Genomic DNA, 57,671 nt, shown 5'->3' with positions numbered 1-57,671 from the left:
TCAATAGAACCATCAATCTTAAGTGTGATTTCCCGCCAACCTGGTGCATCGTCGCTTGATAATTGAAAATCGTAACATTCAGGTTTAAATTGAAAACAAGTGGAAGGAGTTGAAAATGCCTTACAATTATGCCAAACATAATCTTGTTTTTGATGAATATGTCCCCACCCAATTCCTTTTACATTGGGATGTTTTTGAATAATTTTCTCTAACTGGTCACTATTTTTTAAAATATGATGATCTAACCAATAGCAACCAGAATTAACTGGATGGTGGTGTAAAAAAACTAATGCATTTCTATTAGGATGTTCAGTTAAAACATTATGTAAAAACTTAAGTTCAGATCCAGACAAAAAACCGTAAGCCTGACCAACAACTTGGCTATTCAATAAAATAATTAGCCATTTATCTCCCAACAAAACTACCTTATTATCAACAAGTTGATAATTTGCAAACACATCTTGCATATACGAATAATTATCATGATTGCCAGCCAGCCACACACAAGGAGTATCAAATTTAATTATTTGTTCCGCAAAACGAGCATAAGCTTTTTTAGAACCATCTTGTACAAAGTCACCAGTTGCTACAATTAAATCAAACTTATTATTACTACGTTCAACTTCATTTATAACCGCTAGAAAACTTGCATTAGAATTAACACCAAGCAATGAAGCATTGTCATCAGCGAAAAGATGAGTATCAGTTATATGTAATATTTTACCGTAATTTTTATTACAGATTGGAAGTTTTAGAAATGACTCCAAAATTCACCCCAATTGTCTATTAATCTATAATCATGGTTAATAATGTCAACAACACAATAGACATTGTGACTGAAAAAACAATTTATTATAAATCCTAGCATTCTATTAAAGTGTAAAATAGTTCTCACATTTATGAAAGAAATAATTAAAAATGATGCCTAAAAAGTTATTTCCACTCTTTTCTTAACAGCTCATGATTAAGTTCTAGCCACTGAAGCGCAATAATTGATGCAGCATTGTTAATCACTCCATCTTTAACCCATTGATAAGCTTGAGTTCGACTTACTACATGAACTTTAATATCTTCACTTTCTTCGTCAAGACCATGAATGCCTTCAGCGGTTGATGAGTCAACTTCACCCACCAAAATGTGCAATTGTTCAGTTAAACCTCCAGGAGATGCTAAATAACTGATGATGGGTTTACATCGACCAATAACAACTCCCGCCTCCTCCATTGCTTCACGTCTTGCTACTTCTTCAAATGATTCATTCTCATGATCCATCATACCTGCAATAAGTTCTAGTATCCAAGGACTATCTTGGGTTTCAATCGCAGCAATCCGGATTTGCTCAATTAGCACAACTTCATCACGTTTTACATCATATGCTAAAAGTACAACCGCATGCCCACGTTCTAAAATTTCACGAGTTACAATCTCACTAATTGAACCATCAAATTTTCGATATTGAAAACGATATTCAAGCAAAGAAAAAAAACCTTTATACAAGATTCGTTTTGTTAAATTGAACACATCATTTTTGTCAAAATTTACCAAACTGTCTTTAATTTTCATAAAAGCTCCCGAATTTAAACTGAATTTGAATAAAAAGTGCGAATGACACACAAACTATACTTACTATATACTAATTATCTGTTAAAATTACGCTATTAAAAATACTACTATATTTTAATGATTTTTAAAGAGAAGATTGATGAAAAAAACCTTAACCTTTTTAATTGGCTTAGCGTTAAGCCAATCTGTCTTTGCTGAAAATTTGATACAAGTTTATGAACAAGCAAAAGAAACTAACCCAGATCTACGCAGTTCATTAGCTGAAAAAAATAAAGCATACGCAGCAATTTCAGGTTCTCGAGCAAGTTTACTACCACAAGTTGGTTTAAGTGCTTCCTACGGTGTTACTCATGGTCGACGTGATAACAGTGGTATAAAATCTAAAAGTGGCAACTTATACCAAATCGCAGTATCACAAAGCATTTTTAATTTCTCAAATTGGAAAGCCTTAGATATTACTAAAAAACAAGCAAGTATTGCCGATATTGCCTATCAATACCAAGGTCAAACATTAATCTTAAATACTTCTGTCGCTTATTTTAATGTATTAAAAGCACTTGATGCATTAAGCTTTATTGATGCACAGAAAAAAGCAATTGGCCGTCAGTTAGAACAAACGCGTCAACAACATCAAGTTGGTTTAGTTGCAATCACTGATGTACAAAACGCTCAAGCTAACTATGACTTAACTGTTGCACAACAAGTTAATGCATTAAATGATCTAAATAATGCCATTGAAGCACTGCGCCAAGTAAGCGGTCGTTTTTATTCAAGTTTAGCAAGTGTCAATACCAATACATTTAAAACAGAATCACCAGCACAAATCAGCGCACTGTTAAAACAATCTGAAAAATCTAATCTTAATTTATTAACCATGAAATTAAATCAAGACATCGCACGAGAACAGATTAAACTCTCACAGGCGGGACATTTACCTACAGCAAGTTTAGATGCATCAACTAATTTGAATAAAACTGACAGATATGGTAACAACATCACACCTGGAGCACATAGAGGCAAATCTTATTCAGGGAACAACTATGTTGGCGTCAGTGTAAACCTACCTATCTTTTCAGGTGGTGCAACAATGTCTAAAGTTGAGCAAGCACAACAAAATTACGTGAGTTTTAGCGAAAAATTAGAAAGTACCAATCGAGGTGTAATTAATCAAGTTCGCTCATCATACAATAATATTTCATCATCAATAAGTGCCATCAAAGCTTATCAACAAGCGGTAGTTTCTGCACAAAGTTCATTAGAAGCAACCAATTCTGGTTATCAAGTAGGAACAAGAACAATTGTCGACGTATTAACTGCAACAACTCAACTATACAGTTCTAAACGAAATTTATCAGATGCAAAATATAACTATTTAACCAGTTTACTACAATTAAAATATGCAGTAGGAACCTTAACTGCCAACGATTTAGTTTATTTAAACAATATGTTAGGTAAAGAAGTGAGCACTTTAGTGACGATAAAATAACTATTGGTTCTTTTATGACAACTGTTAAAAAAGGCGAGCAAATCGCCTTTTTTATTATGTATAAAAAACACACCTATTACGATATTGCATTCAACACAAATTCAATAAATGTTTTTAGTTTTGGTGGTTGCTGACGATCAGCAGCACAAATCATATTAAGCGGCTTGGCAGGTGGTAAAAATTTTTGTAATATGGGAAATAATTTTTTCTGCTTAATTGGTTCTTGTAACATAGATTTTGGCAACATGGTGATACCTAGTCCTTCAATCGCAGCTATCGCTAACGCTGAAGTCTGATTACTTTGAAATGTCCCTGATATAGGAATATTAACTATTTCACCATTAATCATAAACGACCAAACATGATCTTTTTTATTCTGATTCACATATTGGTAAATCAAGCATTGATGTTTTTGCAAAACGAAATATAAACCTTATTGTTATTGCAAGAAGACAAGAAAATTTGGCACTTTTACAACAAGAAATTGCAAAAATTTCCCCAGCATTAGAAGTAATTATAAAACTTTGTGATTTATCACAACCAACCAACGCTTATTCCCTTTTTAATGATTTAGACAGCTATTTTATTGAAACATGGATTAATAATGCCGGTTTTGGTCATTACGGCAGTGTTAGCGATCAAGATTTAGGAAAAATCGAATCAATGCTTCATTTAAATATTGAAGTCCTAACAATTTTTTCAACACTGTATGTACGTAAATATCAAAATGAATCTGGGACACAACTAATAAACATCTCCTCCCTGGTGGATATACACTCGTTCCTAATGCGGTAACCTATTGCGCAACAAAATTCTATGTCAATGCCTTTACCGAAGGGCTAGCACAAGAATTAAAGCAAGCTAACGCCCAATTAACCGCAAAGGTGTTAGCTCCGGCCGCGACAAAAACAGAATTTGGTGAAAAAGCCAATAATGTCAGTAACTACAATTATGATGCAAGTTTTACCAAGTACCATACAGCAAAGCAAATGGCCGATTTTTTACTGGCTTTATACGATAGCAACAAAGTTATTGGTGAGATTAATACAAAAGATTTTTCTTTTTCACTAAAAGACAGTATATTTCCCTATTCAGGAAATCCGTCAGAAAATCAAAAGTAAGAAAATAATGAATTTACAAGTAATGTTAAATCGAACAGCAAAATATGATTTTTAGCAAAATTGAACTTTGGCAGTCGTTATTTTGATTGCCAAATTTCAGGATAAAAAGAGAAACATAGCATATTGATTTAAAGTGAAGTTTTATTTACTTCGATCAAAAAATGGCGTTTAAATGAAATTGGGCGCCAGATATGAAATAGGTTTCTAAGTGTAAACGGAAAGGTTTTTATAGGCTTTTTAAAAAGTTTAAGCAACCAACCATCAGTCCCCTCAACGACATAAATTCAAAACTTGAATGGCAACACATTTATAATAAAAAAAACAGCCCCAAAAAAACTAACGCTACAATTATTTATCAAATAAGCAAATTTTATACTGAAACGCATAGTTTCCTGAAACATCTTAACAAGTATATTAACTTGTTAAGATGCAGTTTTTATAATAAAGATATCAATTACGAAATTCGCATTCCTGGTTTAGCACCACTATCTGGTGATAGTAGGTACACACCTTCATCATCACCTTTACCACTCGCACAAAGCACCATACCTTCAGAAATACCAAAGCGCATTTTACGAGGAGCTAAGTTAGCAATCATAATAGTTAAACGCCCAATTAACACCTCTGGGTCAGGATAAAACTGCTTGATACCTGAAAACACATTACGGGTTTCGTCACCAATATCAAGCGTTAATTGAAGTAATTTATCGGATCCTTCAACAAAGCAAGCATGTTTAATTAAAGCAACGCGCATATCGACTTTAGCAAAATCATCAAAATTAATCGTGTCAGCGATAGGCTCTGCAACTTTAGGTTTTGCCGGTTGGGCTAATGCAGCTTGTTGTTTTGTTTCTTCAATCATGTTTGTAATTTTATCCATATCAATACGATTAAATAAAGCTTTAAACTGATTAATTTTATGACTTGTTAAAGCATTATCAATTTCATTCCATTCTAATTTGCTATTTAAAAATGCTTCTGTACGTTCAGCCAATGAAGGCACAATTGGTTTTAAATAGGTCATTAAGATGCGGAATAAGTGAATTCCCATTGAGCAAATATCTTGCAACACTTGATCTTGCCCTTCTTGTTTAGCAACCACCCAAGGCGCCTTTTCGTCAATATAGCGGTTAGCTTCGTCAGCAAGTGCCATAATTTCACGAATTGCCTTGCCTGATTCGCGTTGTTCAAAATAGTCAGCAATCACTTCTGCTTTTTCAACAAACAAGGAATACAGTTCAGGCTCTGCCACTTTATCTGATAATTTGCCGCCAAAGCGTTTATAAATAAAACCAGCCGAACGCGAAGCAATATTAACAACTTTATTAACTAAATCACTATTTACACGTTGAACAAAGTCTTCTAAATTTAAGTCAATATCATCAATGTGTGACGACAATTTAGCCGCATAATAATAACGTAAACAATCAGGATCTAAATGTTTTAGATAGGTACTTGCTTGAATAAAAGTACCGCGTGATTTAGACATTTTTGCACCATCAACAGTCACATAACCATGTACAAAAATATTGGAAGGCTTGCGATATTCGCTACCTTCAAGCATTGCTGGCCAAAATAAGCTGTGGAAATAAACAATATCTTTACCAATGAAGTGATACAGTTCTGTATTTGAATTTTTGTCCCAAAACTCATCAAAAATTGGTTTATTTTGTTTATTACAGTAATTTAAGAAAGATCCCATATAACCAATTGGCGCATCTAACCAAACGTAAAAATACTTACCTGGAGCATCGGGGATCTCAAATCCAAAATAAGGTGCATCACGACTAATATCCCACGGTTGTAAGCCTGATTCGAACCATTCTTGCATTTTATTAGCAACTTGATCTTGTAATGTTCCTGAGCGAATCCACTCTTGTAACATAGTTGAAAAAGCCGGAAGATCGAAAAAGAAATGTTCAGACTCTTTTAAAATTGGTGTCGCTCCCGAAACCACAGATTTAGGATTAATTAAATCAATCGGATTGTAAGTTGCACTACACACTTCACAGTTATCGCCATATTGATCTGGGGCTTTACAACGTGGACAAGTACCTTTTACAAAGCGATCTGGTAAAAACATCTGTTTTTCAGGATCGAATAGCTGTGAAATAACTTTAGTTTTAATATAACCATTCGCTTTCAAACGTTTATAAATTTGCTCTGATATCTCACGATTTTCTGGGCTATGTGTTGAATGGTAATTATCATAACTAATATTAAAGCCAGAAAAATCACGTTGATGTTCGGTTTTAACTTCACTAATCATTTGCTCTGGAGTAATCCCCAATTGCTGAGCCTTGAGCATAATTGGCGTGCCATGGGCATCATCAGCACAAATAAAATAGATCTCATTACCACGCATACGTTGATAGCGTACCCATACATCAGCTTGAATGTGTTCTAGCATATGACCTAAGTGAATTGCACCATTGGCATAAGGAAGTGCACAAGTCACCAATATTTTGCGTTGAGTTGTCATGTTGATTTATTACCCTTTTTTACATAATGGCAGAAATAGTACATCAATCGTGGGATTATCGCTAGATTTATGCCATAATTTGATAAAATTTATATACTCAATTCATATTTCAAAACAGAAAATAATCATTTTTTATGAGGGTAAACCAATTTACTGTTTACCACCTTATTATTTAAGGTATTTTACGCTTTTAATGCAAGGTAATTGAAAATAAAACGAGTATAAATACTAAGGCATAAAGAGATAACCACAATGAACACTGAAGTAAAAAAAATTCTTGAAAATTTTATTCATTCAACTCTACAAAAAAATTTACTTGAACTCGATGCAATAAAAAAATGCGAAATAGTTAATCACCACTTAACTATAAATTTAACAATGCCTTTCGCTTGGCAATCTACTTTTGAAGAATTGAAAAAAATAACCACTCCAAAATTGCTTAAACTTAACAGCGTTAATGAAGTTGACTGGCATATTGAATATAAAATTGCTACTTTAAAACGTGCTAATAACCAAAATGCCATTAATAATATAAAAAACATTATCGCAATAAGCTCAGGAAAAGGCGGTGTGGGCAAATCATCAACAGCGGTCAATCTTGCGCTAGCTTTACAAAAACAAGGCGCTAAAGTGGGGATCTTAGATGCAGATATTTATGGCCCTTCGATCCCAACCATGCTAGGTACAGAAAACCAACAACCCTTAACACCCGATAATAAACATATGACACCAATCATGGCATATGGGCTTGCAAGTAATTCCATTGGTTATTTGGTTGATCCTAATGGTGCTATGGTATGGCGTGGACCTATGGCAAGTAAAGCACTATTACAGATTTTACAAGATACGCTTTGGCCAGAACTCGACTATCTTGTCATTGATATGCCGCCAGGTACTGGGGATATCCAATTAACGCTTGCGCAAAACATTCCAGTTACTGCTGCTGTGATTATCACAACTCCTCAAGATATTGCTTTAATCGATGCAAAAAAAGGTATTACCATGTTTAATAAAGTAAACATCCCAACACTAGGAATTATTGAAAACATGAGTTACCACATTTGCGAACATTGTGGACATCATGAGGCCATCTTTGGTGAAGGTGGTGCAAAACATTTAGCTGAGCAATATCAAACCAAATTGCTAGGGCAAATTCCACTTCAAAAAATGTTACGCCAAGATCTTGATACAGGAAAGCCCACTGTCATTAACCACCCTGATAGCGAATTTAGCCAACTTTATTATCAAATTGCAGGCAGTATTGCTAGTGAGTTATATTGGCAAGGTGAAGCGATTTTGCCTGATATTGCTTTTAAGACATTGTAACTTAAAAATCCAACTATTGGCTGTAAAAACAGCCAATACTAATTACATATCATTTCTATTAATTCGATAACTACTCAAATTTATTCATCATTTTGAACAATAACATTATTAACAATAATAGAAATCGGCTAATTCATCACTTAAAACAAATTCAAGTATTGTTCAGAAGTTGTTTTAGTTCTATATTGGAACAGTTCTAAATCTATTTATCCCTAACAAGTGCAACAACTCCAATTCATTGGAAGACATTACACTGTCAACAACGTGATTCGTCACAACACTAAGGAAAATGTTATGCAAAAAAGAGTTAATGAAATCACCATGCGCGGAGCACCTATTACTTTGTTAGGCACACAAATTAAAGTTGGCGACACAGCGCCCAATTTTATCGTGCAAGATTTAAAAATGAAGCCCATTAAATTGTCCGATTTTAAAGGTAAAATCAGAATTATTAATTCGGTTCCATCCATTGATACCTCAGTATGTAGTGCTCAAGTGCATCGCTTTAACGTCGAAGCGGCAAAATTAAAAGACACAGTGATATTTTCAATTAGCGTCGATCTACCTTTTGCCTTAAATCGCTACTGTGCTGCTGAAGGTATTGATGCCGTTAAAGTCACCTCAGATCATAAAGAACTCAACTTTGGTTTAAAATATGGAGTTGTTATTGAAGAGTTGCGATTACTTTCTCGAGCTGTATTTGTCATTGATAAAAACGACAAAATTGTTTATGTGGAATATGTCAAAGAAACCTCTTCTGAACCTGATTATGACAAAGTCCTAGCTGCAGCTAAAGCACTAGAATAAATCGCTATAATGAAACATCGCCCTCAAATACTAATATTGGTGGCGATTAAGTTTAAGATTTATTCTTAGCAACTATTTAATAGACAAACATATTCAGTTATAATCAAAAGTAATCTAATATTCCCTCCAAAATCTTAATCATGAATAATAGTATTAACCGATCTCGGGTTTGGTCATCAATTCTTTGTCTTGCATTTGCGGCATTTATTTTTAATACAACGGAATTTGTACCTGTCGGGCTATTACCCAATATTGCTGAAAGCTTTTCAATGGACGTAGCTCATGCGGGATTATTACTCACCATTTATGCGTGGGCTGTCTCGCTATTATCATTGCCACTCACAGTATTAACATCAAAAATGGAACGAAGGAAGCTACTTATCCTTTTATTTTGCCTATTTATAGGTAGTCATATTTTAGCTGGAGTCGCATGGAATTTTTACAGCTTAATGATAGCAAGAATTGGTATTGCTTGTGCACATGCGGTATTTTGGGCAATTACAACACCACTTGCAGTTCGGTTAGCGCCCAATGGTAAAAAAGCTAAAGCAATGGGCTTTATTGTTATTGGCGTATCGATGGCAACCATTCTAGGCATTCCAATTGGCACCATCATAGGACAACTCGTTGGCTGGCGCGTGACTTTTTTATGTATTGCTGGTATCGCTTTTTGCGTGATGATATTACTACTCCGCTTATTGCCTACTGTACCAAGCATGGATATTATCTCTATCAAAGATATTCCAATGGTATTAAAACGCCCAATACTGCTAAACATTTATTTATTAATTGCCATTATTATTGCAGGTCACTTTACTGCCTATACCTATATTACGCCATTCATGAAAAATATTGGTGGATTTAACCAAAATGTTATCGTCCTTTTATTATTAGTTGTAGGTTTTTCTGGAATGATTGGTAGCGTTATTTTTGCAAAATATGCTGAAAAAAATCCAACCGCAATTTTCATCATCCCTATGCTATTACTGATTACTTGCTTATTATCGCTTTATGTCTGTTCATTAACGCTTTATACTGCAATTATTCAATGTTTGATTTGGGGACTTTCCATTACAATTATTGGAATGGTTATGCAAAGTAAAGTAATTGATGCCGCACCCGATGCCACAGATATAGCCACTTCAGTCTATTCTGGTATTTTCAATATTGGAATAGGAGGCGGTGCTTTTATAGGCAGTAAGGTATTAATTTTACTTTCAATTGATTACATTGGTTATGTTGGTGCGTGTTTTGTCATCATCGCACTATTATTATTCTACTTTTTATCTAGAAAATTATGGAATAATAAAACGGTTATTTAAAAAAGGGTTATGTAAAAAATATTATATAAAAACCTTAGGGTAAGGAAACAGCATTATTTATTTTATAACACAAATAAATAATGCTGAAAAATACTAACACTTACCTTATGATTTGCTTAAAGACTCTAACTGTTCCCATCTTTCAAAAACAGCTTCTAATTCAGCCTCTTTATCTGCCAAAGATTGTAAAATTGGACTAGTAATTTCATGAGTTTGATTAAAAAAGTCACTTTGACCAATTTGTGCTTGTAAATCAGTAATCTCTAATTCTAATTGTTCTATTTTGCTTAGTAATTGTGCCAATTCTCGTTGTTCATTATAACTCAGTTTAACTTTCTTTTTAGCGGTTCGCTCACTACTTTGATTATTAGTAGCAGATAATTCTTTTTTAGGTTGCTCAAGTTTATTAACTGTCGTTACTTTAACTGGTTGTGCTTGCTGCTGTTGTTGCAGAGCATCGGCATAACCACCAGCATAAACACCAATATGGCCTTTTTCTTCAAAAAACCAACATTGAGTGACCACATTATCAACAAATTGCCGATCATGACTAACCAACAAGACAGTTCCTTGATAATCATTCACTAACTCTTCTAGCAATTCTAATGTTTCAATATCAAGATCATTGGTCGGTTCATCAAGTATTAATAAATTGCTAGGTTTTAAAAATAGTTTAGCCAGCAATAAACGATTACGCTCCCCACCAGACAGTGCTCGTACAGGTGTTCTGGCACGTTTAGGCGGAAATAAAAAGTCCTGTAAATAACCAAGTACATGGCGTGAACGACCATTTACCATTACCTCTTGTTTACCTTCGGCTAAATTGTCCATCACTGTTTTTTCAGGATCGAGCTCTAACCGATACTGGTCAAAATAAGCCACTTCAAGCTTAGTGCCACAATGCACATTACCTGATGTTGGCTCTAAATTACCTAACATCAATTTAAGTAACGTTGTTTTACCAATTCCATTAGGGCCAATCAGTGCTATCTTATCACCACGCAATACTTGCACACTAAAATCATTCACGAGTAACTTATCTTCAACTTGATAAGTTACATTATCAAGTTCAAAAACAATTTTTCCTGAACGTAATGCCTCCTCGATTTGCATTTTAGCACTACCCATAACTTGGCGACGCTCATTATATTCTTGGCGCATTGCTTTTAATGCCCGAACTCGCCCTTCATTACGAGTACGACGAGCTTTAATACCTTGCCGAATCCAGACCTCTTCTTGGGCAAGTTTTTTATCGAATTCTGCATTTTGCAACGCTTCAACACGCAATGCTTCTTCTTTACCAAGCAAATAGTTATCATAATTCCCACTCCAAGACGCAATTTTACCTCGATCCAGATCAATAATACGCGTTGCCATTTGACGAATAAACGAACGATCATGGGAAATGAACACAATACTGCCATTAAAACTTTTCAAAAAATCTTCCAACCATTTAATGGTTTGAATATCCAAATGATTGGTTGGTTCATCAAGCAATAAAACTGTTGGCTGACAAACCAACGCTTTGGCTAATGCGGCTTTACGCAACCACCCACCCGATAACGAAGACAACAACGCATCACCATCAAGCGATAATGAAGAAATAACATTACGAATACGGCTATCTAATTGCCAACCATTTTGATGATCTAACTGTTCTTGCATTTTAGCTAATTTATCTAAATTACTTTCGCAAGGATCGTGCTCAACACGATGAGCTAAATCATAGTAATCTCGTAATAACTGTGCTTGTTCGTGTAATCCTTCTGCCACAAAATCAAACACACTACCTTGCACATCACGAGGAGGATCTTGTTGCAATCGTGAAACAATCACATTATTTTCATAAATAATTTGCCCTTCGTCTAATGGCACTTCTTTATTTAAAACTTTAAGTAAAGTCGATTTTCCAGCACCGTTACGGCCAACAAGACAAACACGCTCATTTGGCTCAATAGACATATCGATATGATCAAGCAACGGCGCATCACTAAATGAAAGATAAGCATTGGTAAGATTAATTAATGACATAGTTATTGGTGGTTTTTATTTAGATATTAAGTAATAAAACATTATTCTATCATAAAGTGACCAAAGGCAACTAAAGCAAATACAAAAGATAAACCAATATATAAGAATTACTGGCATTATTTATACTTTCATTGTAACTACCTCAAACTTAGTACACAACTGACGTAGAAAATGAAGCTGCCTGTTTTAATGTTTTATATTTGAACAGTGTCATGTTATTTAATGCATCATGCGGTCTTTCGGTGTTATACTTCGGTTATTTGCCTTGCTTGCGCTAAGTTGTTAAAAAGATATAAATCGAGTACTTTAGTACGATAGGTACGATTAAATCGTTCAATATAGCCATTTTGGTAAGGGCTACCGAGCTCCATATAATCAATGGCTATATCATGTGGATCGACTACACTAATTCATACAACTTTTTTAATGAGTAAGGTAAATTTATCAGTAAAGGAACATGCTAGATGACACGATTAAAAAAAAATATCGATATTTTGAATATTCTTACTTATAAAATTAAAAGTTGGGATAGACAAAATGATCTTATAGAACTATCAGAGCTAATATCTGATTTAGAAAAATTTAGTAGAAAAGAAAGATCTTTGTACTATAAAGAGTTTTTTTCCGATGTTGCATTGGCTGAAAAATTAATATACTTGTATAAAAATGAAAATTTAACCAAAGAAGCTACTATAAATATAGTATCTTGCATAGGAAATATGATAAAAGGATATAATCTCCCCCCTTTAGATAATTTTTTTAAATTTTTTAATGAATTGAAAAATGTTAAGAAAATAGATTACTATGTTTCTTTATTTATTACTAATTTCCCACAGTTTTATATGGAGGATAAAAAATGGGATTATATCTTATCAATTTTAAATATCAGTCCAAAAGCGAAATCAGAAAGAAATTTTTACATTGAAATAAAAAAGATTTTAAATCGTAATGAATGCATTCCAGACAATTACTTAGATAAATTTATAGCTTCTTTTGAAAAAATGTATAATAAAGCTAAAAATGATTTTTACAAAAATGATTATAAGGAAATACTTTTGAAGTTAAGTAAATTAAAATGAATCTTATAAATTATATATTTATATTGGAATCAGAAAGATGGATAGACCTGTAATTGCTATGATATTTAAGTCTTCAGTTGAAGTCAAAGCTAAAGAAATCAGAATTCCAGGGAAATGTGGCGGCGATAAATGAGAAAATTATATTTCCTAAAATACGGTGATCCTCGCCAAAATATTAGACAGTGCCCGCCTCTATTATTTTTCGTTTTGGTAATATTGTTGTTCATATTATTCAGGTGATACCCAGCCATTGGCTGAATGACGGCGTATCCGATTATAATAGATTTCAATATATTCAAATAGTGCTTTATTAGCCAGTTTCCTCGTTTTGTAGTAATAGTCATGAATAATGTGTGTTTTGAGTGTATGAAAAAAACTTTCAACAACCGCATTATCAAAGCACTTTCCTCTTCGACTCATGCTTTGCCTTAGCCCATATTGTAACAATAATTGCTTGAAATCAGCACTGTAATATTGGCTTCCTTGGTCACTATGAATGAGTACATTTTTAGGAAATTGACGCCGAAATAAGGCTTGTTTTAATGTATTACACACTAAATGGCGGTCTATGTAGTGTGGAATGACCACACCTGTTCAAACAACAAAATTAAGGGGTAGCTATTTGTTAAATTCTACCTCAGGCAAATAGCTTAACAAGGCGTTAGTTTTGTTTTCTTATGTATATTCCTTACAGTAGCTTCTCAAATTACTGTAAACAACGCTAGTAAATCCTACAAATAAAGACTATTACACCTTATGATATCAATTTGCATTTAAATTAAGTTTTTATTCAAATAAGCAAGCATCCTAGAAAGAGCTTACCAAATTATGATAGAATCACGTCCCATGATGCAAAATAATGTATTTGTTATAGCAATCATGAAATAAATAGCAAGCAAGCAAACAAAACACCATTATCATGAATAAACATGTAATTCCGATCTTGTTGATAATGTAATGAATACTAATAATAGAGTTATTAAATACCATAAAAAAATGAAAATTACTTTAGTAAGTAAAATAGACGAGAATTTAGTAGAGTTCAAATCTGATTTAGGATGTGGTGTTGCGATTTGGGACAATAGTAAATCATTATCAAACACATATTATAATATTGAATTAGAAATCGATGATTTTTTTGAGTGGGGTAAGAATATAACTCTTGAAAAAATACCTGGGTATGGCTTTTATTTAATTAATAACAACATGTTTTTCAAGGCTAAAGTGATATCTTGTGAAGATACAGGTATTTTAGTTTTGTCACTAGGAAAAGATATTATTTTTATAGAAACATCTGGCACATGCGAAATAAACAGCTATGTATCATTTTTTACAACTTCGGATAATGTTATGTTATTCTCGATAGAACTGTAATATTTAAAAATTGGATACTATAAACTAATTCTGCTATCCATTTCTGCATACTTTACCTGACTCAAGCAAAAAATTATGTTGGATGGCAACAAATTTTTCAGACAATATAAAAATCTACGAATGATTTTGAAAAGTTATTTTGTTCCATGCTGTGTAGCAATAAAAAATGAAAGATAAAGACAAATATTCTATAGAATGGCTCCGCTTAAAAGAGTCTGAAAAAAAATTATTTTCAGCTAAATACTACTTCAAAAAATCAAATCTGTATTTTGATCAATTATTATTTGCTCTTAAAATTCTGTCAGAACAAGGAACAGCACTAAGGTTTGTAAGAGATGAAGATTTTGACGACAAAGAGCTAGATAATTTAATTCCTATTGTCATAGAAATATCAATAGGCGGCAATATAGATCATATTCCAATAGCTAGAGATATATTATTCAAATATAGACATAATAATATTGTAAAGAAAACACTACCAAAAATGGTTTTAAAATATCTCGATTCTTCTGATGATTTCATATATAGAAGAATTGCAGAATTGCTATTAGAATTGAATTACAAAGAGTTAAAAAACTCTTTTATTAACAAATGTAAAAAGAGTGAGAATAAAGATATAGTTGAGATATATAACGATTTTTATGAAAAATATAAATGAAGTTATTCTCATAAAGGAAAACCAATGGCAGGGTTAAAGAATTCTAATTGATGCTTTGCAAAAATTTGATAATTCATATTATAGATTTTGAAAAGAAATAACAAACGCAACTGAAACAGGCAATTTTATTAATTATGTGGATATCTCAAAAGCTACTGTAAATACCAAATTTTTAGCACAAAACTCACGTAGAAAATTACACTGCCTGTTATCGTGTTTAAATTCAATAGGCGTCATATTATAAATATCTTGATGCTTTATTAGATTACATTTTAATTCTTCTACTAAACTAACATTAATTTTCATTACCACCAAACTTTTCTGATTATTAATAAACTAACCCAATATTCATCTAACTAATATCAGCCTTTATTTCCCACTATTACAATTAGTCGGTATAATGCCAGCAATTTTATTGTTAAGTGGATTATGCATGAAAACGCTATTTGCCAGTACATCTCGCGGGCTTGAAGAGTTATTAAAAAAAGAGTTAGAACAAATTGGTGCAATTAATTGTAAAATTGCACAAGGTGGTGTTTATTTTGATGCCGATGACAAAACGCTATATCAATCATTATTATGGTCGCGTTTGGCATCTCGCATTTTACTACCTATTGCCGAGTTCGACATCTATAGCGATTTGGATCTGTACTCTTGTGTGTTTAATATTAAATGGCCAGATATTTTTGATGTTGATAACTCTTTCGTGATTAATTTTGTTGGCGTAAACGAATTTATCCGTAATAGTCAATATGGTGCGCTAAAGATCAAAGATGCTATTGTTGATCACTTTTTGCGTCATACTAATGAACGTCCTAATGTAGCAAAACAAGATCCCGATATTCGACTTCATGCTTATTTAAATAAAAACCGTGTCACACTATCTTTAGATCTAAGTGGTAATAGTTTACATGAGCGTGGTTATCGAGAGCAAACAGGGAAAGCCCCACTAAAAGAAAGCCTAGCGGCAGCTATTATTATGCGTTCTGGTTGGAAAATAACTGAGCCATTGCTCGATCCGATGTGTGGTTCAGGTACATTACTAATTGAAGCGGCAATGATTGCATCACAAATCCCACCCGGTTTACATCGTAAACAGTGGGGATTTTTTGCTTGGAAAGGCTTTAACCCGACACTGTGGAACGAATTGCTTTTCACTGCAAAGCATAACGTATCCAAAACAAACACACCATTTATCGGTTATGATAATAATGCGACGGTACTTGAACGAGCTAAACAAAATGCTCTTCAAGCAGGTGTGGGGGATTTAATTACATTTTCGATGCAAGATGTGACACAACTGACCAATCCATTGCCAACTGAAACGGTAGGCATGATCATCAGTAATCCACCTTATGGAGAACGCTTAGAAAGCGAACCTGCGCTTATAGCTTTGCATACGGCACTTGGTCGACAAATCAAACAAAATTTTGGTGGATGGCGTTTATCATTATTTAGCGGTGCACCACAATTGTTAGATTGCTTGCAAATGAGAGCAGAAAGACAATTCAAAGCAAAAAATGGCGCTCTCGACTGTATACAAAAAAATTATGTCATTGCTAAGCGTAACACTGAAGAAGCAATCACAAATTTTACTATGCCTGCGGATGATTTTGCTAACCGATTACGCAAAAATAAACAAAAGTTAGAAAAATGGGCTGCTCAAGAACAACTGGAATGTTATCGGCTTTATGATGCAGATTTGCCTGAATACAATGTCGCTATCGATCGTTATAAAGATAAAATAGTGATGCAAGAATACGCAGCGCCAAAAAACATCGATCCACAAAAAACTCGCCAACGGCTTTTTGATACTATAAATGCCACCATGTCAGTGCTTGAGCTTACCGCCGATCAGTTAGTATTAAAAACAAGAGAAAAGCAAAAAGGCAAACAGCAATACCAAAAACTAGGACAAAAACAGGACTATTTTTTAGTCCATGAATACCCGATTAATCAGCGCAAAACCGCATTTTGGGTTAATGTGACCGATTATTTAGATACAGGACTGTTTTTAGATCATCGCTTAGCACGAAAAATGATTGGTGAAATGAGTGCAGGCAAAGACTTTCTAAACCTATTTGCCTATACAGGTAGTGCAACGGTTTATGCTGGACTTGGCGGAGCAAAATCAACCACCACGGTCGATATGTCTCGCACCTATTTGGAATGGGCAGATCGTAATTTAAAACAAAATGGTTTAACAGGTAAAAAACATCGATTAATTCAGGCGGATTGTTTGCTCTATTTATCTCAAGCTGATGAGCAATTCGATTTAATTTTTATCGATCCGCCGACATTTTCAAACTCGAAACGAATGAACGATACCTTTGATGTTCAGCGCGATCATCTAAAATTGATGACGGATTTAAAACGTCTGTTAAGACCTAATGGTACTATCATTTTCTCCAACAATAAGCGTGGTTTTAAAATGGATAATATTGGTATGCAAAACCTAGGGCTAACCTATCAAGAAATTACCAATAAAACGCTATCGCTTGATTTTAAGCGCAATAAACAAATTCACTGCTGTTTTATCGTAAAACATCAATAAACACAAACCGCCATAAGGCGGTTAATTCATTAAAATTATGACAAAATAAAACATTCAACAAAATTAAAAACTTTACTGAGCATTTTTAATCAAAATTAAACCATTTCAGCTGGGTTTGATTTGCTAAATAATATATAAGCAGTAATCACTAATAATAAAATTCAATCTTGTGAAAAAGTTTCAGGAAACTATACGTTTTAGTATATTTTTCTCTTACCACCTTCCAGAAGAGTGATCTTAATCACAAAAACAAAAAATAGACCCATTTTAACAATGTGATACTCATCACACTTATCAATTTTTTTTAATGAATTGAATAACTAAATCCTTCTACAATAACAGCATGATGATTATACAATCAATAAGGAAAGTTTTATATTATGACAAGTTCAAACATCAAATTAAAAGTTCAAAATTTTGGACGATTTTTAAGTAATATGGTCATGCCAAATATCGGCGCATTTATTGCTTGGGGATTTATTACCGCTATTTTTATTCCAACGGGCTGGTACCCAAACGAAACCATTGCCAAGTTAGTTAGCCCGATGATCACTTACTTATTACCACTGTTGATTGGTTATACTGGTGGTAAATTAGTTCACGGTGAACGAGGCGCCGTTGTCGGTGCAATTACGACAATGGGGGTCATTGTTGGTGCAGATATTCCGATGTTCTTAGGTGCTATGATAGTCGGACCACTTGGTGGCTGGGTAATAAAACAATTTGATAAAACCATAGACGGAAAAGTCAAAAGTGGCTTTGAAATGTTAGTCAATAATTTTTCAGCTGGTATTATTGGCATGCTACTTGCATTGCTTTCTTTTTTTGCAATTGGACCTTCTGTCGTTGTTGCATCAAGTAAATTAACTCTTGCTGTTAATTTCTTAGTTGAGCATAACTTACTACCTTTAACTTCAATTATTATTGAACCTGCCAAGATTCTTTTCTTAAATAATGCAATTAACCACGGAATATTCTCACCATTAGGTATTCAACAAGCAGCAGAGCATTCTCAATCTATTTTCTTTTTAATCGAAGCAAATCCTGGTCCTGGATTAGGTTTATTACTTGCTTATATGTTGCTTGGTAAAGGTTCTGCAAAAAGTTCAGCCAGTGGTGCAGCAATCATTCATTTTTTTGGGGGAATTCATGAAATTTATTTCCCATATGTATTAATGAACCCTCGCCTTATTATTGCAGTGATTTTAGGTGGAATGACCGGAGTATTTACTTTAACACTATTTGGTGCCGGTTTAAGTTCACCAGCATCGCCAGGATCAATCATCGCCGTTCTTGCGGTCACACCAAAATCATCAATGTTTGGCGTAATTATTTCTGTCATTGCAGCAACAATGGTTACTTTTATCGTTTCCGCTATTTTATTAAAAACCACCAAAGAAGCAGATAAAAGCCTTGAAGAGGCAAAGTCGAATATTTCTGAAATGAAAAATGAATCAAAAGGAATTGTAAATGGTACACTTGATCTTACTAAAGTTAAAAAAATTATAGTGGCTTGTGACGCAGGAATGGGCTCAAGTGCTATGGGCGCAGGAGTATTACGCAAAAAAGTTCAAGATGCAGATTTGGATATTTTTGTCACTAATGTTGCGATTAATAATCTACCTGATGATGTTGATATTGTTATCACACATAAAGATTTAACTGATCGAGCAAAACAACATGCACCAAATGCACATCATATTTCATTAACTAACTTTTTAGATAGTCAATTATATAGCCAACTCGTGGCGGATCTTTTAAGTTCTCAAGCAAGTAGTGCCACAATAGAAACTACATTAGAAAACAATCAAACGACTGATACTATTCCGCTATTTAAATTATCACAACAAAATATCTTTTTAGGGTTAACCGCTAGAAATAAAGAAGAAGCCATTCGTTTTGCAGGGCAAAAATTGGTTGATAATGGTTATGTCACACCAACTTACATTGAAGCAATGCTAGAGCGTGAAAAATTAACATCAACTTATTTAGGAGAATCAATAGCCGTTCCACATGGCACTATTGAATCAAAAGACGATGTTATTAAAACTGGTATCGTATTTTGCCAATACCCTGTTGGGGTTCAATTTGGTGATGGAGAAGATGATAAAGCAAAAATTGTGATTGGTATTGCTGCTCACAATAATGAACATCTTGATGTCATAGCAAAACTGACTAATGCATTAGATGATGAAACTATTATTGCAAAATTAGCAACGACAAATAATATTGAGGAAGTTTTAGCAATACTAAGTTAACCTATTTCTACTTCCCACTTTACACGGGAAATAGAGTGAATTATTTCAAATTAAATTATAAAGTTAAGGATTATTATTATGCAAGCACTACACTTTGGCGCAGGTAACATTGGACGAGGTTTTATCGGCAAATTACTATCCGATGCTGGTGTACAAGTTACATTTGCTGATGTCAATCAGGAAATTATTGATGCCATCGCCACTCGTCATGAATATCAGGTAAATGTTGTTGGCGAGCAATCTACCACTGAAATAGTTAAAAATGTTGATGGAATTAATAGCACCTCTAATGAAGTGATCGATTATATTGCCAGCGTTGATTTACTCACCACTGCCGTTGGTCCACAAATTTTAGCGCGTATTGCTCCAACGATAGCCCAAGGAATTATTGCAAGACATAATCGAGGTAACAGTAAGCCACTTAATATTATTGCTTGTGAAAACATGGTACGAGGTACCAGCCAATTTAAACAAGAAATCTTTAAAGCGCTACCAGAAGAAATTCAGCAATGGACAAACACCCATATCGGTTTTGTCGATTCTGCGGTGGATCGTATTGTACCACCTGCAACATCAAAAACAGGCGATATACTAGAAGTGACTGTTGAGACTTTCTCGGAATGGATTGTTGATGAAACACAATTTGTAGGCATTATTCCAACCATTAAAGGCATGCAACCCGTTGATAATTTAATGGCTTTTGTGGAACGTAAGTTATTTACACTTAATACTGGTCACGCAATAACTGCTTATTTAGGATTTTATAATGGTATTGGCACAATACGTGATGCAATTCTAGATGAACGTATTCGTTTAATTGTACGCGGAGCCATGGAAGAGAGCGGGTTAGTACTTATCAAACGTTACAATTTTGATGAGCAAAAACACATGGCATATATTGAAAAAATATTATCCCGCTTTGAAAATCCTTATTTACAGGATGATACTGCACGTGTTGGGCGTCAGCCAATTCGTAAATTAGGTGCAGACGATCGTTTAATAAAACCATTACTTGGCACCTTTGAATATCAAGTTAAAAACACTAACTTACTAATTGGAGTTGCTGCTGCGCTTAACTATCGTAATAATGATGATGAGCAAGCAGTTAAACTAAAAAAACTCATTACTGAAAAAGGCGTTAAACAAGCTTTTTGTGAAATCTCTAGTATTGACGTTAATAATTCTATTGTTATGAAGGTTGAAGAAATTTATACTGCAATGCAAGATCATCAATTTGTCTAATTCTCAATGCCAGAATCGATATTACAAGAAGATATAATATTAGAAAAACTCAACCAGCAAGCTGATATTCACAGCTTGCTAAAAGTTGCCATTAAATTAATTAATGATAATGTCAACAAATTGATTCTTAAAGTCTTCCGAAAAGAGCCTCACGCCATTAAATTTGTTATTCCCTCATTGGTGGGTAAAAATGGACCTCTCAATGATACCTCAGTGTGCCTAAAACTGCTTTATGTGTTGGGTATTATTTCTCGTGAGGATTACGAAGATATAGAGCTACTGATTGCTGTTTTGGACGAACTAGAGCTAGACGACAAACAATACACTTATTTAGATGATGAAATTTTAGGTCCTATTAGCTTATTACATGATATGGTATTACCACCAAGCTGGGAATCGCAACACGAAAAAGTAAAACAATCAGGTATTGTCGATACTTTAAAATCTTCCATTTACCAAAATCGCTATCAACAAATGATACGCTCGGCACTCATCATCGCTATTACAGAGCTAACGGTTCGAGTCATTAATAAACAAAAGATTGACTATTTTCCATAATAATATTGATCGTATATTTTGTTGATACGTTAAATTTGATATGCTCGATATGTCACTTATATCTATTTAAAGAAATGATTCGCAATTTAAAAAAAATAATTTAACGAGTAAAAACATCGATTAATTCAGGCGGATTGTTTTGCTCTATTTATCTTAAGCTGATGAACAATTCAATTTAATGTTTATCTTTCCGCCCACATTTTCAAACTCGAAATGCATAAATGATACCTTTGATGTTCAGCGTGATCATCTAAAATTGATGACGAATTTAAAACGTCTGTTAAGACCTAATGATACTATCATTTTCTCCAACAATAAGCGTGGTTTTAAAATGGATAGTGGTAGTATGCAGAATCTTGGGCTCAACTATCAAGAAATTAATAATAAAACCCTTTCGCTGGATTTTAAACGCAATAAACAAATTCACTGCTGTTTTATTGTAAAACATCAATAGACGTAGCTGGAAAACAGCTAGGTAGAGTATTAATTTTATTAATGTTTTTTTAACAACACCAAAAACAAAAAAATTAAATAAAATCAATGCTCTACCTGAACGATTTTATAGAAATACGAAAAATAAAACAAAATAGCTAATCCATCCGAATATCAATATAGAAATGATCACTGAAGTTTATAACACCCGAAACCTGTAATTCTAAATATTTAAAAAGAATTCATTTGGATATTCACCTAATTTTATTTAATTTTTCAACAAAACTTAATCATCCTACCTAACAACTAACACCGAAGTTTTAGCACCTCGAACCACCCCAGAAGCATTAGATCCTAAAAGATGAGTTGAGATATTAGGACGACGTGAGCCTAGAATAATTAAATCGGGTTGAATTTCTTCCGCTAAACGGAGAATCTCATCCCTTGGATTACCAAATGCAATAGAAAAGGATACATTTTCACGCGGTAAATCAATCGAGTCAATAAGTTTATGCAAGTCTTTTTCCGTTTGTACTGTAGCTTTATCCTTAAATTCGTCAAAACCAAATGAGTAAACATTCACAATGGCTGAAGCGACTGGTAATGTATGAAAAAAGATAACTTGGGCATTAGACAGTTTGGCTAAGCACTCTACATGTGGAATCACTTTCTTGGTTAATTGGTCTTCAAGCACATCGATAGGAACTAGAATTTTTTTGTACATAACTCCCCCCTTGCTTTGTTAAAGATTCAATTATATATTCAGTGAAGCTAAAATAGGTTTTACCTAGCTAGTATGATACTCATTTTAAATTTAATCTTTAATTATTTTTTATTCATTTTATGATGGAGATCAACGTTCGCTATATTATTTATCAATCCAATATAAAAATCTAGTTAGAACACGTAGTTGATCGTAATGGTCATATCGGGTTTAATGAACACCCTTTTGCTTGGATTTTAAGAGATAATTAAAATGAGAATCATATTAGCATCAACATCTGTATCCCGTAAAAAAGTGCTCGAAAAATTAGCTATCCCTTTTGAGTGTATGCCACCAATTTGTGACGAAACACCACTAGCAGGTGAGTCAGCTAAGCAATTGGTGGTTCGGCTAGCTAAACTTAAAGCCCAATCATTAGCTATGCAGTTTGCTGATAGTTTAATTATTGGCTCTGATCAAGTTGGTGTGTTAGACGGTAATATTGTTTGCAAACCGCATACAATTGATAATGCCCGTAAACAGCTTCGACAAAGTAGTGGTAAAGCTTTCTATTTTTATACTGGGATGACAGTAATTAATACCAAAACACAACAACAAATCACTATTTGCGAACCATTTAAGGTGACTTTTCGGCATTTAACTGATTCAGAAATTGATGCTTACATTAGCAAAGAGAAGCCACTACAATGTGCTGGTAGTTTTAAATGTGATGAACTGGGCATCACCCTGTTTGATAAACTTGAAGGTGATGATATTAATTCATTAGTTGGGTTGCCATTATTAAAACTCAATAAAATTATGATCGACATGGGTTGTAATCCACTTTTAATATAACAATTCAGTTAATAACTAAACCCATTAGTCAATAAATCGTCCAACTGACATTTTCATAACTTTTTGGCTATAACGGGCAACATCATGATCATGAGTGACAATTAATAACGCAGTGCCTTGCTGATGAATTTCAGACAGTAGTTGCATGATTTCAGCTGCGCTTTCTTCATCAAGATCACTGGTTGGTTCATCAGCAATAATCATTTGTGGTTTACAAATCAGTGCTCGCAATATCGCAATACGGCGCATTTCACCACCTGACATATGGGCAGGATATGTATCTTGCAAATGGCTTATTTTGGCTTTTTCAAGCAACCTCTTAGCTTCATTTAAGGGATTTTGGTTTTCTCGCTTGGTTAAATAAAAAGGCAGTCGAATATTATCAATTGCTGTTAAATTAGGTAGTAAACTGCTACCTTGAGGAATATAACCAATATGCTGATTACGAAAGGCAGATACTTGCTGATCATTAAGATCAAATAAATTTGTATTATTAATAGTGATTTTTCCTTGCGTTGGTGTAAGTAAACCAGCAATCATATTTAGCAAAGTGGTTTTACCACTGCCTGATTTACCCATAATGCATATAAAGTCATCTTTTGCCATTGAAAAACTAACATTATTCACAGCTGAAAAGGTTTGTTGCCCTCTTATGTAATCTTTACGTAGGTTTTTAACATTCAGTAACATTATTCGCCCTCTCTAAGGGTGCTATAAGTATCAAATTTAGTCATTGATAAGGCACTATAGGAGCTTGATAAAGGTCCTATAATTAGCGTAAGAATAAAAACAACAATTGCATATAATAATGCATCAAATAGTGAGATATTTACACACGGCAAACCAATAGATTGGCAGATCAATAAGCTAAATGCATAAAGTAATACCGAGGCGATAACAATGCCACTAATTCCACCTAATGCACTAATAATTAAAGATTCACGAAGCAACATTTTGACTAAATCACGCCGTGAAGCGCCTAATATTCGTAATAAGCTAATTTCACGCTTGCGTTCATTTAAGCTTGAAGAAAATATCACAAAAATCACAATAATAGCTAAAACCCAAAAAATAGCCGATAGGCTATATACAATAGTTGAAAAGCTAGTTAACCATTTTGATATATTACTTAACATACCTTTGGTCATAATAAAATCAATATTATAGTCAATGGCGTATCTGGGCATAATTTGATTAACAATATCTTTAGGTTGATAATCTGAATTGACCTTAATGAAAATCGACGAGGCATAATCAACAAAATGGTCAACATCCCCTTCAATTAATTTTGCATTTTTCATTAATGATTGGGCTGCCGACATAGTCATAAAGACAGAGGTATCAAATCCCATCCCTGTGCTATCCATTTTAGCAATAATTTTAAAAGGATGATTAAAAAATAAGATTTCATCCCCCACATTAGAACTAATTTTAGAACCAACAACGACTTGATTATCAGTCAATGGCTCTGAAAGTTGTGATTGTAACCAAGGCTTAATTATAAAATCAGTATGCTGTTCAAAACCAATTAATTGGACTTTAGACGAACAACATCCTGCATTTAATGAAGCAATAAATAGCTGAGGTGAAATGGCCTCAATACCTTTGATACCTTTTATTTTATCAATCAAATCTACTTTTAAATAAAAAGTACTCGGTTCACCACGCAATAAGGCAACTTCCATATTTTTTTCGTAACCATTAGGCACAATAAGAATATCAGCACCTAACCTGTTAGCCATGCCTGAAATACCAAGGCTGAGATTTTTCATCAGTATACTTCCACCAAACAGCGTTGCCGAAAAAAGCGTAATGATGATAATCAAACAGCAACTTCTAAACGGTCGCCGCTGAATATTTCGCCATGCTAAATTTGCCATGGTGATCGGTTTTTCGCACATATTGACTTCCCTGCTTGTTCGATTTAAATGTTATACCTATATCTGGTAAAGATAAGTGTGGTCTTTGTTTGCTAACAAAACTCTATCAATTTTTCGTTGTTTTATTTAAGTAATAGATGTTAATAACAGCGGCAATAAATAATAAACCTGATAATAAAACTAAGGCCGGTTTAGATCCCATATTGCATCGCATTATTTCATTACCGCAAACACCAATTAGAATTGTTGGTATAGCCGCTACTAATAAAGAAATACACGCAAGTGCCATACTTAATCCCATTCGCACAAAAGCAGTACGGCTAGTTAGTAGCAATGCACCAATGGCTATCACTAAACAACCAATGCCAATTTCAGCTCTTGCTGTCCAAAAACATTTCATGATTTTTCCTGTGCCACTATGTATATGCCCGTTATGTGCTACCTCGCTACTAGCGTGATTCAATGTATCAACAGGCATGCTTACAACGTCTGGAAGAGGACAAACTGGCAATATATATAATGGAAATAAGATAATTAATACTCCAATAATAATAAAAATACTTGATGAAATAAGACGGTTTTTCATATATAACAACCTTCAGTTGATTAATTATCAATTACACGTGCAACTTTGCCGTGCTCTAGTACTACAGTGGTTTGTGCATGTTTTGACACTTCTAGTGAGTGAGTAACTACAATAATGGTACTGCCTTCTTTGTGCAGCTCATGTAATAAATTCATGACCATCGCTTCGTTGCTTTCATCTAAATTACCAGTTGGCTCATCGGCCAAAATCAGTTTTGGATAGTTAATCAATGCTCTAGCAATACAAACACGTTGCTGTTCGCCACCTGATAACTGCCTAGGTAAGTGTTTAGCTCGAGCAGCAAGCCCAACACGTTCGAGTGCTTGCATAGCCTCTTTTTCGTCAACCATACTATGATAATATTGAGCAAGCATGACGTTTTCTAGTGCGGTTAAATACGATACTAAATGAAATTGTTGAAAAATCAGACCTATCTTATCTCGACGTATTTCGGTTAATTCTGACAAAGAAAGCTGAGTAATATCTTGCCCGTCTAAAATCACTGAACCAAGTGAAGGTTTATCCATACAACCAATGATATTCATCAAAGTTGTTTTACCACTACCAGAAGGTCCCATAATCGATAACCATTTACCTTCTTCAACTGTTAAATTCACTTCAGAAAGTGCATGAAGAGAACCATAAATTTTAGACACATTTTTTACTTCGAGCATATTCATACTTTATATCCTATTCACCGCGTAATACTAACGCAGGCTCTACTTCAAGAGCACGTTTTACTGGAATTAAACACGCAATTACCGTTACTATCACTGAGATAATGATAGTGGTTGGGATCAGATAAAACTCAATAATAATTGAACGTCCAAACACATTGGTACTAATAATTTGAGCAAAGATAAGCCCGCATATAGCCCCAATAAAGCCACCAATAACACCTAAAACTAATCCTTCAGCTAAAAACTCTTTTGCAATACTTTTATTGTTGGCTCCTATCGCTTTTTTAAGACCAATTTCTTTACGACGCTCCATTACCACTGTCATCATAGTGGTAGCTACACAAATCATGGTAAGAACGAGTACAACAAAAGTAACTAAATAGAGTAACGAGGACAGTTTGCCTAATACAGATGCTTCTGACTTTGTCACCCATTTAATTAAATGAGGTTCAACTGTTGTCATTTGTTTTTTTATTTTTTCAATGTACTGTTTTAATTCTGTTTCTGTGGCGGCAATGCTTACTTCAACAACTTCGGCTTGCTCGCTTTCTTCAAGTAATTCTTCTAAATCGTGCAGATCAACAAAAATAAAGTTATCTTCGGAACGTCCAGTTTTAACAATACCTGTAACGGTGAGTTCTTCATCAAAACGAGAATCTTGTTTAGATTTGCCGGAAATCGGCATAGTGCTACCAATGTTTAATTTAGCAAAGTTAGCAATATCAGTACCAATCATTATTTCATGTGAATTTTGTGGTATTGAACCTTCAATAGACCAATAAGGACTGGTTTTTACAACTTGTTTAAAGTCGGTCCCCACAATAGTATAAGGTTGCTGATTACTACGAATTGAATTATAACGAAATGGGGTAACACCAAGTAATTTATCTTCTGGTAAAAAGGTAACCGCTTTATTAACCTCTGTCATTGCTACCGTTGATTGATTATTGGCAGGTAGTAGTAGAAGATTGGCACCATAAGAACGGAATTCTTGTCCCATTTGCCGTGGTATATCATAACAAAGTGTGATCATACCAAGAAGAACCGTTGCTCCAATAGCAACGCCAAGCAAGGCGATGGCAATGCGAGAACGGCGTCGGATAAGTGAACTTAACACGGTTTTAATTATAAAGCGCCTATTTTTATTGATCATGAGACTTACCTTTCATCTTATCGACCATGTAACACATCAGTTGGACGCAAAAACATCATAATACGCAATGCTGGTAAACTACCTAAAAAGGTAATTAAGATCACCATAATTAGGGCCAAAGGAATAATTATCATCTTAGGCTCAACAAAAGAACCAAACACTGTATGACCAATAATTTGCGCAAAACCAAAACCAATAAAGTAACCAAAAAATCCACCAAGTAAGGCAATAATAAAGATTTCAGTTAATATTAGCATTGCAACAGCTGTATTAGTTGCACCAAGCGCTTTTAATAGGCCAATTTCGGTACTGCGCTCTATAACGTTAGCAGTAACCAAATTCGAAATAGCAAGCGCCGAACAAATCAATGATAAGATAGTTAGTAATAACATTAGTAATTGTGTTTTTTGTAAAATGGAGCCTTCTGACTCAGCAACTTGCATAATAGCTTTCACACGCACATCAGGCATTAACTCTTCTAGCTGGTATGCAATTGAGCTAATATAAGCAGTGCAATACCATGTATCCCATTCTGTTCTAGATAAACTGTTTGGATCTTGTGCTGCTTTACGAGCTAATTCGTTTTCTGGGGTGGTTAATGCACTAACCTCAACACGTTCAACTAGTCCTTTTTTATCGGCAAGATCTTGTGCAACTGGTAAAGAGACATAAATTTGCGTATCTTCAGCACCACCACTATGAAAAATATTGTTAATAGTTAATGTAAACTTTTTGTTTGTTTTCGTTGAAATTATATCTATCGTATCGCCTAGCTTTAGATTCCACTGTTTGGCTACAGATTCACCCACCATAGCTCCTTGCAAATTATCATCGGTCATGGTGTTTCCTTCAATTGTCCACCATGATTTCATGGCTAACATACCGGTATTAACTTGATCTCCAGTTGGAATATTAAGGTATTTATTGAACCAAGTACCAACAACTGTAATCGGTTTATCGTTAAAGGAGGCTTGCGTCGTTAGGAAAGGGGCAAAATCAACAATATTATAAGCCCAAAAAATCATCTTAATTCTAACAAGTTCTTCTTCTTTAATATATTGCACAGCTTGCCCACTATCATTGTTATCAAGCTGGTACATTTCATTAATGACAGCACTACCACGAGGAACGATATTGAGATTAGCACCATAGGCTTTTAGCTCTTGATTCACCTTATCACCTACGTCAAACATTACATTTAGCATAGCAGTAGCAAGCGAAACACCCAATGCAACCGTTAAGGCAATAAGAAAAAGTTTCTTTTTTTGGCGAATTAAAACACTTAATAACATTCTACAAAACATACAATATTCCTTTTAATACGCTTTTATTTGAAACGACTTTTTTCTGCTTCAAGGTTAGCTGGACGAATCACCATATTGCCGTCAATAATTTCGTATTTAAGTGGAACTGGGTTACATCCTCCTGAAAATCCAATCGTTGCAATGTTCATTACTACATCGCACAAAATACAAACGACTTGATCACCGCGTTGGTAGTAACCACTTGCACCACAAATATCGCAAGCATCAAAACCTACACCATAAGCATTATCGCTTTTTTTAATAACAATAAAGCGAACTAAAGTTCCATCTGTTGCCTGATAACCATAACGATGTAAATTACCGTCGTTCACTTTATCGAGAGGGATAACAATTAAGCCATCAGCATTAGGCGATATAGGCTCTGCCGGTGTAAGTTCTACGCCTTTTTCAAAAATGTAACGCGCGCGCGTCACAGTATATGCGGTTATTGCTGTACCAGCCATAATCATTAGGGCAGATCTTCTATTGCTACGTAATTGTGCTTTAAGTTTACGAATTTGAGCAGGGTTATTACCCACTAACGAAGTTGTTTTTGATTTGATATACAAAACAATGGCTAAACAAAGCACAATTGTCATGAAAATAAAGATAAAGAAATTAACATGACCAAGAATAAAAATAACCAACTCCATCATCCATGGTTGGGATGAAATAAAACGCCTAACAATTAAAATTTGTAGAATATTAATACTATTTTGAATAGTGAAAATAATAATTGACAGTGAAGTAATAGCAAAAATAAATTTTGTCGATAATTGTCCACATATACGGAAAGTAAATAGCCCAGTTAACAAGATTATAAGTAAAGCAAAACCATAACCAACCCATTTAAACAAATAATCATTATTAAAAATAGAATCCATCCCGACAGAAAATTCGAATGGATAGAGCATTAAATTAGGTAAAAACTGGGCACTTATCAAACCAATACTGAGTGCAAATAGTAGTATAAAAAAGAAATTAGCTGTTCGGTTATAAGTGGATTTTTGCAAGCAAATAGCAATAATCAACGGTATAGCAATAATAACCCAAGGTATGATCACTCCAAGATCATAATATTCACGAACAGCAAACCCTGTGTTGCGTTTTAAAATGGCATAAATCAATGCAGCAATAAAGCCCAATACAAAACCAAACAAAATAATTTTTTTAATATGATGAAGCGTGGATCTTATAATTGCAGCGCTCAGTAATGCCATCATCATTGCTGGAACGAAAGTATTATCGGTAATGTTGATAAGGTATTGAAGCATATTCATTGCCTAGCTATTGCAAATATTATAGGTGAGCATAATGCTCACCATAACTGACTATTAATTATGATATTAATTATATTTAGTATCTAAAAAAAGTTACCATGCACGCGGAATGTAATCAAAGTCCCAAGAAACTTCGATAGGTTTGCTCCAAAAGCGTCCTTCCACACCTGTTTCTTTATCAACATGTAGTAAATAACCTTGTTTTTCTGGGTTTTCAATCATAAATGTTACTTTATATTTACCAGCACCATCTAATTTTATATTATTACCATAGTGAGGACCATCAGAGGCATTCATTGGCATAAAGTTACCTTCAATTACTTTATCACTGCCTTGCTTTTGAATTTTATATTTTACAGTTAAGTAAGGAACAAAATCACCTACGCCATAACCTAAGTTATTACCTTCTGCAGCTGAAATATCAGCTTCAATGTGCATGTCTGATTTTGAGGCTGGTAAACCACCCATACCAGCGGGTTCCATATCAACAGGTTGGAAATAAACAGCACCAATGTGTAATGGCCCCACGGTTACTTCATCACCAATTGGAAACTCTTCAAATCCTTTTTGTTCGCCAGGTGCCGGTGCTGCTGCATGAACGAATGAAGATAAGGCAAGTATTGAAGCAATACCTGCTGATAAAATTAATTTTTTCATTGAAAACTCCTTCTCTTAGTTTTTGAAAATTTATTACACTTGTTTTTTGGGGTATTAACACAACTCAGTTTTTCAATCCGCATTTATGCAATTTTAAGCAAATAAGCAATATTAATAATTATTGCTTTTTACAACTATGTTTAGCTTTGTAATATATGACAGAAACTACTACAATAAATACCATAATTATTTGTGGAACTAATGTCTCGACTGTTGGATAAATACCTAAAACTTCGACAGAATGTATAAAATCAACAGAGGTAACTGGGATCATATCTGCCTCTTGTAATTCTTTTACTCCACCACCGGCAAAAGCTATTGCCATGATATACATCAAAATACTAGTGCCAATAAAGAATGGGCGAATTGGTAATTTCATGGTACCAAAACGAATAACGACAAAAATAATCGCAAGAATTATCGTTCCAATAGCTAGCCCATACCAAACCATATCCATGTGTTCTTTAGCTTCAATTAGCATTGCTTGGTAAAACAAGATCGTTTCAGCACCTTCACGAAAAACAGCTAAAAAGGCAGCAAAACCTAAGGCAAAGCGACTACCAGATGACACTGCAGTTTGTACCTTTTCTTCAACATAGCTTTTCCAAGCTTCAGCTTCTGCCTTTGAAAACATCCAATTACTAATAAAAAATAGTACAACTGTTGCCAAGAGCATAGCAATTCCTTCAACAATTTCTTGATTTGCGCCGCTAATATCAAACACAGTATGAAGAGCAATTGCCGCTAAAATACTGGCAAAAATAGCTACAAGTGAGCTCATATAAACTACTTTTACCATGGCAAGATGTCCAGAACGAACCAAATAAGCTGAAATTGCCGCAATCACTAAAATCGCTTCCAGCCCTTCCCTAAAAATGATAATAAACGAAGCTAACAGAATGCTCCAACCGCTCTCTTGCTTACCATCTAGTTCGTTAGCATCTTCATGTAACATTTTTAAAATAGTATCAATTTCATTTCTAACAACTTTATTCGACGCACCATCGTTCATTAAACGTTTAATTTTGGCAAATTGATATTCGGTATCGGTTCCTCGTTTACCCGAAATATAAGACATAACCGCACGCTCAACCCCATGCTTTTCATAAAAGCCAAAATAGGCATTATTAACTCGAGCTTTAGCACGCTCAACATCTTTTATAAAATAGATATCATAAGCGTCATTTAAGATGGTATCCATTTCGTCAACAATAGCATTCCAACTTTCGTATTTTTTTTCGGCAGCATAAGATGATGGGGCCAAAGCCATTAAACTTCCAATAAGAAGCAAAGCAAGTATTAAAAATCGTTTCATATCTTAACTTTACCTTTTATTTTCCTATTAAAAGCATACCTAGTGGTTTACTGCCTTCTGGTAATTGTAGCTCTTGGCTAATAACTTCTGATTTAATGGAGTGAATATAACGAGCGCTTAATTTTAGTGCCGACGCAACTAAATAAGCGTTTTGACTCATTGCACCAACGGCCGTGTAATTAAAGTTAGCGATTTGTTCTGGATTTATATCGGTTAATGCACTAGCATCCGACACAAAAATCAATGAATAGGCTGCTCGCCTTGTAAAACTTTGCAAACCAATATCAGCACGAATATCTTTATTATTAATTTCTTTTAAATAATGACCTTCCCACTCATATAAAAAAGTACCCTTTTCACTGGCGAGGTAGATTCTCACATAAGGAGATTTACCCTTAACCATCGGCACCGTCCACCCTGTTTTACCACGATTTAAACCACTTGCAGCCCAAAGTACTGTCGAAAGTTCGTCATCAGAAATTTTACCAGTAGGAAAGCCCCCCCCAGGAGTTGAAGATCGTTTTTTTAGACTTTCAAATAGACTCATTCCATCTTTAGTTTGAGGGGTAGGTAATGCAATATCGGCATAACAAAAAGAGTGTGAAAACAAAAATACAAATAAAATAACAACTATTTTCCGTATAAACCACGGCATAGCAACCTCGGACATTATCGCAATAATTTCATCAATATCTTATTGCGAATAGAATTAATTATCAACCTCAAATAATAACAATTATCATTTAAGGTACTATGGCGCTATAATTATTATTCATACAATACATACCCAATTTCGAATTTCAAAACCACAAATCAAACATTATCAACCGATATTTTTATTTTTTTATCCATTAAGTATATACTTAGGCAAAATTGATTTTTGAATATATTGAGTAACAATATCTTATGCCATTATCGACATTAATTGTTTTGCCACTTTTTATTATTACAATTGTTTTTGCCTCACTCTTTAAACAGACAAAATGGCAAATGCTAACCATAACTTTACTAACGATCTTTATTGTAATGGAGCTAACTTCTATCTATTTTAGTGGTGGCTTTATTGATTATCAGTTTTATGTAAATTTAAACATTAATGACATAATCGAAGGGCTATTTATTTTTAAATTACAAGCAGTCTTAGTTATCGTTGTCTTTTTTTCCCTTATTTTTTTGCTATCAAAACTCGCAGATTTATGCAAACGTAAATGTCATTTAGTATTTCGTCTGTTACTAGCCTTTGTGGCAATAGTATCCATCAGTTACAATAATGGTCCATTCAGTCGCTTATACGAAATCTATCAAGTTACAAGCGCACCTCGTGAGCCATTTGAGCAGGCGTTACAATCACTTAATATGACTCACTATACCAATAAAGATCAGCTTGTTAGCTATCAAGGTAAAAATATTATTGTTTTATCTTTAGAATCATTTGAACAAGGCTTTTTCGATTTTGAGGATATTACCCCTAATTTACAAAAACTTCGCCAAGATTATACCTTTTTTGCTAATATGCCCATGAGTCCAGGAAGCTCATGGACTACCGCATCGATGTACACTTATATGACCGGCATGCCCTTTCTAATTGGTGGCTACACAACATCACCACTAATGCGCGCAGACAAAACCAATCTAGTTAGCCTAGGCGATATACTTAATCAAGCGGGCTATCAAACCCGTTATGTAATGGCTAGCCCTGATTTTGCTGGTATTGGTCACACTGCAGAACTGTTTGGTATGCAAGTCATTTCTGAAAAAAACTATGTCGGCCAATATCCACCAGCACCTTTTGGGCTGTATGACAAAGACATTTTTGATGTAGCGCAAAAACAAATTACTGAAATGCGCAAAACAAAAAAACCTTTTGCTTTATTTATTTCAACTGTTTCAACTCATGCACCAAATGGTTTTGATGATGAAAGAATGAAATCGGTTATTTCACCAAAATCAGATAATATGTCTTTCGTTGCTGCTTCACTAGATCATAATTTGGGAATTTTTATCCAACATCTAAAAGAAGAAGGTGTATTAGAAGATACTGTATTTTATATTTTTCCAGATCATTTAATGATGGGAGCAGGCACACCAACAATCAATCGTCTTTCAGAAAAAGAACGCAAACTTTATTTATTAACAAATGCACATACGCAAGATCTACAAAAAAACACTGATCAAACTATTTATCAGATTGACTTACCTCGTTTAATTTTAAATGGAGCCCAAGTCAAAACTAACGCTAAATTTTTGACTGACTATTTAACTGAACCTAATTTTGATAAAAAACAGTTTATTGAACAAAATAAATCTAATATTGCAACGCTCAATAATTCAGCACAAGTATTTAAATAGGCACGAAAAATGACGTTTGATACATTAATTTTTGTCTCTACAATTAGCTTTTTAGGTATGATCTCACCTGGGCCTGATTTCTTTTTGGTGTTAAAAAATAGCTTAAGCTATAACCGCAAGATAGCATTGCTCACTTGTCTAGGCGTCATCATCGCCATCTTAGTTCATATGAGCTATTGTATTGCGGGTATTGCAGTACTTATCACCACAACTCCACTTCTTTATAACGCCTTACGCTATGCGGGTGCCACTTACTTAATATGGCTTGGCATAAAGGCACTGCTCGCTCAAAAACCAAATACCACCTATATTGGTAAGCCACAACTCATGCAGCCAATTTCAGAAAAATCAGCCTTTATGCAAGGTTTTTTATGTAATTTACTTAATCCTAAAGCAACGTTATTTTTTTTAGCTACCTTTACTCAAGTGCTTAATGCAGAATCATCAACACTTGATAAGCTAATCGTTGCGTTTATTATTTGGATTGAAGGTGTTTTTTGGTGGCCTTTTGTCGTCTTTATTTTTCAAAGGCAAAGTGTACAACGACGTTACTTTAAAATTCAATTTATAATTGATAAATTACTAGGAGGCATTTTAATTACACTAGGAATTAAAGTTGCCCTAGGTTTTTAGATTATTAAAAAGTAATTAGTAAATATTAAGTCTAAAATGCATACTTTTTTGAATATTTAAACATTAATTGTTAAACTAAAACCTGTTCATCTTTTATAATCGTCTTGTCCTTAATTTCCGATTATAAATGCACTGATAACACGTTTTATTCAATAGGCTAATTAAATGGATAAATTATTACAATATGGTCGAGAGCTTCTTGAATTGGAGATATACGAAGCAAAAAAATTACCAGATAGATTAGGCAAAGATTTTGTTAACGCATGCAAACTTATTTTAACCGCCAAAGGTAAAGTCGTTGTTTCGGGTATTGGAAAATCAGGGCATATAGGGAAAAAGATTGCCGCTTCGTTAGCTAGTACAGGAAGTCCTGCTTTTTTCATGCATCCATCGGAAGCCCTGCATGGCGACTTAGGAATGATAACTCAAAACGACGTAGCTATATTAATTTCATACTCGGGTCGAGCTAAGGAATTTAATTTAATTTTACCTATTCTTACCGAAATGCAGGTGCCTGTTATTGCTATCACTGGAGGGTTGGATTCACCACTTGCTAAATCAGCCCAAGCAATTCTTGATATTTCAATTGAAAAGGAAGCTTGTCCTATGGGACTTGCGCCAACCTCTAGTTCAACTAATACATTATTAATGGGGGATGCGCTAGCAATTGCAGTAATGCGAGCACGAGGCTTTAAAGAAGAAGATTTTGCACGCTCCCACCCTGCAGGTAGTTTAGGGGCTAAATTACTCAATCATGTCAAAGATGTAATGCGAACAGGTGATCGTATTCCTAAAATACCACAAACTGCAACCGTATTTGATGCCATGCTAGAATTAAGCCGTACAGGAGTAGGGCTAGTTGCAATCTGCCAAGATAATAATAAAATAGTTGGTGTATTTACCGATGGTGATTTACGTCGCTTATTATTAAAAAATGGTACATTACAAGATAACATTATGGACGTTATGACCAGCTTGGGACATCGAATTCCTGAAAGTTGGAAGGCTGTCGAAGCACTAAAATTATTTACTGATCATAATATTACTGCCGCTCCGGTTGTTAATAACAACAATGAATTAGTAGGGGTTTTAAACATCCATGATTTGCATCAAGCTGGTATTAGCTAAAAGTATTGGTAAATACCTATTGCCAAAAGGTACTATCTATTGAGATAATTACCGACCTAAATTTTTGTCGTTAGACGGAGATCCAAGAAAAGTTACACAATGATAAAGCGAATGATCATATAAATCAAAGCAAGTTGACATTGTGTTGTATATTTTAACCAAAATTAACAGATGATGAAACAACAATGGCAGAAAAGCGAAATATCTTTCTAATTGGCCCAATGGGGGCAGGAAAAAGCACTATAGGCCGACAAATTGCACAACAGTTAGGCATGGATTTTTTTGACTCAGATCAAGAGATTGAAAAACGTACTGGAGCCGATATTGCATGGATTTTTGACCTAGAAGGAGAAGAGGGATTCCGAGCCAGAGAAGAAAAAGTCATTAACGAATTGACTGAAAAACAAGGTGTAGTTCTTGCAACTGGTGGGGGTTCAGTCTTATCTAAAGAGACACGAAATAGATTATCCGCTCGAGGAATCGTTGTCTATCTTGAAACAACCATTGAAAAACAGATGGCAAGAACACAAAAAGATAAACGCCGCCCATTACTACAAGGAAGCAACACACCACGTGAGCTTTACGAAGAGCTAGCTGGAGAGCGCGAACCACTTTACGAAGAGATTGCTGATATTACAATTAAAACCGATGAACAAAGCGCCAAAGGTGTTGCTAATTATATTATTGATAAAATAGAGCAAATTTAAGTCGTGTATTTTAGAAATAATAGCTAATCATTAAGTAATAAATCTTTTGATAGGTTAAGGAGTAAGTATGCGTGTAGATAAAGATGACCGTTATATATCAGAACAACCCAATAAGGATTCTGCGCATTCATTCAGATTACTTAGTTTTCTTCAAGATCTTCCAAAGAAAAAATTAATTATTTTTGGTTCAGCAATTATTATTCTTTTATTGCTTGGTTTGATTATTTTTAATTCTTCTCGTAAAAAAGAAGGAACACCATTAACACCACCTGTGGTTAATGGAGTGGCTTCAACAGAAGAAAACAATAATACAATCACTGATGAACAAAATAGTGTTGGAATTGGTGGAAATCAACCTAAAAGTAATGAACTGGTGACAGATACATCAAACAGTACATTAAATAAATTTAATACACAACAACAGCAACTTGAATCCTTTTCAGATACAAGTGATGGCTTAAACCTATCAATAAATGACTCAAATGGAGATTCTAAAGCAAATCATCATTCTGCGGCAACATCTAATGGTAGGGTTAAATCAAATAAAAATAATACGAAAAAAAACACATCGAACTCTGTTAATCGTAAAACTGAAAATAATGATTTAGGGAAAAATATTAAGATAAAAAATGATCATTATGTCGTTCAGCTTAGTGCCTCTAAATCACTTGAAGGTCTAAAAAAATTTGTAAAACAAAACGATATAACAGATTACCATATTTATGAAACCAAACATAAATCTGGTTCAATGTTTATTTTAATAAAAGGCAACTATTCATCAGTAGATGAGGCACATAAAGCAATCAAGTCTTTGCCAAATGCACTACAGAAAGACAAACCATGGGTTAAATCTGGTGCAATGATTAATAAAGAAAAAGTAGCAAAATAACCAAGGATATCGTTTATTTATCCGATCAACGACAAATAGGAGTATCCGTTGAAGAAGCAACGAGCCTTTTTAAAATGGGCTGGAGGAAAATATGAGCTTGTGGACACAATTAAACGGTATCTACCAGAGGGCGATCAGCTAATAGAACCTTTTGTTGGAGCTGGTTCTGTTTTTTTAAATACTAACTATAAAAGTTATATCTTAGCGGATATCAACCATGACTTAATTTCATTATTTACATTATTAAAATCAAGTCCAGATCAATTTATCCGTGACCTTAGATTACTATTTGTTGCTCAAAACAATCACCCAGATGCGTTTTATCAACTGCGTGATGTATTTAATGGAAGTAAAGATCAGTACATCAGATCGCTTTTATTTGTCTATTTAAATCGACATTGTTATAACGGCTTATGTCGTTATAACAACAATGGACTATTTAACGTACCATTTGGACGCTATAAGACAATTTATTTTCCTGAAAAAGAACTTTACTTTTTTGCAGAAAAAGCTCAAAGAGCACAATTTTTTTGCGCACCTTACCACGAAGTAATGAAGAAAGCGGCAAAAAATTCAGTAATTTATTGTGATCCCCCCTATATACCCCCAAATGAATCAGCTGGATTTACGGCTTATTACTCAAATATATTTGGATTTGAAGAGCACAAAAACTTGTCAGAATTAGCTGAAACTATGGCGTATAAAAAAAACATACCCGTGCTTGTGTCTAATCATTATACTGATTACACAATGAACCTTTATAATAATGCAAGCGAACTTTATCGAACAGAAATGAGACGATCAATTAGCTGTGCCGGTAAAGGAAGAAAAAAAATTGACGAGATTCTAGCATTATACAAAAAGTCTTAGATAGCTAAATATAAAGCGAGTTATTAGAGGTAAGTTATGAAAGAATACATTATTGCTCCATCAATATTATCAGCTGATTTCGCTCGCCTTGGTGAAGATACACAAAAAGTGCTAGATGCAGGAGCTGATGTAATACATTTTGATGTCATGGACAACCATTTTGTACCTAATCTCACAATGGGAGCAATGTTTTGTAAAGCTTTACGAAACTATGGTATTAAGGCTCCCATTGATGTGCATTTGATGGTATCACCTGTTGAAGAGATAATTACCTCATTTGCCAAAGCTGGGGCAACCAATATATCTATTCATCCGGAAGCTACTGTCCATTTGGATCGTTCATTACAGTTAATTAAAGATCATGGCTGCACAGCTGGTATTGTATTTAATCCAACTACACCGCTTGATTATTTAGATTACGTCATGGATAAAATTGATATTATTTTATTAATGAGTGTTAACCCAGGTTTTGGAGGTCAATCTTTTATACCTTCAACAATTAAGAAATTACAACAAGCTAAACAGCGCATTATTGAATCTGGACGCAATATTCGTTTAGAAATTGATGGCGGTGTAAAAATTGACAATATTGCCGAAATAGCTAGAGCTGGTGCCGATATGTTTGTTGCTGGTTCAGCTATATTTAGCCAACCCGATTATAAAACAGTTATTGACGCCATGCGTAAAGAATTAGCAGGAGTTGAACATGAATAAACTAGAAAATATTCAAGCAGTAGCTTTTGATTTAGATGGTACATTAGTTGACAGCGTACCAGGACTAGCATTAGCAACACAAAATATGTTAGCAGACTTGAATCTACCTACAATCAGCAACGAACAAGTCAAAAATTTTGTAGGCAATGGTATTGATATTATGCTAGAACGAGTATTCAAAGCAATTGAAGTCGATCCATCAACAGAACTATTTGCCAAAGCTAAAGATCTATTTAATCAACACTATGATAAAGTCATCGATGCAGAAACAAAACTGTTTCCCAATGTTAAAGAGACCTTAAAAGTACTTCACGATAATAATTATCCACTAGCATTAGTAACCAATAAACCGGCACAGTTTTTGCCTGCTTTGCTGACTTCTTTAGGCATAAAAGAGTACTTTTCATTAGTGCTTGGTGGAGGGGATGTGATCAAATTAAAACCACACCCTGCCCCTTTATACCAAGTAATGGCTAAATTTGGATTATTCTGTGATCAGTTACTTTTTGTTGGTGATTCAAAAAATGATATTACTGCAGCCCAAAATGCTAACTGCCCAACTGTTGCATTAAGCTATGGTTATAACTATGGCATATCGATTGCCACTAGCAACCCTGATTTCTTATTTGACGATTTTAAAGACATATTAACATTATTACCTCAGCCAAAAGCTAAGGCAAAAAAATAATTAGCATAGATTAGGAATAAATTATGAGCAAACCGATTGTATTTAGTGGCGCTCAGCCATCAGGAGAACTAACACTTGGCAACTACTTAGGTGCTTTAAAAAATTGGGTGGCTCTGCAAGGCGAATATGATTGCATTTATTGTATCGTCAATCAACATGCAATTACCGTACGCCAAGATCCGAACAAATTACGTAAAGCCACATTAGACACACTCGCTCTATATTTAGCTTGTGGTATTGATCCGCGAAAAAGTACCATTTTTGTACAATCACAAGTGCCTGCGCATGCAGAACTCGGCTGGGCATTAAACTGTTACACCTACTTTGGTGAACTTAGCCGTATGACTCAATTTAAAGATAAATCGTCTCGTCATTCTGAAAACATCAATGCGGGATTGTTTGATTACCCAGTACTGATGGCTGCGGATATTTTGCTCTATCAAGCAAACTTAGTACCAGTAGGTGACGACCAAAAACAACATCTTGAACTATCACGCGACATTGCTATGCGATTTAATGCGCTTTACGGTGACATATTTACTATTCCTGAGCCCTTTATTTCGAAAGTGGGTGCTCGCGTCATGTCACTACAAGAGCCCACTAAAAAAATGTCTAAATCAGACGAAAATCGCAATAACGTAATTGGTTTACTCGAAAATCCAAAAGATATCGAGAAAAAAATAAAACGTGCAATGACCGATTCAGATGAGCCACCTGTGGTACGTTACGATCTAAAAAATAAAGCTGGTGTTTCAAACCTACTTGACATTTTAACTGGCGTGACAGGTAAGCCTATCAGCGAACTTGAAAAAGAGTTCGAAGGCAAAATGTATGGCCACCTTAAAACCGAAGTAGCAACACAAGTCATTGATATGCTAACTACACTTCAAGCGAAGTATCATCAGTATCGAGATGATGAAAGTTATCTAATTTCAATAATGCAGGAAGGGGCAGAAAAAGCACGCTCAAAAGCCGAACCAACTTTGAAAAAAGTTTATGATGCAATCGGTTTTGTATAATTGAAAAATTAATAACTGATTGTTACTAAAAATAAAACAGTATGCAATGGCTTTAATATACAAGGAAAATGGGTAACACTTAAAGCCATTTAAATATACAGGTTAGTTATGAAGATTATTATTCTTGGTGCAGGACAAACAGGTAGTGCGCTTGCTGAATATCTTGTTACTGAAAAACAAAATGATGTCACGGTGATTGATGAAAATTATGATAAATTACAATCACTACAAGAACGTTTTGATTTACAGGTGATTTGCGGAAAATCATCATACCCACAAGTTTTAGAAAGTGCTGGTGCTGAATCAGCTGATATGCTTGTTGCTGTAACTAACTCTGATGAAGTCAACATGATGGCCTGCCAAATTGGGCATGTCATGTTCAATATTCCACAAAAAGTTGCACGCATTAGATCACCTGAATACAATAACGAAAACTACCCTCTTTTCAACAAAGATTGTATAAATATAAATCACATTATTGCTCCAGAAAATCTTATCACCAACCATATTAGTCAATTAGTACAATATCCTGGTTCGCTACAATTTGCATCTTTTTACGACAATCGTGTCTGTTTAGTTGCCGTCACCGCTTATTATGGTGGTGCTTTAGTAGGTAGTGAGTTATCAGAACTTAAAGAACATTTACCGCATGTTGAAGCTCGAGTAGTAGCTATTTACCGTAAAAACCGTTTTATCCGACCGCTTGGTTCAACACTTATAGAAGCGGGCGATATGGTCTACTTTATAACTCCCCCCGTTAATATCAAAGCGGTGACCAGTGAGTTACAAAGGTTAGAAAAACCATATAAACGAATAATTATCAGTGGCGGTGGTGGTGTCGCTGTCGCTCTAGCAAAACGTTTAGAAAATAACTATCAAGTCAAATTAATTGAGCGAAATGCCGAACGAGCAGAATTAATTGCCGAGCAACTTGTTAATACAACAGTATTACATGGGGAATCATCGGATCAAGAATTGCTCTCACAAGAACAAGTTGAACTTACTGATCTATTTATCGCTGTTACCAGTGATGATGAATCCAACATCATGTCCTCCATGTTAGCCAAAAGAATGGGAGCGAAAAAAGTAATTGTATTAATTCAACGCCAAGCCTACCTTGAACTAATTAATGATAGTGTGATTGATATTGCGATTTCCCCACAACACGCCACAATATCTGAGCTATTAAGCCATGTTAGACAAACTGGGGTTGTTAAAGTTGTTTCATTAAGACAAGGAGAATCCGAAATTGTCGAAATTATTGCCAATGGTAATGGTGAAACATCAAGACTGGTTGGCAAAAATATTAATGGCCTAAAACTCCCATCGGGTGCAACCATTGGAGCTGTAGTGCGTGGAGAAGATGTTATTATCGTTAATACTGATTTAACCATAGAAGACAATGATCATCTAATCATCTTCTTACCAGATAGAAAAGCAATTACTGATATTGAAAGATTATTACAATAGCTTGTTAAAAACAGATAATCAGTTCATAATAAAAAATCAATTTGACTCGGGGTGTTTTTTGTCTAAACAAAAAACTGAGATTTCACCCGTTGAACCTGATCTGGATTATACCAGCGTAGGGAAGTCTAAGCCATAAAAGCCTTAAATTGGCAAATTCTTCCCGACATTTATAGAATTAATAAATCAGTAAGAAAGGAAGAAATATGTCAGTAGCCAAATCATTCCAAATTACCCAAACCGCTCCTTTTATCAATCATATAAAACAACACCGCCCACTAGTGCATTGCATTACTAATGATGTAGTCCAAAACTTTACCGCCAATGTACTACTTGCTATTGGTGCATCTCCAGCAATGGTGATTGCAGAACAAGAAGTTGCTGAATTTGTCAGTATTGCCGATAGCTTACTGATTAATATTGGCACTATTCACAGCAACACAGCCCAAAGTATGCTATTAGCGGCCGCCAAGGCACAGCAAACACAAACCCCATGGGTACTCGATCCTATTGCTGTAGGAGCAGCACTTAATTATCGAACTGAAATTGCACATCAATTATTATCATTTAATCCCGCAGTAATACGAGGTAATGCTTCAGAAATATTAGCACTAAATGGTCAAAAATCTTTCTCAAAAGGACCCGACGGTCAAGACACAACTCAATCAGCTTTAAACGCTGCCCAAGAGCTTGCGCAAAAATATCAAACTATTGTCGCAATGACGGGCGATGTTGACTACATAACTAACGGAAACAGCACATATAGTATAACTGGAGGTGATATTGCTTTAACAAAAGTAACAGGTACAGGATGTTCATTATCTGCAATGGTAGCGGCTTTCATAGCTAATTCTCCTGACCCATTATCAGCCACTGCCTGTGCATGTTTTATGATGAAAAAAGCTGGTGAACTAGCTAATAAACAACAAGGATTAGGAACTTTCTCGATATCACTATTAGATCAACTCTCAACATTTAACCCATCGCTTTAATAAGGAAATCAAATGAAAAAACGACTGGATTTAACCCTCTATTTAGTCCTTGATCCATTATTATGCGGTGGCATTAATGGCATGGTAAACACCACAAAGATTGCTGTTTCAAATGGTGTGACTGCAATACAGTTAAGATCTGAACATGAATTTAGCGGTAAAGATTGGTACTACGCTGCCTTAGCATTGAAAGAAGCATTAAACGACACCTCTGTTCCACTATTTATAAATGACCATGTAGATATTGCTTTAGCGGTTGATGCCGATGGTGTCCATATTGGGCAAAGTGATTTGCCTGTTGATGTAGCTCGACAACTTATCGGCAAAGATAAATGGTTAGGCCTTTCGGTAACTAACCAACAACAACTTGAAGCAGTTCCTTGGCAGCAGGTTAATTATATTGGCATAGGGCCTATCTTCCCAACCATAACCAAAAAAAATACAACGGTAGCAATAGGAACAGAACAATTAACTGAATTAGTCAAACTAAAACAGTGCCCAGCTGTTGCCATTGGTGGTATTGATGAAAACAATATAACTAATATTATTCAAACGGGCATTGACGGCGTTGCTGTAGTTTCGGCTATTTGTGGCAAAAAAGATATTCAACAAGCAACATTATCGCTTATCAACAAAATCAAACAAGTTAAATAGGAAATACTATCATGACAACAATTGCATTAACCATTGCAGGATCTGATCCTAGCGGTGGTGCAGGTATTCAAGCCGATCTAAAAACTTTTTCTGCACTTGGTGCATATGGTATGTCAGTTATCACTGCCCTAACAGCACAAAGCACGCAAGGAGTTGATGCGGTATTAGCTATATCGCCCGAATTTATTGAAGCCCAATTTAATACACTTTATCAAGATATTCAAATTGATAGCGTAAAAATGGGTATGCTAATGAATAAAGAAATAGTTGCAACCGTTCACCACCTTCTTAAAACAAACCCTATTCCTACTATCGTGTTAGATACTGTAATGGTTGCTAAAGGTGGACATCCCCTTTTAAAGTCTGATGCCGTAACAGCTATTCGTGAGCTTTTATTACCCTTAGCCACAATTATTACTCCCAATCTACCAGAAGCAGCAGCGCTACTCGATTGTGATGAAGCTAAAACCGAAGATGAAATGCAAAAACAAGGGCATGAATTACTCAAGTTAGGCTGTAAAGCGGTATTAATGAAAGGTGGACACTTACCAAGCAAAGAAAGCCCTGATTATTTGATCACACACAATAATATAATAAGAATGACCTTTCCACGCATCCAAACTAAAAATACTCACGGAACGGGGTGCACATTATCAGCAGCTATTGCAGCATTATTACCTAAAAATAATTTAGAAGAAGCAATCGCCCAAGCAAAAAATTATCTACAAGGCGCAATTAGCCATGCCGATGATTTAAATATAGGGAAAGGAATTGGACCAACGCATCATTTTTACCGCTGGTGGTAATTGTTCAAAATATTAATGGGATTTACGTTACTAACTATTGCATATAACAACAAATCCCATACGCAACTAATGCAGATCTTTTGCTTCACTCGTACTACAACTGAGCGTTCCTCGCTTTCCTTGCTCGTCTTCAAAATAATCAGCCCAACAACTTTTCATTGATAAATCAATTTGTTTTATCAACTCAACTCTAGTTCCATTATAAGAACAACTAACATAATAAGGTTCAACATCTGTCTTATAATTAACTTCCCATATTAACTCATGTTTCTTACCGTCAACCGTTCCTTTTGCTGGTTTTAAAGCCGCCATTCTAGAAGGCTTATCGTGATAAACAATCATACTAAAAAAGGATGCCTCCTTACTATTTATATCATTAGAAACTTCCCACCCATCAGGCATATTTACAACTTCTTCTTTAATATTAAATTTTTGTGGACAATCAATCTGATAAGCATTAACAAAAAAAACTGCACCACACCAAGCCATAATAGCCACAGTAACACTCAATATTTTACCTTTCATAATATATCCTTATAACAATAGCCTATTAATAAACAGATAAAAGCATTCTAGCATTCCCCAAAATATGCCAATACCTTAAACAAAGTTTTATTAGTTCTGTTTTAATTTGAAATTTCAACAAATTAAAATAGAAAAGATGCTTCAAAATAGCCTAGTGCCGTCAAATATAGATGTAGTTATTACACAATCCTAACAAACTCATAACCAGCCTCATTAACAGCAGTAATCGCAGCTTCTTGCGAAATAGAACTATTTTCGATATCAACCTCGTGTTTGGTTAAATCAACGGTCACTTTTGCATTTGGATCAATATCATTAATTGCTTTTGTTATTGCTTTAACACAGTGTTGACAACTCATATTATCGACGATTAATTTCATACATCCTCACTATTTACGGGTTAATAGTAAAAAAAATTCATATAAAAACCTAAAATTACCACAAATTTACCTACAATATGATAGCATCATATTCCTTTTTAATATTTATAATAAATTTTATAGTGAAGAAAATAAAATACAGTTTACTACTAGCCTGTAGCCTAACACTTGTTGGTTGTTTTGAGCCTAGCTCTATTGAGCGTTGGATTGACAACCCTACCAATAACGAAATCAAAGTCACTATTGATGGAAATGAGCTAACCATTCCAGCAAAATCAGGTATTAATTATACCTTTAAATATGGCAAACATACCTTATCGTATAACAATGAAGACTTCAATTTTGTTGCAAAACCAGCTCAATATTTTTCAGAATCAGGCTTTATTAACCCAACACAAAGCAACTATTTTATACACACTCTCATTTATTCAGAATCTGATTTGGGTGAAGGAGAATATGAAAAAATTCTAAAAAAAGACAAAGAGTTCAATAATATTGAAGTCATTATTGACGGTGATGAAATGGAAGTTGAGCTTCCCCTAAAATTAATCAACGATGTATTTATCGAAAAAATTGATAATTATTGGAATTATTCTTATGATGAGCCATTTCCTGAAAAAGTCACCCAAAAATCAGATAAAAGCCAACCACATTACGAACGACTTAGAAAAATATATCGTGAAAGTGATTTTATTGATTTTTTAAAAGAAAATATTAATTGGAAAGAAGTTAGTTTCCATTATCGTCCTAAAAAATTCAGCGAAATAGAACAATATGTTATTCCTGATATTGATTTAAATAGCATAAAGTGTAAAGAAGGTCGCCAATATCTAGAAGGTCTTTTAAATGATTGGAATCATCTTCTTACCTTAAAAGGTAGTGATTTCACAAAACCATACAATGAGTTAGTATCAGAAGATGCAATAGATAAAGACTACGAAACAGAAAGCCTGTGTACAAAAGAAAACGATCCAGAGCAAACTTATAGCAAAGCATTAAGACAATTTACTGATGCTATCCAAAATACTCGCAATGCAAACTTTTATGTAATTAAATAGTATTGAGTGTTACTTTGACAAATAGAGACTACTTAGTAGCCTTTTTTGTTTTTAATTAAAAAGCCTATAAATAAAAACCACAAAAAAATCAACAACTTTAATAACAAATTTTTTACTAGTAATAGCGTGGATTTTATGCGGTGGCTTCGGGCGTTTGGGCTTTTAGTGATCAAAATAGCTACAATCACCACATCAAATTTAGGGAATTAAAGCAAATTTCCTGACAACCTACACTTAGCCAGCTTGGTTAATAGTAAAAAAAATTCATATAAAAACTTAAAACCACTACAAATTTATTCATAATATGATAGCATCATAGTCTTTTCTTAATATTTATAATAAATTTTATGATGAAGAAAATAAAATACAGTTTACTACTAGCTTTTGGCCTAACACTTGTTGGCTGTTCTGAACCTAGCTCTATCGACCGTTGGATTGACAATCCTACTGCTAACGAAATAAAAGTCACTATCGATGGTAAAGAACTAACTATCCCTGCCAAATCAGGTGTTAATTATACATTTGAATACGGCAAACATACCTTATCGTATAATAATGACGACTTCAATTTTGTCGTAAAACCGGCTCAATTTGGAGAATCAGGTTTTATTAACCCAACTCAAAGCAACTATTATTTATATACAGTCATCTATTCAACCTCTGAAATTAGTGATGAGGAATACGAAAAGATCTTAAAACAAAACAGAGAAATCAATAAAATCCCAGCCATTATTGATGGTAAAGAGCAAGAAATAGAAATGCCAGCAAAATTAATTAATGATATATTGATTGAAAGGAGTGATTATCATTGGAATTATTCTTATGATCAGGCTTTCCCAGAAGAAATAACCCAAGACCTAAGATTAAAGAAAAACCAATCTTATCAAGAACGTTTTAGAAAATTATATCGTGAAAGCGACTTTATTGAGCTTATAAAAGAAGATGAACAAGAAGACATTAGTTTTCCTTACCAGCCTAAAAAGTTCAGCGAGATAAGCCAATATGTTATTCCTAAGATTGACTTAAATAACATAAAATGCGAAGAAGGTCGCCAATATATGGAAGGCCTGTTAAATGATTGGAATCATCTTATGACATTAAAAGGTAGTGATTTTACAAAACCATACAATAATTTAGCCTCAAATGATGCAATGGCGAAAAGCTATTCTTCTGTAGACAAATGCACAAAAGAAAACGATCCTGAGCAAAGTTACCGTAAAGAATTAAGGCAATTTGTTGATGCCCTCCGAAGTACTCGCGATGTTAATTTTTATGTAATTAAATAGCATTGCCTTAGTCATTTCCAAAATATAAAAGAGGTTGTTAAACAACCTCACTTTAAAGGTATAAGATTATTTTAAATAGTTTTATACCTTAGCGTTTATATGACAGACTGCATTCCCATATTTTTATCACTATAAAAAATATTTGTTAAGACTGACTTTGTTTAGCTAGTAATAATAAGCGGATGAATAACTAACCATCTGTTATAATTTCATCTATTTTTACTTCATATACTCATAGTTTTAATATATCGCATTAATTATTAAAGGAAATAAATCAATAATGTTACTTAATAACAATCAAAAATTAGGGCTGTTTTGCCTTGTGCTATTTTCGGTTAGTTTCATTATCTTAATGCAAGTGCATTTAATGCCTGCAGTAATTGCAGGCTTATTAACCTATACGTTAACACAAAAATTAGATGATTTTTTATCACAAAAAATGCTACGTTTTAGCCATAGGTCAAAATTAATTTCGGTATTGGTACTTACCACTTTAATTATTGGCATTTTTATTGGTGGCTTTTGGTATTTATTTGCTTGGTTTGTTGATATGGCCAAGCATCCAACCGAAACATTAACAAATTTGAAATTACTGGTCAACAATGTAATCAGCAGTCTACCAACAAGTATTACCCATTATTTACCTGATGATCTAGATGAAGTTAAATCAACTATAATGATTTACCTTAAAGATCATGTGTTTTATCTACAATCTATTATTAAAAAAGTGTTTCATGATTTAATTATATTAATTGTAGGAATGATCATTGGATTAATTCTGGGTTATAAAGAAAATCAACGCAACGCTGATCATAATCAAATTACACAAAGACCATTGACTAAAGCCTTGAAAACCAGCCTAAACCGATTAGTTGTGGTTTTCCAATATGTAGCTATCTCTCAAGTTGTGATTGCATTATTTAATACCGTAATGACGGCGATTTTACTATTTATTATTCTGCCCGTGTTTGGTATTCATTTGCCATTTAGTAAAAGTTTAGTGCTAGCAACATTTATTTTTGGTCTAATTCCAATTATTGGAAACCTGATTGTCAATACAATAATCTTTTTTGTCGCATTTACCGTATCATTTTCTGTTTCAATAATAATTATTGTTTATTTAATTTTAATCCATAAAATGGAATATGTACTTAATGCTAAAATTGTCGGCACAAAAATCCATGCTGGTATCTGTGAATTACTAATTGCGATGCTATTTTTAGAAACTCTTTTTGGTGTCATTGGTTTAATTTTTGCGCCTATTTTTTATGCGTTTATAAAATTATCACTAAAAGAATTACGAATTATTTAAATCTATTCAAATTAAGATTTGTATAAATTGATAGTTATCTGATTGTTATAAAATAGATTTTCATAGTAAAAAATAAGTTAATTTATTACCACATAGTCAAAACTTTAAAATCACCAAAATTGTTCAGATAAACCATTAATTTTATTGAAGCTTATGTTTAATGTTTTTAAATAAATCAAACATTTATAGACTGACTATTTTTTATTACACCGATTTTGGATTAAAAAAAGCGCTTTTGTTATTTAATAACCGCTGCTTAATAACAAAAGCGCACATACGTTGTCTGCTTCAGCCCCTCTGCAACTCAAAAATGGAGAGATAAACAGCTAAGGTGTACTGCAAATAACATGATCACGCAAGGTTGCCACGTCGTCATCCTTGCCACACATACCTAGGTCCCCCCCCCCCATGTGTACTGCTAAGAAGCCATTTTTTTCCTCCGAACAAGGGATACTGGTCAAATAAGCAGAACCTACAAAACCCGCATCGGGGATAAAGAATGTGTCTATCATTCCCCACTCTGTGAAAAATCCTGCTCCTATTCGTCGTTGATAAAACCGATTACCTGACGACAGCTTAGCATCAATAGTTACTGCATTTTTGCACTTAGAATAGGAAGGATCAGAAGAATAAGGATTATGATCCACACAGACAGCGTTAGTCAAATCTTTTATCTGTGGCATACGATAACCCAAACTGCTACACCATGTAGTTTGGTTAGAAGCGGTATCTCTTCTATCTCCTCGATTGACGAACCACTGCCTCAACTCAAACCCATATCTTACTACCTCATTACCATCACTATCTTTACCCACTAACTCAAACTTCTGCGGTAACTTTGGTACAGTAATTCGGCTAGGATTCGGATTATCCCATTGATTTCCTGCCACTGGACCTGTTAGCTTAACACGGGGAAAAACTTTTCCCTTGTCTTCATCAGGAATCCACCTATCATTAGCTACAACATTTGTCACTGTTGCAGTAATTCCCTCATGTGTGACGGGTAACCATGTCAATTCATTTACATCTATTCCTGTTATGAGTAAATCAAAATATAAATTATGTGCACCTGTGGTCGGGAAATTTAGATTGTATGATTCAGGATCAATTGATTGAACTAAAAAGCCCTTATGAGGATTCCATATATCAACTGGGCTTGCAGGTAACTGGCTGTCAGCTTTCATTAGATTCGGTCTTACATAGTCAATAAGCACCGTCGAAGATAAAATTATTGCATCACTACGATGATTATTTACACGACCACTTTTACTAGTTAATGCCTGTAAATTCCATGAAGATGACAATAATAACAGCCCCAGCACCAATGAGCTTTTTTGGAACAATTTCGATAATATGTTGAGAGATAATTTGGAAGATACAAATAAGTTTCGTGCAAGAACGCATTGAATAGGATTATTTGATAAATTCAAGACATAGGTTTGCCAGTGCTGGTGTCTGGTGTCTGGTGTCTAAAATGATAATGCATTATGGTTCACCTGTCAAGTAATATTTTGTTTTATTTAGATTTTTATAATTATTCGCTTATTTAATAAGCTTATTTTCCTATAGCGATAAAAGTATAACCATTTAAAAAATGGTTGGCTAGTTTTTTGGCGGACTTTTTTTATAAAGAAATGTAAAAATAAAAACGGTTCAGTTTTATTGATAGTTAAATTTTTAATTAAAATATGTGTTATGTTTCTAAATATCCTTCGACAATAAGTCGTGAGATAAAAAGAAATTCAAACGTAAACAAGCCTATCAAGCGCATGAGGCGGTGACACTTGCTCGGAAAAGGCGAAAAAACAGCGGTAATGATAGGCCCATAGAGGCTCGGTATGACATCAAATTGAAAAATACCTAATACATTATTACAGCCAGAGCAGATTGCCGCATGTTTAAACAAACGTCAGCGACTATTTCATTCGTTGACGACGAACAGATAAAGAAAATACAATATTTATTGAACTCGCGCCCAAGAAAACGGCCTTAGAATAAAAGCCCTGCCTCCTTTTATTCTAAGGAGCTAAGACGAGTTGCACTTCATGATGTAATCTAGTTTTTTGTAAAATGATAAAATTACTGCGTTTTTTGTTATTTTATTATTTCACTGAAAGCGCTTTTACTTGCTGTGTAAAAGCGCTTAACGCTTGCTTCATAGCTTAGATTCACTTAAGCTGAGCGTTATTCTTTAACTGCTTTACTTTTGATTAATTCCAAGCTTAATATCTCTTTTATATAAAAAATAAGAAATTAGTATTAAGGATAAACGCAAATACCACCATTAGAGCTAGAAACCCAATTTGAGTTTAGGTTATTAACCTGGCCACTGCCCGATTCTACGAAGAAATCGCTATCGCTAGTCCAATAGTTACCACGCCTGGTAAAGCCTGCACTATTGTACATAGTCAAGGTTCCCCATTCCGTTACGAATCCTGCTCCTATACTGCGTAGTACATCATTACGGCGTGACTGTGGTGAAGCGCCGTCTATTCCATTTCTACAAGGAAAATTGTCGTATCGGGAGTCACCTACACCGCACTTCGCATTGGTCAGATCTTTTACTCTTGGCATACGATAACCTATCGCATTACACCATGCGGTTTGCTCAGATTGGTTACCCATTTTATCACCACGATGGACAAACCACTGCTTCAATATAAAACTATACTTCAATACCTCACCAGATCTATTTCTACCCACTAATTCAAATGTTTGCGGCAAATGTGGCTTACGAACTGGACTTGGATTATTGGAGTTTCTTTGAGCATGATTTGCTGATGGACCTGTTAAAATAACGCGTATAAATGTACTTTTTTTAAAAATAGTTCTTGTACTACAGGAAGGCATAAAACTTTCCAGAGTACTGCAAACCTCATAAAACCAAGACTCATTCCTTGGTATACTTGTCACTGTGGCAGTAATTCCTTCATGTGTATCAGAATCCCATATTAAATCATTTACATTTCCCTCTAAAACTAAATCAAAAAATAACCCATCAGCACCTGTGGTAGGAAAATTAAAAGCATATAAAGGATGTAGTTGAGCAAAAAATCCTTTATTGTAAACAAATTCAGGTGTCGTGGGTTCAGGTTGAATATCGTTAATACCTTCATTATAAAGATAGTAAGGGGAAAGGGTAGGGGTCGCAAATAAGATAACTGGATCAGCAGGTAGCACTATTGCATCACTACGATGATTATTTGCACGACCACTTTTACTAGTTAATGCCTGTAAACTCCATGAAGATAACAATAATAACAGCCCCAACACCAATAAGCTTTTTTGGAACAATTTCGATAATACGTTGAGAGATAATTTGGAAGGTACAAATAAATTTCGTGCAAGAACGCGTCGAATAAGATTATTTGATAAATTTAAGACATAGGTTTGCCAGTCCTTGTGCCTTGTGCCTTGTGCCTAAAATGATAATGCATCACGTTCCTCGTGTCAAGTAATATTTTGTTTTATTTAGATTTTTATAATTATTCGCTTATTTAATAAGCTTGTTTTCCTACAGCGATGAAAGTATAACCATTTATAAAATAGTTGGCTAGTTTTTTGGCGGACTTTTTTGTAAAGAAATGTAAAGATGAAAACGATTCGGTTTTATAGATAGGTTAATTTTATAATTAAAATAGGGTGTTATGTTTCCGTCATTTTGAGATTTGGTGAAATTATTAATATCTACACCTACATTCCAGCTCACCCTATTTAGTGGAATAACCTCGCTTAGCTATTGGCACATTTAAACCCCATGGTAAAGCGAGTATATTAATCTTGTGGTATTGTTAGATTTTTTGCTCTAAAAACGTTCAGGTAGAGCATTGATTTTATTGAAGTTTTTATTTGCATTTTTAAATAAAATCAATCTTTTATAGGATAGTTTTTTATTACATTGAATTTGACTTTTAATAAAAGCGCTTTTGTTATTTGATAACAGTGGTTTAATAACCGTTGTTTAATAATAAAAGCTCAAGGCTAAAAGCCCTTGCTTGTTCAGCGTCCCAACTAACTCACAGGCTGCATGCTTGGTTATATTACCTCTATTTACACCATAAACGCCCATACCCTATTCATAAGGTGTGGCGCAAATAACAGGAAATTGGAACATATCCTGACCATCAGCAATAAGACCAGCAATAAAATCTTTACCCATACCCATAAAATCCATAACCATGCCTTCAGCCGTAACTGCATAGAAGTCACTCGTCCATAAATATTGCAAGGAGGAAGGTTTTTCGCCGTAATCGCCCACACGACCCCATTCAGTAAAAAATCCAGCACCAATTCGTCGTTGATAAAAATTACCTGCTGAAGAAGGTTTAGCACCATCTGCATCGCATGGAAACGGCATCATCGGCCACGAAATACCGCATTTCGCATTGGTTAAATCGCTTATCCGTGACATTTTATAACCCAAACTATCACACCATGTTGATTGTTTTACAAAACCAAACATATGATAATAGTCCAAACCACGACTAACGAACCACTGCTTTAACACAAATCCATACTTCACCTCATTACCAAGGCTATCTGTTCCCACCAACTCAAATGTCTGTGGTAAAGATGGAACTTTCAGTCGGCTAGGAGAATCTGAATCTAGCTGACTAGGACTTGCACTAGGACCATTTAATGTTACCCGCGTAACATAATAATCTTCCTGATATCTCTCAGGAATCCAAATATCACTATCACTTAATTGGATTGGTCTCCTCCAACTTACCGTTGCTTTTATATCCCCTTTCGTCTCAACATGCCAAGTCAACTGACTTGCATCTCCACCTTCAATACCTAAATCAAAATATAAACCATCTAAGCCCGTAGTTGGAAAATTAAGTCCATAATCGGATGAATTAGTTGCCTGAACAAGAAAACCTTCTTTAGAATCCCATATGTTAGGTGGACCTGCGAAGTCCATCCCCCAACCATCAGTAATACTACCATATCTTAGATTTGGTCTTACGTATCGCACAAAGTAACAACTGCCAGATGAATTCGGTTTGATGTAATATAGCACTGTACTATCATCAAAAGCACTTCTATTTGGCACTCCATACTGAGTTGTTAAACTACCTTCTGTGCTACTTAATATTATTTTATAAGGCGCTTTACAAATATCTAGTGTATCGCTACGATTAACAGCATTACCATCTTTGTCAGCAAAATAAACCGACAAACTTCCCGTTGCCGTAACTTTGTCATCACCATCGCCATCATCATCTCCCCAATTACCTCGAGTAATTAAATCATTTAAACTAATTGAATTTGTCCCCTGTGGCACCGCCATGTGTATATCATTAAAAGCACTTCCATTAATTAAGGTTATCGGATTTGTCGGACTCGATAAATTAGTTGATGGTCTGATGGTACTACCATCAGGCAACTCAATAGCTAATAACGTGTCAGTCGTTGTTGCTTTTATTCGTCCTCCTTCAAACGTAAAGTACGGCGCACTACCATGAATGACCTTAGATGTACTTACCATTAATGCCTGTAAGCTAAATGAATATGGTAATAGCGACATCAATAGCAAAGACAACGGAATTGGAAATTTGAGGATAAATTTTAATCGTGAAACAAATACAAATGAATCGACAGATTTATTTGATAAAATAAAAAATTTTAAGAATTTTTTAAGATTTAAATGGTTAAAAAGATTTAAGACATAGGCCTTCCAGTGCTGAAGTCTAAAATAATACTGCATTACGATCCATCCATTAAATAATTCTTTATATTTATACTTATTTATTCATTAAATAAGCTTATCTTCCATAATAAATAGAATTATAGCTATTAAAAAAAAACTAGCTAGTTTTTTAGCAATTTTTTTGTAAAGAAATGTAAAGATGAGCAGAATGATTAATATTGCTGATAACATCTAAAACACAAACACGCCCAACAGCCCAGTTTGGCGTGCTAGCTTTATTTCGTTATCGGTATATTTTGATGCTGTGATAAGGCAAGCATATTAGCATTGTGGAGCTATAAGTGTGTTTTTTGCTCTAAAATTACTTAGGTAGGTCATTGATTTTATTAGATTTTTTATTTTTAAATGAAATCAAACAATTATAGGCTAGCTATTTTTTTATTACATTGAATTTGGCTTTTTAAGAAAGGCACTTTTGTTATTTGATAATAGCTATTAATAACAACTTTTTAATAACAGCCAGTTAATAATAAAAGCACAAGCTTTTAATTCGTATCGAACGGGAGCTGTTTTGGCTTTCAGTCATTAAAGCGCAAGGCTCACTGGCCTTGCCTGCTCAGCGCCCTCCTACGTCTACAAATTAAAAAATAAACACTAAGGTGTGGTACAAATACCATACCTGTTGAGAGAGTCCTTATTGCTGTCCACATAGCCATCGTTTGAGTTAACGGCGAAGTGTTTATCGCCTCCTATAGCGTCACTCGTCCAATGATCGAAATAGAGAAAACCTGCATCGGCATAATTATTCATGTAACCCCACTCTGTGAACAAAGCTGCACCAATTTGACGCTGGTAATGATTACCAGATGACGGCGGCGTAGCGCCAACAGCTCCAGTACAAGGGTAAGCAGGATTAACCCCCACTCCAGAACAAACTGCGTTAGTTACCTCATTGACCCGTGAAAGATGGTATCCCAAACTACGGCACCAAGCGGCCTGCTCAGAGACAGAAAACCTTTTATCTGCTCGATGAACAAACCACTGTCTCAACTCAAATCCATACCTCACCTCATTACCACTACTATCCCTTCCCACCAACTCAAACCTCTGTGGCAAAGATGGCACGGTAATTTGACCAGGATTACTTGAACTTAGCTGACTACTACTTGCCCTTGGACCATTTAACGTTACCCGTGTTACATATTTTGATTTATCCGTAATCCATCTATCTTCGTTTGTACCTTGGTTTGGCAACCTCCAAGCCACCGTTGCATTTAGACTACCACTTGTATTAACTGTCCAACGCAACTGACTTGCGTCAATACCCCCTATGTCCAAATCAAAATACAATCTATCTGCTCCTGTAGTAGGAAAGTTTTGGTCGTAAGATGATGGGTTTGTTGACTGAACTAAAAAACCCTTAGCTGGATTCCAAATGTTAGCTGGGCCTGCAAAATCCCATCCATTAGAATTTTTACCAAAATTCAAATTCGGCCTGACCGCACAAATAACGGGCGGTGAAGGTGGTGTGATATAATACTCCGCTGTTCCTCCACTAAAAGTACTACTTCTTGGCTCACCATACTGCGTAGCTAAAGCTCCCTCCGAAATATCTAAGGTTACCTTATAAGGTGCTTTACATATATCTAATGCATCACCACGACTAACGGCACTACCATCTTTATCCGTAAATGATACCGATATACTTCCCGATGCTACAACACCGTTTACACCCTGTCCATCACCATCATCATCTCCCCATTTACCTTGGGTCACTAAATCATTTATATTTATTGAGTCGCTTGATGGCGGGACTATCATTTCAATATCAGCCA

General features: G+C 34.6%; 50 protein-coding genes, 4 pseudogenes and 1 riboswitch (1 of these 55 running past the window's edge). Of the genes and pseudogenes, 30 read left to right on the top strand and 24 right to left on the bottom strand.

Annotated elements, in window-relative coordinates; translation table 11 throughout:
- Together cpdA and nudF are read right to left on the bottom strand one after the other, a co-directional pair.
- Nucleotides 1-767, bottom strand: the 5' portion of a protein-coding gene (gene cpdA / locus ACGH80_RS08860) for a 3',5'-cyclic-AMP phosphodiesterase (protein WP_411630975.1). The gene continues 64 nt to the left of window position 1, outside the view; only the first 767 of its 831 coding nucleotides appear in the window; it begins with the start codon at nucleotides 765-767; its stop codon lies beyond the left edge, outside the window.
- Nucleotides 768-933: 166 nt separating this feature from the next.
- Nucleotides 934-1,563, bottom strand: a complete 630-nt coding sequence (gene nudF / locus ACGH80_RS08855; RefSeq protein ID WP_085164382.1) for an ADP-ribose diphosphatase — start codon at nucleotides 1,561-1,563, stop codon at nucleotides 934-936.
- A 139-nt stretch (nucleotides 1,564-1,702) separates the two neighbouring features.
- Between nudF and tolC the strand changes: the two genes are divergently transcribed.
- On the top strand, nucleotides 1,703-3,049 hold the full coding sequence (gene tolC, locus ACGH80_RS08850; protein ID WP_411630973.1) for an outer membrane channel protein TolC: 1,347 nt from the start codon (nucleotides 1,703-1,705) through the stop codon (nucleotides 3,047-3,049).
- Nucleotides 3,050-3,125: 76 nt separating this feature from the next.
- Here tolC and ACGH80_RS08845 read toward each other — a convergent pair whose 3' ends face one another.
- On the bottom strand, nucleotides 3,126-3,467 hold the full coding sequence (locus ACGH80_RS08845; RefSeq protein ID WP_411630972.1) for a LysR substrate-binding domain-containing protein: 342 nt from the start codon (nucleotides 3,465-3,467) through the stop codon (nucleotides 3,126-3,128).
- On the opposite strand from ACGH80_RS08845, the pseudogene ACGH80_RS08840 reads away from it, so the two are divergent.
- Nucleotides 3,437-4,170 (top strand): annotated as a pseudogene (locus ACGH80_RS08840) (SDR family NAD(P)-dependent oxidoreductase). The gene ACGH80_RS08845 and the pseudogene ACGH80_RS08840 sit on opposite strands and share 31 nt — an antisense overlap.
- A 454-nt stretch (nucleotides 4,171-4,624) precedes the next feature.
- On the opposite strand, the gene metG reads toward ACGH80_RS08840, so the two are convergent.
- A complete protein-coding gene (gene metG, locus ACGH80_RS08835; protein ID WP_296301299.1) occupies nucleotides 4,625-6,652 on the bottom strand; it encodes a methionine--tRNA ligase in 2,028 nt (675 codons plus the stop codon).
- A 252-nt stretch (nucleotides 6,653-6,904) separates the two neighbouring features.
- Here metG and apbC point away from each other — a divergent pair, with 252 nt between their 5' ends.
- The 3 genes from apbC (at nucleotide 6,905) to ACGH80_RS08820 (ending at nucleotide 10,107) form a co-directional block, all read left to right on the top strand.
- On the top strand, nucleotides 6,905-7,978 hold the full coding sequence (gene apbC / locus ACGH80_RS08830) for an iron-sulfur cluster carrier protein ApbC (protein ID WP_411578181.1): 1,074 nt from the start codon (nucleotides 6,905-6,907) through the stop codon (nucleotides 7,976-7,978).
- 294 nt (nucleotides 7,979-8,272) lie between these two features.
- Nucleotides 8,273-8,785 carry a thiol peroxidase gene (gene tpx / locus ACGH80_RS08825; RefSeq protein WP_085166029.1) on the top strand — a complete coding sequence of 171 codons (513 nt, stop codon included), beginning with the start codon at nucleotides 8,273-8,275 and terminating at the stop codon, nucleotides 8,783-8,785.
- Nucleotides 8,786-8,925: 140 nt separating this feature from the next.
- Nucleotides 8,926-10,107 (top strand): sugar transporter, encoded by a 1,182-nt coding sequence (locus ACGH80_RS08820; RefSeq protein WP_034915274.1) that lies wholly within the window; start codon nucleotides 8,926-8,928, stop codon nucleotides 10,105-10,107.
- Between the two features lie 105 nt (nucleotides 10,108-10,212).
- Here ACGH80_RS08820 and ACGH80_RS08815 read toward each other — a convergent pair whose 3' ends face one another.
- Both ACGH80_RS08815 and ACGH80_RS08810 read right to left on the bottom strand, forming a co-directional pair.
- On the bottom strand, nucleotides 10,213-12,138 hold the full coding sequence (locus ACGH80_RS08815) for an ABC transporter ATP-binding protein (protein ID WP_411630970.1): 1,926 nt from the start codon (nucleotides 12,136-12,138) through the stop codon (nucleotides 10,213-10,215).
- 148 nt (nucleotides 12,139-12,286) lie between these two features.
- Nucleotides 12,287-12,524, bottom strand: a pseudogene (locus ACGH80_RS08810) (integrase core domain-containing protein); the annotation flags it as partial.
- 78 nt (nucleotides 12,525-12,602) lie between these two features.
- On the opposite strand from ACGH80_RS08810, the gene ACGH80_RS08805 reads away from it, so the two are divergent.
- A complete protein-coding gene (locus ACGH80_RS08805; protein WP_174798609.1) occupies nucleotides 12,603-13,217 on the top strand; it encodes a hypothetical protein in 615 nt (204 codons plus the stop codon).
- 228 nt (nucleotides 13,218-13,445) lie between these two features.
- On the opposite strand, the pseudogene ACGH80_RS08800 reads toward ACGH80_RS08805, so the two are convergent.
- Nucleotides 13,446-13,793, bottom strand: a pseudogene (locus tag ACGH80_RS08800) (DDE-type integrase/transposase/recombinase); the annotation flags it as partial.
- Between the two features lie 381 nt (nucleotides 13,794-14,174).
- Between ACGH80_RS08800 and ACGH80_RS08795 the strand changes: the two are divergent.
- The 7 genes and pseudogenes from ACGH80_RS08795 to rlmL all read left to right on the top strand — a co-directional run.
- Nucleotides 14,175-14,591, top strand: a complete 417-nt coding sequence (locus tag ACGH80_RS08795; protein ID WP_411630968.1) for a hypothetical protein — start codon at nucleotides 14,175-14,177, stop codon at nucleotides 14,589-14,591.
- Nucleotides 14,592-14,757: 166 nt separating this feature from the next.
- Nucleotides 14,758-15,249: a hypothetical protein gene (locus ACGH80_RS08790; RefSeq protein WP_085164009.1), complete on the top strand. Its 492-nt coding sequence runs from the start codon at nucleotides 14,758-14,760 to the stop codon at nucleotides 15,247-15,249.
- Nucleotides 15,250-15,682: 433 nt separating this feature from the next.
- Nucleotides 15,683-17,803 (top strand): bifunctional 23S rRNA (guanine(2069)-N(7))-methyltransferase RlmK/23S rRNA (guanine(2445)-N(2))-methyltransferase RlmL, encoded by a 2,121-nt coding sequence (gene rlmKL, locus ACGH80_RS08785; RefSeq protein WP_411630967.1) that lies wholly within the window; start codon nucleotides 15,683-15,685, stop codon nucleotides 17,801-17,803.
- A gap of 380 nt (nucleotides 17,804-18,183) precedes the next feature.
- Complete coding sequence (locus ACGH80_RS08780) at nucleotides 18,184-20,061, top strand: PTS mannitol transporter subunit IICBA (RefSeq protein ID WP_411630964.1); 1,878 nt, start codon at nucleotides 18,184-18,186, stop codon at nucleotides 20,059-20,061.
- Nucleotides 20,062-20,139: 78 nt separating this feature from the next.
- Nucleotides 20,140-21,303: a mannitol-1-phosphate 5-dehydrogenase gene (locus tag ACGH80_RS08775; RefSeq protein ID WP_065589500.1), complete on the top strand. Its 1,164-nt coding sequence runs from the start codon at nucleotides 20,140-20,142 to the stop codon at nucleotides 21,301-21,303.
- Between the two features lie 6 nt (nucleotides 21,304-21,309).
- Nucleotides 21,310-21,861 carry an MltR family transcriptional regulator gene (locus ACGH80_RS08770; RefSeq protein WP_085164005.1) on the top strand — a complete coding sequence of 184 codons (552 nt, stop codon included), beginning with the start codon at nucleotides 21,310-21,312 and terminating at the stop codon, nucleotides 21,859-21,861.
- 111 nt (nucleotides 21,862-21,972) lie between these two features.
- Nucleotides 21,973-22,315 (top strand): annotated as a pseudogene (rlmL, locus tag ACGH80_RS08765) (23S rRNA (guanine(2445)-N(2))/(guanine(2069)-N(7))-methyltransferase); the annotation flags it as partial.
- 273 nt (nucleotides 22,316-22,588) lie between these two features.
- Here rlmL and ACGH80_RS08760 read toward each other — a convergent pair.
- Nucleotides 22,589-23,017, bottom strand: a complete 429-nt coding sequence (locus tag ACGH80_RS08760) for a universal stress protein (RefSeq protein WP_065561310.1) — start codon at nucleotides 23,015-23,017, stop codon at nucleotides 22,589-22,591.
- Between the two features lie 252 nt (nucleotides 23,018-23,269).
- On the opposite strand from ACGH80_RS08760, the gene ACGH80_RS08755 reads away from it, so the two are divergent.
- Nucleotides 23,270-23,851, top strand: coding sequence for a Maf family protein (locus ACGH80_RS08755; RefSeq protein WP_174798616.1), 582 nt, complete (start codon nucleotides 23,270-23,272; stop codon nucleotides 23,849-23,851).
- A 24-nt stretch (nucleotides 23,852-23,875) separates the two neighbouring features.
- Here the strand turns inward: ACGH80_RS08755 and ACGH80_RS08750 are convergent, their stop codons facing one another.
- From ACGH80_RS08750 to ACGH80_RS08705, 10 genes are all read right to left on the bottom strand, one after another.
- Nucleotides 23,876-24,541 (bottom strand): ABC transporter ATP-binding protein, encoded by a 666-nt coding sequence (locus ACGH80_RS08750; RefSeq protein ID WP_411630962.1) that lies wholly within the window; start codon nucleotides 24,539-24,541, stop codon nucleotides 23,876-23,878.
- Nucleotides 24,541-25,752, bottom strand: a complete 1,212-nt coding sequence (locus ACGH80_RS08745) for an ABC transporter permease (protein WP_411630960.1) — start codon at nucleotides 25,750-25,752, stop codon at nucleotides 24,541-24,543. The genes ACGH80_RS08750 and ACGH80_RS08745 overlap by 1 nt, the downstream gene beginning before the upstream one ends.
- A gap of 85 nt (nucleotides 25,753-25,837) precedes the next feature.
- Entirely contained in the window at nucleotides 25,838-26,317 is a 480-nt protein-coding gene (locus tag ACGH80_RS08740) for a DUF4418 family protein (protein WP_411630958.1), read from the bottom strand.
- 20 nt (nucleotides 26,318-26,337) lie between these two features.
- Complete coding sequence (locus ACGH80_RS08735) at nucleotides 26,338-26,997, bottom strand: ABC transporter ATP-binding protein (protein WP_065561315.1); 660 nt, start codon at nucleotides 26,995-26,997, stop codon at nucleotides 26,338-26,340.
- Nucleotides 26,998-27,007: 10 nt separating this feature from the next.
- Complete coding sequence (locus tag ACGH80_RS08730; RefSeq protein ID WP_085163999.1) at nucleotides 27,008-28,150, bottom strand: ABC transporter permease; 1,143 nt, start codon at nucleotides 28,148-28,150, stop codon at nucleotides 27,008-27,010.
- A gap of 17 nt (nucleotides 28,151-28,167) precedes the next feature.
- On the bottom strand, nucleotides 28,168-29,454 hold the full coding sequence (locus ACGH80_RS08725) for an ABC transporter permease (RefSeq protein ID WP_411630956.1): 1,287 nt from the start codon (nucleotides 29,452-29,454) through the stop codon (nucleotides 28,168-28,170).
- A 23-nt stretch (nucleotides 29,455-29,477) separates the two neighbouring features.
- Nucleotides 29,478-30,728, bottom strand: coding sequence for a Fe-S-containing protein (locus ACGH80_RS08720; protein WP_411630954.1), 1,251 nt, complete (start codon nucleotides 30,726-30,728; stop codon nucleotides 29,478-29,480).
- Between the two features lie 99 nt (nucleotides 30,729-30,827).
- Nucleotides 30,828-31,391: an iron transporter gene (locus tag ACGH80_RS08715; RefSeq protein ID WP_034912235.1), complete on the bottom strand. Its 564-nt coding sequence runs from the start codon at nucleotides 31,389-31,391 to the stop codon at nucleotides 30,828-30,830.
- A 118-nt stretch (nucleotides 31,392-31,509) separates the two neighbouring features.
- On the bottom strand, nucleotides 31,510-32,706 hold the full coding sequence (locus tag ACGH80_RS08710; RefSeq protein ID WP_208610412.1) for an FTR1 family protein: 1,197 nt from the start codon (nucleotides 32,704-32,706) through the stop codon (nucleotides 31,510-31,512).
- Nucleotides 32,707-32,722: 16 nt separating this feature from the next.
- A complete protein-coding gene (locus tag ACGH80_RS08705; protein ID WP_411630952.1) occupies nucleotides 32,723-33,376 on the bottom strand; it encodes a nitroreductase family protein in 654 nt (217 codons plus the stop codon).
- Nucleotides 33,377-33,612: 236 nt separating this feature from the next.
- Here ACGH80_RS08705 and ACGH80_RS08700 point away from each other — a divergent pair, with 236 nt between their 5' ends.
- The 13 genes from ACGH80_RS08700 (at nucleotide 33,613) to thiD (ending at nucleotide 45,622) form a co-directional block, all read left to right on the top strand.
- The gene (locus ACGH80_RS08700; protein WP_085163995.1) at nucleotides 33,613-35,055 is read left to right on the top strand and encodes an LTA synthase family protein; all 1,443 of its coding nucleotides are present in this window, start codon (nucleotides 33,613-33,615) and stop codon (nucleotides 35,053-35,055) included.
- A 9-nt stretch (nucleotides 35,056-35,064) separates the two neighbouring features.
- Nucleotides 35,065-35,688 (top strand): LysE family translocator, encoded by a 624-nt coding sequence (locus ACGH80_RS08695; protein WP_065589486.1) that lies wholly within the window; start codon nucleotides 35,065-35,067, stop codon nucleotides 35,686-35,688.
- A gap of 165 nt (nucleotides 35,689-35,853) precedes the next feature.
- Entirely contained in the window at nucleotides 35,854-36,816 is a 963-nt protein-coding gene (gutQ, locus tag ACGH80_RS08690) for an arabinose-5-phosphate isomerase GutQ (RefSeq protein ID WP_065589485.1), read from the top strand.
- Nucleotides 36,817-37,001: 185 nt separating this feature from the next.
- Nucleotides 37,002-37,523, top strand: a complete 522-nt coding sequence (aroK, locus tag ACGH80_RS08685) for a shikimate kinase AroK (RefSeq protein WP_034912252.1) — start codon at nucleotides 37,002-37,004, stop codon at nucleotides 37,521-37,523.
- A gap of 67 nt (nucleotides 37,524-37,590) precedes the next feature.
- Nucleotides 37,591-38,412, top strand: coding sequence for an SPOR domain-containing protein (locus tag ACGH80_RS08680; RefSeq protein WP_411592633.1), 822 nt, complete (start codon nucleotides 37,591-37,593; stop codon nucleotides 38,410-38,412).
- A 48-nt stretch (nucleotides 38,413-38,460) separates the two neighbouring features.
- A complete protein-coding gene (locus tag ACGH80_RS08675) occupies nucleotides 38,461-39,282 on the top strand; it encodes a Dam family site-specific DNA-(adenine-N6)-methyltransferase (protein WP_065589483.1) in 822 nt (273 codons plus the stop codon).
- Nucleotides 39,283-39,318: 36 nt separating this feature from the next.
- Complete coding sequence (rpe, locus tag ACGH80_RS08670) at nucleotides 39,319-39,996, top strand: ribulose-phosphate 3-epimerase (protein ID WP_296318159.1); 678 nt, start codon at nucleotides 39,319-39,321, stop codon at nucleotides 39,994-39,996.
- Nucleotides 39,989-40,684: a phosphoglycolate phosphatase gene (locus ACGH80_RS08665; RefSeq protein ID WP_065561329.1), complete on the top strand. Its 696-nt coding sequence runs from the start codon at nucleotides 39,989-39,991 to the stop codon at nucleotides 40,682-40,684. The genes rpe and ACGH80_RS08665 overlap by 8 nt, the downstream gene beginning before the upstream one ends.
- A gap of 23 nt (nucleotides 40,685-40,707) precedes the next feature.
- A complete protein-coding gene (gene trpS / locus ACGH80_RS08660; RefSeq protein ID WP_411630950.1) occupies nucleotides 40,708-41,703 on the top strand; it encodes a tryptophan--tRNA ligase in 996 nt (331 codons plus the stop codon).
- Between the two features lie 108 nt (nucleotides 41,704-41,811).
- On the top strand, nucleotides 41,812-43,173 hold the full coding sequence (gene trkA / locus ACGH80_RS08655) for a Trk system potassium transporter TrkA (protein ID WP_065589479.1): 1,362 nt from the start codon (nucleotides 41,812-41,814) through the stop codon (nucleotides 43,171-43,173).
- Between the two features lie 37 nt (nucleotides 43,174-43,210).
- Nucleotides 43,211-43,312: riboswitch (TPP riboswitch) on the top strand.
- A 64-nt stretch (nucleotides 43,313-43,376) separates the two neighbouring features.
- Nucleotides 43,377-44,162, top strand: a complete 786-nt coding sequence (thiM, locus tag ACGH80_RS08650) for a hydroxyethylthiazole kinase (protein ID WP_411630948.1) — start codon at nucleotides 43,377-43,379, stop codon at nucleotides 44,160-44,162.
- A gap of 12 nt (nucleotides 44,163-44,174) precedes the next feature.
- Nucleotides 44,175-44,816: a thiamine phosphate synthase gene (thiE, locus tag ACGH80_RS08645; RefSeq protein WP_411630946.1), complete on the top strand. Its 642-nt coding sequence runs from the start codon at nucleotides 44,175-44,177 to the stop codon at nucleotides 44,814-44,816.
- Between the two features lie 11 nt (nucleotides 44,817-44,827).
- Nucleotides 44,828-45,622: a bifunctional hydroxymethylpyrimidine kinase/phosphomethylpyrimidine kinase gene (thiD, locus tag ACGH80_RS08640; RefSeq protein ID WP_411630944.1), complete on the top strand. Its 795-nt coding sequence runs from the start codon at nucleotides 44,828-44,830 to the stop codon at nucleotides 45,620-45,622.
- Between the two features lie 66 nt (nucleotides 45,623-45,688).
- Here the strand turns inward: thiD and ACGH80_RS08635 are convergent, their stop codons facing one another.
- Nucleotides 45,689-46,147 carry an STY0301 family protein gene (locus tag ACGH80_RS08635; protein WP_296318155.1) on the bottom strand — a complete coding sequence of 153 codons (459 nt, stop codon included), beginning with the start codon at nucleotides 46,145-46,147 and terminating at the stop codon, nucleotides 45,689-45,691.
- Between the two features lie 179 nt (nucleotides 46,148-46,326).
- Nucleotides 46,327-46,527 (bottom strand): heavy-metal-associated domain-containing protein, encoded by a 201-nt coding sequence (locus tag ACGH80_RS08630; RefSeq protein ID WP_034912296.1) that lies wholly within the window; start codon nucleotides 46,525-46,527, stop codon nucleotides 46,327-46,329.
- A gap of 122 nt (nucleotides 46,528-46,649) precedes the next feature.
- Between ACGH80_RS08630 and ACGH80_RS08625 the strand changes: the two genes are divergently transcribed.
- The 3 genes from ACGH80_RS08625 (at nucleotide 46,650) to ACGH80_RS08615 (ending at nucleotide 50,183) form a co-directional block, all read left to right on the top strand.
- The gene (locus tag ACGH80_RS08625; RefSeq protein ID WP_174798628.1) at nucleotides 46,650-47,585 is read left to right on the top strand and encodes a hypothetical protein; all 936 of its coding nucleotides are present in this window, start codon (nucleotides 46,650-46,652) and stop codon (nucleotides 47,583-47,585) included.
- A gap of 347 nt (nucleotides 47,586-47,932) precedes the next feature.
- Entirely contained in the window at nucleotides 47,933-48,871 is a 939-nt protein-coding gene (locus tag ACGH80_RS08620; protein ID WP_296318154.1) for a hypothetical protein, read from the top strand.
- A 280-nt stretch (nucleotides 48,872-49,151) separates the two neighbouring features.
- Nucleotides 49,152-50,183 (top strand): AI-2E family transporter, encoded by a 1,032-nt coding sequence (locus ACGH80_RS08615; protein ID WP_065589472.1) that lies wholly within the window; start codon nucleotides 49,152-49,154, stop codon nucleotides 50,181-50,183.
- Between the two features lie 326 nt (nucleotides 50,184-50,509).
- Here the strand turns inward: ACGH80_RS08615 and ACGH80_RS08610 are convergent, their stop codons facing one another.
- From ACGH80_RS08610 to ACGH80_RS08595, 4 genes are all read right to left on the bottom strand, one after another.
- Nucleotides 50,510-51,487: a hypothetical protein gene (locus ACGH80_RS08610; RefSeq protein ID WP_296300835.1), complete on the bottom strand. Its 978-nt coding sequence runs from the start codon at nucleotides 51,485-51,487 to the stop codon at nucleotides 50,510-50,512.
- Between the two features lie 955 nt (nucleotides 51,488-52,442).
- A complete protein-coding gene (locus ACGH80_RS08605; protein ID WP_411630942.1) occupies nucleotides 52,443-53,438 on the bottom strand; it encodes a hypothetical protein in 996 nt (331 codons plus the stop codon).
- A gap of 817 nt (nucleotides 53,439-54,255) precedes the next feature.
- Nucleotides 54,256-55,893 carry a hypothetical protein gene (locus tag ACGH80_RS08600; protein ID WP_411630940.1) on the bottom strand — a complete coding sequence of 546 codons (1,638 nt, stop codon included), beginning with the start codon at nucleotides 55,891-55,893 and terminating at the stop codon, nucleotides 54,256-54,258.
- A gap of 597 nt (nucleotides 55,894-56,490) precedes the next feature.
- Nucleotides 56,491-57,671, bottom strand: a 1,181-nt coding sequence (locus ACGH80_RS08595; protein ID WP_411630938.1) for a hypothetical protein, incomplete at its 5' end; no start/stop codon positions are given.

This window comes from Gilliamella sp. BG1 (assembly GCF_046635625.1).
GTDB lineage: Bacteria > Pseudomonadota > Gammaproteobacteria > Enterobacterales > Orbaceae > Gilliamella > Gilliamella bombi.
This window is presented reverse-complemented; position numbering and strand designations above follow the sequence as displayed.

Excerpts from the sequence above, each read along its gene's own strand:
- tpx (WP_085166029.1), top strand. The coding sequence starts at position 8,273 with ATGCAAAAAAGAGTTAATGAAATCACCATGCGCGGAGCACCTATTACT.
- ACGH80_RS08730 (WP_085163999.1), bottom strand. The coding sequence starts at position 28,150 with ATGATCAATAAAAATAGGCGCTTTATAATTAAAACCGTGTTAAGTTCA.
- ACGH80_RS08815 (WP_411630970.1), bottom strand. The coding sequence starts at position 12,138 with ATGTCATTAATTAATCTTACCAATGCTTATCTTTCATTTAGTGATGCG.
- ACGH80_RS08715 (WP_034912235.1), bottom strand. The coding sequence starts at position 31,391 with ATGAAAAAATTAATTTTATCAGCAGGTATTGCTTCAATACTTGCCTTA.
- ACGH80_RS08600 (WP_411630940.1), bottom strand. The coding sequence starts at position 55,893 with ATGCAGTATTATTTTAGACTTCAGCACTGGAAGGCCTATGTCTTAAAT.
- ACGH80_RS08695 (WP_065589486.1), top strand. The coding sequence starts at position 35,065 with ATGACGTTTGATACATTAATTTTTGTCTCTACAATTAGCTTTTTAGGT.
- ACGH80_RS08745 (WP_411630960.1), bottom strand. The coding sequence starts at position 25,752 with ATGTGCGAAAAACCGATCACCATGGCAAATTTAGCATGGCGAAATATT.
- metG (WP_296301299.1), bottom strand. The coding sequence starts at position 6,652 with ATGACAACTCAACGCAAAATATTGGTGACTTGTGCACTTCCTTATGCC.
- rpe (WP_296318159.1), top strand. The coding sequence starts at position 39,319 with ATGAAAGAATACATTATTGCTCCATCAATATTATCAGCTGATTTCGCT.
- ACGH80_RS08735 (WP_065561315.1), bottom strand. The coding sequence starts at position 26,997 with ATGAATATGCTCGAAGTAAAAAATGTGTCTAAAATTTATGGTTCTCTT.
- ACGH80_RS08615 (WP_065589472.1), top strand. The coding sequence starts at position 49,152 with ATGTTACTTAATAACAATCAAAAATTAGGGCTGTTTTGCCTTGTGCTA.
- ACGH80_RS08635 (WP_296318155.1), bottom strand. The coding sequence starts at position 46,147 with ATGAAAGGTAAAATATTGAGTGTTACTGTGGCTATTATGGCTTGGTGT.
- ACGH80_RS08775 (WP_065589500.1), top strand. The coding sequence starts at position 20,140 with ATGCAAGCACTACACTTTGGCGCAGGTAACATTGGACGAGGTTTTATC.
- ACGH80_RS08680 (WP_411592633.1), top strand. The coding sequence starts at position 37,591 with ATGCGTGTAGATAAAGATGACCGTTATATATCAGAACAACCCAATAAG.
- ACGH80_RS08720 (WP_411630954.1), bottom strand. The coding sequence starts at position 30,728 with ATGCTTCAATACCTTATCAACATTACCGATAATACTTTCGTTCCAGCA.
- ACGH80_RS08790 (WP_085164009.1), top strand. The coding sequence starts at position 14,758 with ATGAAAGATAAAGACAAATATTCTATAGAATGGCTCCGCTTAAAAGAG.
- thiE (WP_411630946.1), top strand. The coding sequence starts at position 44,175 with ATGAAAAAACGACTGGATTTAACCCTCTATTTAGTCCTTGATCCATTA.
- ACGH80_RS08700 (WP_085163995.1), top strand. The coding sequence starts at position 33,613 with ATGCCATTATCGACATTAATTGTTTTGCCACTTTTTATTATTACAATT.
- ACGH80_RS08725 (WP_411630956.1), bottom strand. The coding sequence starts at position 29,454 with ATGTTTTGTAGAATGTTATTAAGTGTTTTAATTCGCCAAAAAAAGAAA.
- ACGH80_RS08750 (WP_411630962.1), bottom strand. The coding sequence starts at position 24,541 with ATGTTACTGAATGTTAAAAACCTACGTAAAGATTACATAAGAGGGCAA.
- ACGH80_RS08820 (WP_034915274.1), top strand. The coding sequence starts at position 8,926 with ATGAATAATAGTATTAACCGATCTCGGGTTTGGTCATCAATTCTTTGT.
- thiM (WP_411630948.1), top strand. The coding sequence starts at position 43,377 with ATGTCAGTAGCCAAATCATTCCAAATTACCCAAACCGCTCCTTTTATC.
- trpS (WP_411630950.1), top strand. The coding sequence starts at position 40,708 with ATGAGCAAACCGATTGTATTTAGTGGCGCTCAGCCATCAGGAGAACTA.
- trkA (WP_065589479.1), top strand. The coding sequence starts at position 41,812 with ATGAAGATTATTATTCTTGGTGCAGGACAAACAGGTAGTGCGCTTGCT.
- ACGH80_RS08805 (WP_174798609.1), top strand. The coding sequence starts at position 12,603 with ATGACACGATTAAAAAAAAATATCGATATTTTGAATATTCTTACTTAT.
- tolC (WP_411630973.1), top strand. The coding sequence starts at position 1,703 with ATGAAAAAAACCTTAACCTTTTTAATTGGCTTAGCGTTAAGCCAATCT.
- ACGH80_RS08620 (WP_296318154.1), top strand. The coding sequence starts at position 47,933 with ATGATGAAGAAAATAAAATACAGTTTACTACTAGCTTTTGGCCTAACA.
- nudF (WP_085164382.1), bottom strand. The coding sequence starts at position 1,563 with ATGAAAATTAAAGACAGTTTGGTAAATTTTGACAAAAATGATGTGTTC.
- ACGH80_RS08795 (WP_411630968.1), top strand. The coding sequence starts at position 14,175 with ATGAATACTAATAATAGAGTTATTAAATACCATAAAAAAATGAAAATT.
- ACGH80_RS08780 (WP_411630964.1), top strand. The coding sequence starts at position 18,184 with ATGACAAGTTCAAACATCAAATTAAAAGTTCAAAATTTTGGACGATTT.
- ACGH80_RS08770 (WP_085164005.1), top strand. The coding sequence starts at position 21,310 with ATGCCAGAATCGATATTACAAGAAGATATAATATTAGAAAAACTCAAC.
- aroK (WP_034912252.1), top strand. The coding sequence starts at position 37,002 with ATGGCAGAAAAGCGAAATATCTTTCTAATTGGCCCAATGGGGGCAGGA.
- ACGH80_RS08630 (WP_034912296.1), bottom strand. The coding sequence starts at position 46,527 with ATGAAATTAATCGTCGATAATATGAGTTGTCAACACTGTGTTAAAGCA.
- ACGH80_RS08665 (WP_065561329.1), top strand. The coding sequence starts at position 39,989 with ATGAATAAACTAGAAAATATTCAAGCAGTAGCTTTTGATTTAGATGGT.
- rlmKL (WP_411630967.1), top strand. The coding sequence starts at position 15,683 with ATGAAAACGCTATTTGCCAGTACATCTCGCGGGCTTGAAGAGTTATTA.
- ACGH80_RS08710 (WP_208610412.1), bottom strand. The coding sequence starts at position 32,706 with ATGAAACGATTTTTAATACTTGCTTTGCTTCTTATTGGAAGTTTAATG.
- gutQ (WP_065589485.1), top strand. The coding sequence starts at position 35,854 with ATGGATAAATTATTACAATATGGTCGAGAGCTTCTTGAATTGGAGATA.
- thiD (WP_411630944.1), top strand. The coding sequence starts at position 44,828 with ATGACAACAATTGCATTAACCATTGCAGGATCTGATCCTAGCGGTGGT.
- ACGH80_RS08740 (WP_411630958.1), bottom strand. The coding sequence starts at position 26,317 with ATGAAAAACCGTCTTATTTCATCAAGTATTTTTATTATTATTGGAGTA.
- apbC (WP_411578181.1), top strand. The coding sequence starts at position 6,905 with ATGAACACTGAAGTAAAAAAAATTCTTGAAAATTTTATTCATTCAACT.
- ACGH80_RS08755 (WP_174798616.1), top strand. The coding sequence starts at position 23,270 with ATGAGAATCATATTAGCATCAACATCTGTATCCCGTAAAAAAGTGCTC.
- ACGH80_RS08760 (WP_065561310.1), bottom strand. The coding sequence starts at position 23,017 with ATGTACAAAAAAATTCTAGTTCCTATCGATGTGCTTGAAGACCAATTA.
- ACGH80_RS08705 (WP_411630952.1), bottom strand. The coding sequence starts at position 33,376 with ATGTCCGAGGTTGCTATGCCGTGGTTTATACGGAAAATAGTTGTTATT.